47 protein-coding genes (2 of these 47 cut by a window edge) are annotated in these 57,671 nt (G+C 64.6%); 25 read left to right on the top strand and 22 right to left on the bottom strand.

Annotated features, from left to right (window positions below; all coding sequences use genetic code 11):
* On the top strand, positions 1–461 hold the 3' portion of the coding sequence (locus BLS75_RS01405) for an ABC transporter ATP-binding protein (protein ID WP_239690628.1). 358 nt of this gene lie to the left of the window's left edge; only the last 461 of its 819 coding nucleotides appear in the window; the start codon falls outside the window, past its left edge; the stop codon is at positions 459–461.
* Between the two features lie 3 nt (positions 462–464).
* Positions 465–1,679 carry an MFS transporter gene (locus tag BLS75_RS01400; protein WP_072450089.1) on the top strand — a complete coding sequence of 405 codons (1,215 nt, stop codon included), beginning with the start codon at positions 465–467 and terminating at the stop codon, positions 1,677–1,679.
* 188 nt (positions 1,680–1,867) lie between these two features.
* Here the strand turns inward: BLS75_RS01400 and BLS75_RS01395 are convergent, their stop codons facing one another.
* The 5 genes from BLS75_RS01395 to BLS75_RS01375 all read right to left on the bottom strand — a co-directional run bounded on the left by BLS75_RS01395 (position 1,868) and on the right by BLS75_RS01375 (position 7,829).
* The gene (locus tag BLS75_RS01395) at positions 1,868–3,046 is read right to left on the bottom strand and encodes a sugar transporter (protein WP_072450088.1); all 1,179 of its coding nucleotides are present in this window, start codon (positions 3,044–3,046) and stop codon (positions 1,868–1,870) included.
* Positions 3,047–3,178: 132 nt separating this feature from the next.
* Positions 3,179–3,778, bottom strand: a complete 600-nt coding sequence (locus BLS75_RS01390; protein ID WP_011061785.1) for a TetR/AcrR family transcriptional regulator — start codon at positions 3,776–3,778, stop codon at positions 3,179–3,181.
* Positions 3,779–3,922: 144 nt separating this feature from the next.
* Positions 3,923–4,810 carry an alpha/beta fold hydrolase gene (locus tag BLS75_RS01385; protein ID WP_072450087.1) on the bottom strand — a complete coding sequence of 296 codons (888 nt, stop codon included), beginning with the start codon at positions 4,808–4,810 and terminating at the stop codon, positions 3,923–3,925.
* 22 nt (positions 4,811–4,832) lie between these two features.
* Positions 4,833–5,888, bottom strand: coding sequence for a sugar phosphate isomerase/epimerase family protein (locus tag BLS75_RS01380; protein WP_015635973.1), 1,056 nt, complete (start codon positions 5,886–5,888; stop codon positions 4,833–4,835).
* Positions 5,889–6,089: 201 nt separating this feature from the next.
* Positions 6,090–7,829, bottom strand: coding sequence for an amidohydrolase (locus BLS75_RS01375; RefSeq protein WP_072450086.1), 1,740 nt, complete (start codon positions 7,827–7,829; stop codon positions 6,090–6,092).
* 106 nt (positions 7,830–7,935) lie between these two features.
* Here BLS75_RS01375 and BLS75_RS01370 point away from each other — a divergent pair, with 106 nt between their 5' ends.
* The 4 genes from BLS75_RS01370 (at position 7,936) to BLS75_RS01355 (ending at position 11,866) form a co-directional block, all read left to right on the top strand.
* Positions 7,936–8,850, top strand: coding sequence for a LysR family transcriptional regulator (locus BLS75_RS01370; protein ID WP_019094508.1), 915 nt, complete (start codon positions 7,936–7,938; stop codon positions 8,848–8,850).
* Positions 8,851–9,204: 354 nt separating this feature from the next.
* Positions 9,205–10,188, top strand: a complete 984-nt coding sequence (locus BLS75_RS01365) for a DUF1852 domain-containing protein (protein WP_072450085.1) — start codon at positions 9,205–9,207, stop codon at positions 10,186–10,188.
* Positions 10,189–10,215: 27 nt separating this feature from the next.
* Positions 10,216–11,250 carry a methionine synthase gene (locus tag BLS75_RS01360; RefSeq protein ID WP_176876674.1) on the top strand — a complete coding sequence of 345 codons (1,035 nt, stop codon included), beginning with the start codon at positions 10,216–10,218 and terminating at the stop codon, positions 11,248–11,250.
* Between the two features lie 106 nt (positions 11,251–11,356).
* Positions 11,357–11,866 (top strand): flavin reductase family protein, encoded by a 510-nt coding sequence (locus BLS75_RS01355; protein WP_011061792.1) that lies wholly within the window; start codon positions 11,357–11,359, stop codon positions 11,864–11,866.
* An 87-nt stretch (positions 11,867–11,953) separates the two neighbouring features.
* Here the strand turns inward: BLS75_RS01355 and BLS75_RS01350 are convergent, their stop codons facing one another.
* Entirely contained in the window at positions 11,954–12,424 is a 471-nt protein-coding gene (locus BLS75_RS01350; RefSeq protein ID WP_011061793.1) for an Lrp/AsnC family transcriptional regulator, read from the bottom strand.
* A gap of 124 nt (positions 12,425–12,548) precedes the next feature.
* Between BLS75_RS01350 and BLS75_RS01345 the strand changes: the two genes are divergently transcribed.
* The 7 genes from BLS75_RS01345 to BLS75_RS01315 all read left to right on the top strand — a co-directional run bounded on the left by BLS75_RS01345 (position 12,549) and on the right by BLS75_RS01315 (position 21,825).
* Positions 12,549–13,802 (top strand): methionine gamma-lyase, encoded by a 1,254-nt coding sequence (locus BLS75_RS01345; protein WP_011061794.1) that lies wholly within the window; start codon positions 12,549–12,551, stop codon positions 13,800–13,802.
* Positions 13,803–13,923: 121 nt separating this feature from the next.
* Complete coding sequence (locus BLS75_RS01340) at positions 13,924–15,057, top strand: branched-chain amino acid ABC transporter substrate-binding protein (protein WP_011061795.1); 1,134 nt, start codon at positions 13,924–13,926, stop codon at positions 15,055–15,057.
* A gap of 724 nt (positions 15,058–15,781) precedes the next feature.
* Positions 15,782–16,327: a phage tail protein gene (locus BLS75_RS01335; RefSeq protein WP_072450083.1), complete on the top strand. Its 546-nt coding sequence runs from the start codon at positions 15,782–15,784 to the stop codon at positions 16,325–16,327.
* Positions 16,328–16,344: 17 nt separating this feature from the next.
* Positions 16,345–16,920: a phage tail protein gene (locus BLS75_RS01330; protein ID WP_011061797.1), complete on the top strand. Its 576-nt coding sequence runs from the start codon at positions 16,345–16,347 to the stop codon at positions 16,918–16,920.
* A gap of 28 nt (positions 16,921–16,948) precedes the next feature.
* Positions 16,949–17,506: a phage tail protein gene (locus BLS75_RS01325; RefSeq protein ID WP_053152323.1), complete on the top strand. Its 558-nt coding sequence runs from the start codon at positions 16,949–16,951 to the stop codon at positions 17,504–17,506.
* Complete coding sequence (locus tag BLS75_RS01320; protein ID WP_072450082.1) at positions 17,503–18,048, top strand: GNAT family N-acetyltransferase; 546 nt, start codon at positions 17,503–17,505, stop codon at positions 18,046–18,048. The genes BLS75_RS01325 and BLS75_RS01320 overlap by 4 nt, the downstream gene beginning before the upstream one ends.
* Positions 18,049–18,174: 126 nt before the next feature.
* Positions 18,175–21,825 carry an autotransporter domain-containing protein gene (locus BLS75_RS01315; protein WP_072450081.1) on the top strand — a complete coding sequence of 1,217 codons (3,651 nt, stop codon included), beginning with the start codon at positions 18,175–18,177 and terminating at the stop codon, positions 21,823–21,825.
* A 139-nt stretch (positions 21,826–21,964) separates the two neighbouring features.
* On the opposite strand, the gene BLS75_RS01310 is transcribed toward BLS75_RS01315, so the two are convergent.
* From BLS75_RS01310 to BLS75_RS01275, 8 genes are all read right to left on the bottom strand, one after another.
* The gene (locus tag BLS75_RS01310; protein WP_072450080.1) at positions 21,965–23,377 is read right to left on the bottom strand and encodes an aspartate aminotransferase family protein; all 1,413 of its coding nucleotides are present in this window, start codon (positions 23,375–23,377) and stop codon (positions 21,965–21,967) included.
* Between the two features lie 2 nt (positions 23,378–23,379).
* Positions 23,380–24,828 carry an APC family permease gene (locus BLS75_RS01305; protein WP_072450079.1) on the bottom strand — a complete coding sequence of 483 codons (1,449 nt, stop codon included), beginning with the start codon at positions 24,826–24,828 and terminating at the stop codon, positions 23,380–23,382.
* A 93-nt stretch (positions 24,829–24,921) separates the two neighbouring features.
* Positions 24,922–26,412: an aldehyde dehydrogenase gene (locus BLS75_RS01300; RefSeq protein ID WP_072450078.1), complete on the bottom strand. Its 1,491-nt coding sequence runs from the start codon at positions 26,410–26,412 to the stop codon at positions 24,922–24,924.
* Between the two features lie 230 nt (positions 26,413–26,642).
* Entirely contained in the window at positions 26,643–27,806 is a 1,164-nt protein-coding gene (gene argE / locus BLS75_RS01295; RefSeq protein ID WP_011061804.1) for an acetylornithine deacetylase, read from the bottom strand.
* Positions 27,799–28,476 (bottom strand): DUF1028 domain-containing protein, encoded by a 678-nt coding sequence (locus tag BLS75_RS01290; protein ID WP_072450077.1) that lies wholly within the window; start codon positions 28,474–28,476, stop codon positions 27,799–27,801. The genes argE and BLS75_RS01290 overlap by 8 nt, the downstream gene beginning before the upstream one ends.
* A gap of 70 nt (positions 28,477–28,546) precedes the next feature.
* On the bottom strand, positions 28,547–28,957 hold the full coding sequence (locus BLS75_RS01285) for a RidA family protein (RefSeq protein WP_011061806.1): 411 nt from the start codon (positions 28,955–28,957) through the stop codon (positions 28,547–28,549).
* Positions 28,957–30,273: a flavin-containing monooxygenase gene (locus tag BLS75_RS01280; protein ID WP_072450076.1), complete on the bottom strand. Its 1,317-nt coding sequence runs from the start codon at positions 30,271–30,273 to the stop codon at positions 28,957–28,959. Before BLS75_RS01280 ends, BLS75_RS01285 begins: the two co-directional genes overlap by 1 nt.
* A gap of 238 nt (positions 30,274–30,511) precedes the next feature.
* On the bottom strand, positions 30,512–32,407 hold the full coding sequence (locus BLS75_RS01275) for an acyl-CoA synthetase (RefSeq protein WP_072450075.1): 1,896 nt from the start codon (positions 32,405–32,407) through the stop codon (positions 30,512–30,514).
* A gap of 103 nt (positions 32,408–32,510) precedes the next feature.
* Here BLS75_RS01275 and BLS75_RS01270 point away from each other — a divergent pair, with 103 nt between their 5' ends.
* The gene (locus BLS75_RS01270) at positions 32,511–33,530 is read left to right on the top strand and encodes an AraC family transcriptional regulator (protein ID WP_072450074.1); all 1,020 of its coding nucleotides are present in this window, start codon (positions 32,511–32,513) and stop codon (positions 33,528–33,530) included.
* 177 nt (positions 33,531–33,707) lie between these two features.
* On the opposite strand, the gene BLS75_RS01265 is transcribed toward BLS75_RS01270, so the two are convergent.
* Complete coding sequence (locus tag BLS75_RS01265; protein ID WP_019094857.1) at positions 33,708–34,664, bottom strand: LysR family transcriptional regulator; 957 nt, start codon at positions 34,662–34,664, stop codon at positions 33,708–33,710.
* 126 nt (positions 34,665–34,790) lie between these two features.
* Between BLS75_RS01265 and BLS75_RS01260 the strand changes: the two genes are divergently transcribed.
* The 5 genes from BLS75_RS01260 to BLS75_RS01240 all read left to right on the top strand — a co-directional run bounded on the left by BLS75_RS01260 (position 34,791) and on the right by BLS75_RS01240 (position 42,104).
* Entirely contained in the window at positions 34,791–36,542 is a 1,752-nt protein-coding gene (locus tag BLS75_RS01260) for a DUF1302 domain-containing protein (RefSeq protein ID WP_072450073.1), read from the top strand.
* A gap of 34 nt (positions 36,543–36,576) precedes the next feature.
* On the top strand, positions 36,577–37,938 hold the full coding sequence (locus BLS75_RS01255) for a DUF1329 domain-containing protein (protein WP_072450072.1): 1,362 nt from the start codon (positions 36,577–36,579) through the stop codon (positions 37,936–37,938).
* Between the two features lie 110 nt (positions 37,939–38,048).
* Positions 38,049–39,353: an MFS transporter gene (locus BLS75_RS01250; protein WP_026022872.1), complete on the top strand. Its 1,305-nt coding sequence runs from the start codon at positions 38,049–38,051 to the stop codon at positions 39,351–39,353.
* Positions 39,354–39,403: 50 nt separating this feature from the next.
* Positions 39,404–40,576: an amidohydrolase gene (locus tag BLS75_RS01245; RefSeq protein ID WP_072450070.1), complete on the top strand. Its 1,173-nt coding sequence runs from the start codon at positions 39,404–39,406 to the stop codon at positions 40,574–40,576.
* An 88-nt stretch (positions 40,577–40,664) separates the two neighbouring features.
* On the top strand, positions 40,665–42,104 hold the full coding sequence (locus BLS75_RS01240; RefSeq protein WP_072450069.1) for an amidase: 1,440 nt from the start codon (positions 40,665–40,667) through the stop codon (positions 42,102–42,104).
* A gap of 29 nt (positions 42,105–42,133) precedes the next feature.
* On the opposite strand, the gene BLS75_RS01235 is transcribed toward BLS75_RS01240, so the two are convergent.
* A complete protein-coding gene (locus BLS75_RS01235; protein ID WP_072450068.1) occupies positions 42,134–44,062 on the bottom strand; it encodes a hybrid sensor histidine kinase/response regulator in 1,929 nt (642 codons plus the stop codon).
* Between the two features lie 242 nt (positions 44,063–44,304).
* Between BLS75_RS01235 and nspC the strand changes: the two genes are divergently transcribed.
* The 3 genes from nspC (at position 44,305) to BLS75_RS01220 (ending at position 48,617) form a co-directional block, all read left to right on the top strand.
* Complete coding sequence (gene nspC / locus BLS75_RS01230; protein WP_072450067.1) at positions 44,305–45,402, top strand: carboxynorspermidine decarboxylase; 1,098 nt, start codon at positions 44,305–44,307, stop codon at positions 45,400–45,402.
* 30 nt (positions 45,403–45,432) lie between these two features.
* Entirely contained in the window at positions 45,433–46,677 is a 1,245-nt protein-coding gene (locus tag BLS75_RS01225; protein ID WP_011061818.1) for a saccharopine dehydrogenase family protein, read from the top strand.
* Between the two features lie 200 nt (positions 46,678–46,877).
* Positions 46,878–48,617 carry a dipeptidase gene (locus BLS75_RS01220; protein ID WP_072450066.1) on the top strand — a complete coding sequence of 580 codons (1,740 nt, stop codon included), beginning with the start codon at positions 46,878–46,880 and terminating at the stop codon, positions 48,615–48,617.
* A 55-nt stretch (positions 48,618–48,672) separates the two neighbouring features.
* Here the strand turns inward: BLS75_RS01220 and BLS75_RS01215 are convergent, their stop codons facing one another.
* The 6 genes from BLS75_RS01215 to BLS75_RS01190 are packed head-to-tail and all read right to left on the bottom strand — an operon-like array spanning position 48,673 to position 54,256.
* Complete coding sequence (locus BLS75_RS01215; protein WP_072450065.1) at positions 48,673–49,638, bottom strand: fatty acid desaturase family protein; 966 nt, start codon at positions 49,636–49,638, stop codon at positions 48,673–48,675.
* Entirely contained in the window at positions 49,625–50,248 is a 624-nt protein-coding gene (locus BLS75_RS01210; protein ID WP_053152341.1) for a phosphatase PAP2 family protein, read from the bottom strand. Before BLS75_RS01210 ends, BLS75_RS01215 begins: the two co-directional genes overlap by 14 nt.
* A 51-nt stretch (positions 50,249–50,299) precedes the next feature.
* Positions 50,300–51,391, bottom strand: coding sequence for a glycosyltransferase family protein (locus BLS75_RS01205; protein ID WP_072450064.1), 1,092 nt, complete (start codon positions 51,389–51,391; stop codon positions 50,300–50,302).
* Positions 51,388–52,122, bottom strand: coding sequence for a diiron oxygenase (locus BLS75_RS01200; protein WP_053159182.1), 735 nt, complete (start codon positions 52,120–52,122; stop codon positions 51,388–51,390). Before BLS75_RS01200 ends, BLS75_RS01205 begins: the two co-directional genes overlap by 4 nt.
* Positions 52,119–53,141 (bottom strand): hypothetical protein, encoded by a 1,023-nt coding sequence (locus BLS75_RS01195; protein WP_072450063.1) that lies wholly within the window; start codon positions 53,139–53,141, stop codon positions 52,119–52,121. Before BLS75_RS01195 ends, BLS75_RS01200 begins: the two co-directional genes overlap by 4 nt.
* Before the next feature lie 53 nt (positions 53,142–53,194).
* On the bottom strand, positions 53,195–54,256 hold the full coding sequence (locus tag BLS75_RS01190; protein ID WP_072450060.1) for a glycosyltransferase family 2 protein: 1,062 nt from the start codon (positions 54,254–54,256) through the stop codon (positions 53,195–53,197).
* A gap of 490 nt (positions 54,257–54,746) precedes the next feature.
* Between BLS75_RS01190 and BLS75_RS01185 the strand changes: the two genes are divergently transcribed.
* From BLS75_RS01185 to BLS75_RS01175, 3 genes are all read left to right on the top strand, one after another.
* Complete coding sequence (locus BLS75_RS01185; protein ID WP_072450058.1) at positions 54,747–56,732, top strand: type VI secretion system Vgr family protein; 1,986 nt, start codon at positions 54,747–54,749, stop codon at positions 56,730–56,732.
* 26 nt (positions 56,733–56,758) lie between these two features.
* Complete coding sequence (locus BLS75_RS01180; RefSeq protein ID WP_072450056.1) at positions 56,759–57,208, top strand: DcrB-related protein; 450 nt, start codon at positions 56,759–56,761, stop codon at positions 57,206–57,208.
* 262 nt (positions 57,209–57,470) lie between these two features.
* Positions 57,471–57,671 carry the 5' portion of an RHS repeat-associated core domain-containing protein gene (locus tag BLS75_RS01175; RefSeq protein WP_072450055.1) on the top strand. 3,741 nt of this gene lie beyond the right edge of the window, so only the first 201 of its 3,942 coding nucleotides appear in the window; it begins with the start codon at positions 57,471–57,473; the stop codon falls past the right edge of the window.

Below are 57,671 nucleotides of genomic sequence, written 5' to 3'. Positions count from 1 at the left end.
GCGCGGCGGTGTTGCACGGGGTCGAACAAGTGCTGCAGGACCTGGACCTCACCGCCCTGGCCGACCGCCCGATCGACGCCCTCTCCGGTGGCCAGCGCCAACTGGTGGGCCTGGCCCAGGCCCTGGTGCGCCAGCCCCGGGTGCTGCTGCTGGACGAACCCACCAGCGCCCTGGACCTGTACCACCAGTGCCAGGTAGTGGAAGCCATCACCCGGGCCACCCGCGAGCGCCAGTTGATCACCCTGGTGGTGGTCCACGACATCAACCTGGCCCTGGGTTTCAGCCAGCAGGTGGTGGTGCTGCACCATGGCCGCCTGGCCGCCGCCGGGCCGGCCCTGGAGGTGATCAACCCACAACTGCTGCGCGACGTCTACGGCGTCGACGCCAGCCTGGAACAGGTACGCGGTCGACCACTGGTGATGGTCGACGGCCGCCTGCCCTCTCACTCAGCCCTGGGATAAACCATGACCCACGCTCAACAGCTGCCCCTCGACACCCTGGACACGCCCCAGGCCGCCCCGGCCTTCGACCTGCGCCCGCTGCTGGTGGCCAACCTGGCCTGCACCATGGCGATGATGGCGTTCGTTTCGCTGATCGGCCCCATTGCGCGGATTCTCGGCCTGGCCACCTGGCAGGCGGGGATGGCGGTGACCGTCTCCGGGGTGATCTGGATGCTCCTGGCCCGCCCCTGGGGCCGGGCCAGCGATCGCCTCGGTCGGCGGCGCATCCTGCTGCTGGGCACCGGCGGCTTCACCCTGGCCTTTCTCGCCCTCAGCCTGTTTATCGACGTGGCGCTGCACGCCCTGCCTTCGGCGCTGCTGGCGTTTGCCGGGTTGCTGCTGGGCCGCGGCCTGATCGGGGTGTTCTATGCGGCAATCCCGGTGGGCGGCTATGCGCTGATCGCCGACAACATCGAGCCCGAGCATCGCGCCCGGGCCATGGCGTCCCTGGGGGCGGCCAACGCCTGCGGGCTGGTCCTGGGGCCGGCGCTTGCCGCATTGCTGGCGCGCCACAGCCTGAGCCTGCCGTTCTATGCGCTGGCGGTGCTGCCGCTGCTGGGCTTCGCCTTCCTCAAGGCACGGCTGCCGCGCCAGGAACTGCACCTCAAGCAGCCGCCCAAGCCGGTGAGCCTGGGCGACCCGCGCCTGCGCCGGCCGCTGGTGGTGGCGTTCGTCTCGATGCTGTGCGTGGCCATGGCGCAGATCACCGTGGGCTTCTTCGCCCTCGACCGCCTGGGCATGAGCCCGGCCGATGCGGCGCAGACCGCCGGCATTTCCCTGACCCTGGTGGGGGTGGCGCTGATCGCCTCGCAACTGGTGGTGCGCAAACTGGAATGGCCGCCGCTGCGGATGATCCGCATCGGCGCCCTGGTGGCGGCGCTGGGCTTTGTCACCAGCATTCTCGCGGCCCACGCCTGGGTGCTGTGGCTGGGGTTCTTTGTTTCGGCCGCCGGCATGGGCTGGATCTTCCCCTCCTTCGCCGCCCTGGCCAGCAACTCGGTGGACGCCGCCGAACAAGGCGCCACGGCCGGCTCCATCGGCGCGGCCCAGGGCCTGGGGGTAGTGGTCGGGCCCCTGGCCGGGACCCTGATCTACGGGCTGGAGCCACGCCTGCCCTACCTGCTGGCGGCGCTGCTGCTCGTACTGGTCGCCTGCTGGCCCGTAGCCCGACTCCGGTAACCTTCGGGCGAACGACGCGCATTATCGAAACCCTGCGGCCCTGTAGCCGCTGCCGAGCCTGCGGCGAGGCTGCGAAAAGGTCCGCAGGACCTTGCTCGGCGGTCTCCAACCGGGCACGCAGCGGCCTTGAGAGCGCCGCGCCCCTGCGACGGAGTGCCGCCCAGACCGTTCGCAGCCTGCGGCAGCGGCTACACGCTGGTGCGGCTCATGCGGCCCAGGGCCAGGCTGTACAACAGCAAGGCCAGGGTCGCCAGGGCGCCACCCGCCAGGCCGACATAGGCAAAGCCCAGCTGCCCGCCGACCCAACTGCCCAGCAGCGCACCGCCGCCAATGCCGATGTTGTAGATGCCGGAGAACATCGCCATGGCCACGTCGGTGGCGTCCGGCGCCAGCACCAGTACCTTGGATTGCAGGGCCAGGCCGAAGCCCATGATCGCCATGCCCCAGAACACACTCAGGGCCACCAGCGACCAGACGTGGCCATTGAGCGGCAACAGCAGGCTCAGGCACAGCGCCAGCAGCGCCACCGCGGTCAGTAGAAACCCCTGGGGGCTGTGGCGGTGCAGCCAGCTGAACAGCAGCGAGCCGATGATCCCGGCGCCGCCGAACACCAGCAGGACCAGGGTCACCACCTCGCCCCCCAGGCCCGCCGCCACCTTGATGAAGGGCTCGATGTAGCTGTAGGCGGTGAACTGCGCCGTCACCACCAGGGCGGTAAGCACATAGATCGCCACCAGCGCCGGGCGCTTGAACAGCAGCGGCAGGCTGCGCAGGGAACCGGAGTTCTGGCTCGGCAGCAGCGGCAAGGTGCGGATCAGCCACAGCACCAGCAGGCCGGCCATGGCCGCGATCACGCTGAACGTGGTGCGCCAGCCCAGGGCCTCGCCCAGCAAGCGGCCCAGGGGAATGCCCAGGACCATGGCCAGTGAGGTGCCGGTGGCCAGCAGCCCGAGGGCCTGCACCTGCTTGCCCGGCGGCGCCAGGCGCACCGCCAGGGACGCGGTGATGGACCAGAACAGTGCATGGGCCAGGGCCACGCCGATGCGGCTGAGCATCAGCAGGCCGAAGTTGCTGGCCAGGCTGGAGAACACATGGCTGACGATAAACAGCCCGAACAGCACCGTGAGCAGCCTGCGCCGTTCGATGTTGCGGGTCAGCAGCATCACCGGCAGCGAGGTCAGGGACACGATCCAGGCGTAGATGGTGAGCATCAGACCGACCCGCTCGGTGGGCAGGTCGAAGCTGGCGCCAATGGCGCTGAGCAGGCCCACCGGCACGAACTCGGTGGTGTTGAAGACAAAGGCCGCCAACGCCAGCGCGATGACCGGCTGCCAGTTGCCTTGGGGTGTCGCCGCGGAATCACTCATGGGGGGGCGTCATACTCTTTCGATGATGGGACGGGTCCGGGACCCGCTGAAAAAATGCACAACCCGGGCCAGCATCGCTGCTCCCGGATTGCGGGCAAAGGCTCCCAGGCGGAGCCAGGGTGCAGCGCCGCTTCAATTCCCTTGGGCGGTTCGCGCAAAGACCTGCATAGCCAGCGCCACGCCCTGCAGCAGGCGCGCCGCACTGACGCCGTCGCGGGCTTGCACCGACAGCCCGTGGAGCACCGTAGAGTAATAATCGCCCAGGGAAGTTGCATCGCTGTGGCCGGGCAATTCACCCGCCTGCTGCGCGGCTTCCAGGCGCTGGATAATGCTTGCGGTACGCGCCCGGCGATGTTCGGCCAGCCATTCGCGCACGCTGTCGTTGTCGCTTGAGCAGTTCACCGCCGAGGCCACCACCATGCAGCCACGGGGGCCGTCGGCCCGGGTGTAGAGTGCCACCGCTTCTTGCAGCATGCGCTCGATGGCGACGTAGGCGCAGGGCTCTTGCAGGGCCAGGTCGGCGAAACCGCCTTCCTGGCTTTCGTACAGCTCGATGGCCTCGCGAAACAACGCCTCCTTGGAGCCGAAGGCGGCATAGATGCGCGCCGAGGCGATGCCCAGGGCCGCCACCAGGTCGGCCATGGAGGTGGTTTCGAAACCACGGCGCCAGAACAGTTCGAGCGCCTGGCGCAGTGCCTGGTGACGGTCGAATTCGCGGGGTCTTCCAGCCATGGGGGTCGGGTATCTCGTCGGGACAGGGAAGGCGTTCGGTTGAGCCCGAACAGCCGGTTGGCGCAGGGCGCCGGGACGAAATGATATTAGATTTGCGCCGGCCGCGGCCAATTTCCGTGGCCGCGGCCTTGCCTGCGCCCTGCCTCAGTCACGGCCCTCCTGCAGAAACGGCAGCAGCAGCGCGAGAAATTCCTCCGGTGCCTCTTCCATGATGAAGTGCCCGCAGTCCTCGACAATGGCCCCGCGCAGGTCATTGGCATGGCCCTGCAGGGTCAGCAGAGGTGCATCGTTGGTGGCGTGCTCGGCACCAATGGCCAGCACCGGCATGGTCAGCGGCTGCTGCGCGCGCAGCTGATTCTGGCGCACCGTCTCGGGGATCGCCCGGTAATAGGCGAAGCCTGCGCGCAACCCGCCCGGGGCAGCGTAGGCCTCGATGTAGACTTCGGCGGCCACCGCCTCGCGGCGATGGGACCAGTGGTCGAAGATGTAATTCAGGTAGGCCCGCTCGCGCCCGGCGATCAAGGCTTCCGGCAAATCCCGCAGCTGGTTGAACATGAAGTGCCAGAGAAAGATGTTCTGCTCCGGCGCGACGAAAATCGATGGTGCATCCGCCAGCCCGGGGATCACCGCCTCGGTCAGCGCCAGGCGCTCCACCGCCTGCGGATGGTCGCTGGCCAAGGCGTAGGCGATCCACATGCCGACGTCGTGGCCGACCACGCTGTAGCGCTCGAAACCCAACTGCCCCATCACCTGGTGCAGCACCCCGGCCACATGGCCGGTGTCGTAGCCGTGCTCAGGACGGTCGGACTGGCCGCTGCCCGGCGGGTCCACGGCAATGGCCTGGAAGCCTTGGGCAGCCAGGGCCTGGATCACCTGACGCCAGGCGTACCAGGTCTGCGGCCAGCCGGGAATCAGCAGCACCGGCCGGCCCGTGCCGGCGATGACACAGTGGATGCGCTGGCCATCGACGCGCACGTAACGGTGAACCAGGTCGAGGCTGTCGGCCTGGAGGTTGTCAGTCAAAGCATTCATGGTGTGTTCTCGATGAAGGGTTTCAGGCAATGCCGAGCATGGCGTTGATCTGTTGGCGGTCGATCTGCGCGCCGGCGAAGTCGTCGAAGATGCGCTGGGTGACCTGGATCATGTGCCGGTTGATGAACTCGACACCTTCCCGGGCGCCATCCTCCTGATCCTTGAGGCAGCACTCCCACTCCAGGGTCGCCCAGCCCGGGTAGTCGTATTGCGCCAGCTTGGAAAAGATCCCCTTGAAGTCCACCTGGCCATCGCCCAGGGAACGGAAGCGCCCGGCGCGCTCGACCCAGGCGCTGTAGCCGCCGTAGATGCCCTGGCGGCCGCTGGGATTGAACTCGGCATCCTTGACGTGAAACATGCGGATGCGCTCGTGGTAGATGTCCAGGTAACTCAGGTAGTCCAGCTGTTGCAGCACGAAGTGGCTGGGGTCGAAGAGAATGTTGCAACGCGGGTGATGGTCCACCAATTCATAGAAGCGTTCGAAGCTGGTGCCGTCGTGCAGGTCCTCGCTGGGGTGGATCTCGTAGCACAGGTTGACCCCCTGCTCGTCGCAGGCATCGAGGATCGGCCGCCAGCGCCGCGCCAACTCGTCGAACGCCGTCTCGATCAGGCCCTCGGGGCGCTGGGGAAAGGGAAACAGATAAGGCCAGGCCAGGGACCCGGAAAAGGTCCCCAGCTCACTCAGCCCCAGGCGTCGCGAAGCCTTGGCCGCCAGCTTCATCTGCTCCATGGCCCAGGCCGTTCTGGCTTGCGGATTGCCCCGCAGCGCTGGCGGGGCGAAGTTGTCGCACATCGCATCGTAGGCCGGGTGCACCGCCACCAGTTGGCCGAAGATATGGCTGGTCAGCTCGCTGATCTGCAGGCCCTTCTGCGCCAGCTGGCCCTTGAGTTCATCGCAGTAGTCCTGGCTCTCGGCCGCCGTGGCGACGTCGAACAACCGCGCATCCCAGGCAGGGATCTGCAGCGCCTTGAAACCCAGGTCGGCGGCCCATTGGGCAATCGCCGGCAAATTGTGGAACGGCGCCGTCTCGGCGCTGAATTGCGCCAGATGCAGGCTGGGACCCTTGAGGGTTTTCATCGAACTGCTCCCTATTCTTTGTCAGTCGACAAAGAATAGGGATACGCTCTTGCCGCGTCAATCATCGCCGTACAGAAAAGTGTTTGGCCGTGAGGCCGATCGCCCGTAGGCGCTGGCTTGCCAGCGAAGGCGTCGCAGTGGTCGACAAGGCAAAAAAAGCCCGCGATGAAGATCGCGGGCCCGGCCGGCATCCAGGCAGCATCACGGCCGGCTATACACCTCACGCCCGGCAAAGTAGGTCTTGAGCACCTGGGTTTGCGCCAGTTGCTCCTGGGGCACCTGGAACACATCGCGGTCAAGAACGATCAGGTCGGCCTGCTTGCCCGGGGCCAGGCTGCCGATCTGCTGCTCCAGGCCAATGGCCCGCGCGGCGTTGTGGGTGTAGGCGTAGAACATGGTTTCCCGGTCGATGCCTTCGTCCTTGTTCAACACGCCCTTGGGCCCCTTGCGGTTGATGGCCTGGGCGATGGCCTTCCAGGGTTCCGGGGTGCTTACCGGCCAGTCGCTGGCCCCGGCGATGGTGGCGCCGTTCTTCAGCAGCGAGCGGGCCGGGTACATGAACTGGAACTGCATGGCGCTGATGTAGGGCTGGAGCAAATCGATGCTCAGCTCATCGGCGGCGGCCCAGTACAGCTGCATGGAGGCGATCACGTCCAGTGGCTTGAAGCGGGCGAACTCCTTGGGGTTGACCATCTGCAAGTGGGTGATGGAGTGCACCACCCCACTCTGGCGATCACGCCGCGCCTGCTCGATGCCGTTGAGGGATTCGCGCACCGCGCGGTCGCCAATGGCATGCACATGCACCAGCCAGCCACGGGCATCGGCGGCGCTGACCAGCTCGCCGAAATGCGCCGGGTCGATCAGCAGTTCGCCGTCCTTCTTCGAGTTCTTGTAGGGGGTCAGCAGGGAAGCGGTCTGCGCCGGAAACTCGGCGACACCGTCGGCGAAGATCTTGATCCCCGGCAGGCTCAGGTTCGGCACCCCGAGGAACTGCTGGCGCACCTGCTCCAGCACCTCCAGGTCCGCCGGGCGGCTCTTGGGATTGGCCACCATCAGGGCCGCGACCCGCAGGGTCAGCTCGCCCTTCTGCGCCAGCGCCTTGTACACCGGCAGCACACCGACGGTCTGGGCCGTGGGATGCATGGCGAACAGCGCGTCGCCCGGGGTGGCGTTGGCCGCCGGGTCCATCAGCGCGGTGATGCCCAGGCTCAGGTTGAGGTCGCGGGCGGCGCGCCCGGCGTCGAGCAACTGCTCGAAGCTCGGCGGCGGCAGTTGCGAGGTCAGGGCCGAGAGCCCGGCATCGGCGACAAAACCGTTGGGGCTGCTGTCCGGGTGATGGCCGATGGTGGCCTGGGCCTCGCCCTGCAGCGCCTTGACCCGCGCGGCGTCTATGCCGCCGCGCTTGAGCATGGCGCGGTTGGCCCAGCCGGTGTGGTAGTCCCAGCCAACGAACAGAATCGGTACATCGGCCCATTCGCCCTGGTTGAAGCGCTGTTCCAGGGCGTCCACCTGGCTCCAGTAGGTCGAGGGAAAACCGCTGACGCTGAGGATCTCGCCATGCCGCGCCTTGCCGTCATCGCGCCAGCCGCGCAGGCGCTGTTCCAGCTCGTCCAGGGGCAGTTGCTGGGTTTCCAGGTCGGCGGCCTTGAGCTTCAGGCCCCCGAAGATGGCATGACTGTGGCTGTCGATGAACCCCGGCATCAGCACCTTGCCCTGCAGGTCGATGACCTGGGTGCCTGGGGCCTTCAGCGCCAGCACCTGGACATCGCTGCCGACCATGACGATACGCCCCTGCTCCACCGCCACCGCCTGTTGCAGGGGCTGGCCCTGCTCGGCGGTGAACACCTTGGCGTTGTGCAGCACCAGGTCCACCGCGGCCTGGCTGTGCAGCGAGACCAGGGCCAGGGCCGAGGCCAGCGTGATATTCAGCGTCTTTTTCATTGTTGTTCGCACCCTTGGCTCAGAATGCGCCAGAGACTAGCCAAGTCACCGGTGCTTAAGAATACTGCTTCGCGCAACCCATCCTTTCCAAAGAGGCAAGACTGCAATGGACCAGCTGGGCGCCATCACCATGTTCGTGACCACGGTCGATCAGGGCAGCTTCACCCGCGCCGCCGCGTGCCTGGGCAAGACCACCTCGGCCCTGACCAAGGCAGTGAGCCACCTGGAGAGCCAGCTCGGCACCCGCTTGCTGGAGCGCTCCACACGCCGGATCGCCCTCACCGAGGCCGGGCATATCTACCTGGCCAGCGCCCGGCAGGTATTGCGCCAACTGCAACAGGCCGGGGAAGACATCGAGCGCCTGCAGCAGGAAATGTGCGGCACCCTGCGCCTGGTGGCGCCGCCCTCCTTCGCCCCGGCCTTTCTCAATGGCGCCTGCTACGGCTTTCTTGAGCAGTACCCGCAGATGCGCCTGGACGTGGAGCTCACCGACGAATTCGTCGACCTGCAAAGTGGCGGCTATGACCTGGCCGTGCGCGACGGGCCGGTGGAGCTGCCGGACCTGATCGCCCGCCCGCTGACGGCCAACCGCATCCTGCTCTGCGCCAGCCCGCGCTATCTGCAGCGCCAGCCCTTGCCGGTGACCCCGGCGCATTTTGCCGAGCATGACTGGCTGATCTTCCGTCACCCGGCACTGAACCCGCATTTCTGGCGCTTCACCTTGAATGGCGAGCAGCAGCGTGTGCCCCAGCCGGTGCCGCGGCTGGCCAGTGACAATTACGATTTCCTGTTCGGTGCCCTACTGGCCGGGCTGGGCCTGCAACTGTGCCCGCAGTGGAGCGCCGCGCCCTACCTGCGTCGCGGCGAGCTGGTGCAACTGCTGCCCGAGGCGCAGCTGGACCCGGAGCAGTTCGGCCCGAGGATCCATGTGATCTACCCCGCCCACCGGCGCCAGACCCGCAAGCACCAGGCCTTCATCCAATGCCTGAACCGCTACCTGGACGAGCAGCAATTGCATTGATGGGCCAGCTCCCGGCCCATCTGGCACTGGCAGCCCTGTCGAGTGCTGCCGCAGCCACCACGGGTCGGATTGCGCCAGAGCCCAGGCATACACATCAACCAGTGGTTTGGCCGGGCAATGAATACTGGGGCAAATAGGCTTTTGCGATTGAGTGACTATCACATCATGAATGTGACTAAAGACCTGGTGAAATCAATTCATTAGTACTCAATTAATAGCTCGACATAAGATGCGCCTCAATAATAGACAACATAAAGACTACCGAGAAAAAGTAGCCAGGAACAAAACTGGAAAGCACTGAAAGCCAACAAACAAGTTCAGGACTTATCTCGGAAATCAGGATGCCAGATCACAATGAACAACGATTTCACATTCACCATCAAGAGCATTTGCTTCGACGAAGATTATCACCCGTCCGAGAATACGCGCATCACCACCAACTTTGCCAACCTGGCCAGGGGCAAGAGTCGCCAAGAAAACTTGCGCAATACCTTGAGGATGATTGACAACCGCTTCAATGCCTTGGCGCATTGGGACAACCCCAAGGGCGATCGTTATACAGTCGAGCTTGAAATCATCTCCGTGGAGATGGACATCGACACTCAAAGCAGTGGCCATGCCATCCCTCTGATTGAAATATTGAAAACCAATATTTTCGATCGAAAGACCAACGAACGCTTTGAGGGCGTTGTAGGAAACAACTTTTCCTCTTACGTACGGGACTACGACTTCAGCGTGCTATTGCCGGAGCACAACAGGGAGCGACCAAAGTTCAGCATTCCGGAAAACTTCGGAGAGCTGCATGGAAAGCTATTCAAGCATTTCATCAACTCCAGCACTTACAAGGAAAACTTCAACAAGCCACCGGTGATCTGCCTGAGCGTTTCGAGCAGCAAGACCTACCATCGGACTGAAAACCAGCACCCTGTACTGGGCATTGAATACCAGCAGGACGAATATTCTCTAACAGATGAATACTTCAACAAGATGGGGTTGAAAGTTCGCTACTTCATGCCGTCCAACAGCGTTGCGCCTTTGGCTTTCTACTTTGCCGGCGATTTGCTCAGTGATTACACCAACCTGGAACTGATCAGCACCATCAGCACGATGGACACCTTCCAGAAGATTTACCGGCCAGAGATCTACAATGCCAACTCTGCAGCAGGCAAATCCTATCAACCGAGCCTGAAGCACCAGGACTATTCATTGACTCGAATTGTCTATGACCGAGAAGAACGTAGCCGCCTGGCGATTGAGCAAGGGCAGTTTGTCGAGAACAACTTCATCAAGCCATACCAGAACATTCTTGAGCAGTGGTCCGCCAATTACGCTCTTTGACTCATCAAAAATACAAGGTCACCCATGATGAAAAAGTTGTTACCCACTTCAACTGCCGGCAGCTTGCCTAAACCTTCCTGGCTTGCACAGCCTGAAACGCTCTGGTCGCCCTGGAAGTTGCAAGAGGAAGAACTGGTTGAAGGCAAGCAGGACGCCTTGCGCTTGTCACTGCAAGAACAACAGCAAGCAGGCATTGATATCGTCAGTGATGGCGAGCAGACACGTCAGCACTTTGTCACGACGTTCATCGAACACCTCAGCGGCGTTGATTTTGCAAAACGTGAAACCGTCAGGATTCGTGATCGCTATGATGCGAGCGTCCCCACGGTGGTGGGGGCTGTCAGTCGCCAGAAGCCGGTTTTCGTGGAAGATGCCAGGTTTCTGCGCCAGCAGACCGAGCAACCCATAAAGTGGGCGCTGCCAGGCCCGATGACGATGATCGACACGCTTTATGACAGCCATTACAAAAGCCGCGAAAAACTGGCCTGGGAATTCGCCAAGATCCTCAACCAGGAAGCCAGGGAGCTGGAGGCGGCCGGCGTGGATATCATCCAGTTTGATGAGCCCGCCTTTAACGTCTTCTTCGATGAAGTGAATGACTGGGGTGTGGCCACCCTGGAAAGAGCCATTGAAGGTCTTAAATGCGAAACGGCGGTGCACATTTGCTATGGCTATGGCATCAAGGCCAATACGGACTGGAAAAAGACCCTGGGCTCAGAGTGGCGGCAATATGAAGAGGCGTTCCCCAAGCTGCAGAAATCCAGTATCGATATAGTCTCGCTGGAATGTCACAACTCTCATGTCCCAATGGATCTCATTGAACTCATCAGAGGCAAGAAGGTGATGGTCGGGGCCATTGATGTGGCCTCCAACACCATTGAAACACCCGAGGAAGTGGCCGACACCCTGCGCAAGGCATTGCAGTTCGTGGATGCCGACAAGCTCTATCCCTGCACCAACTGTGGCATGGCGCCCTTATCCCGTGGCGTGGCAAGGGGCAAGCTGAAGGCTTTGAGTGCCGGCGCAGAAATCATCCGAAGAGAACTCTCGAACCTGAGCTGAGCTAAAGCCGCAAGTGGTGTGCCAGGGGGGTGAAGCGGTGGATTGAAAAGCCGCCGCTTCACCCCTCTGCGCGCTGTCGGACAGTACCCAATATTCAGGACCCGCCATGTCACTTCCCAGTACGGCTATCGAGCCAATGCGCTTTCGCGAAGCGCTCGGGCACTACGCATCCGGCATCACGGTGATTACCTCACAGGTTGATGGCGAGCCGCTCGGCTTTACGTGCCAGTCGTTCTATAGCGTGTCGATGAGCCCGCCGCTGGTGTCATTCAGCGTCATGTCCAGCTCGGCCAGCTACCCCAAAATTCGTCAGGCGGGCCGCTTCATGGTCAATATCCTCTCAGGCGAGCAGGTCAGGATTTCCAACCAGTTCGCAAGCAAAGGCACGGACAAGTGGCAGGGAGTTCAATGGCAGGAGTCGCCGCTGGGCAACCCGATCATTGCCGGCAGCCTGCACTGGCTCGATTGTGAAATTCACGCCGAACACGTCGCAGGTGACCACCTGATCGTGATAGGTGAAGTCAAGGCGCTGAACCTGCAGCAAGCGGCTGCTGCGCAGCCATTGCTGTATTTCAAAGGACAGTATTGCAACCTCGCGGCCCCGGGCGCGGTGTGAACCCTGGCCGGCGCTCCTTCGCTTTGGGCCTGTTTCAGACAGCAAGGTTGCTTGTGAATCGCAAGGACGCTGGCGCCCCACCTGCGCTCACTCTTGTACCGGAATCTGCCGCAACGGCTTGACCGACTTGAAGGAAAAACTCGAATAGATCTCCTTCACCGCCGGCAGGGTCTGCAACACTTCACGGGCGAATTCGCCGAAGGATTCCAAGTCCTTGGCCAGCACTTCGAGGAGAAAGTCGTAGCGCCCGGAGACGTTGTGGCAGGCGATGATTTCCGGGATCTCCAGCAGCCGTTGTTCGAAGGCCCGGGCGGTGTCCTGGGAGTGGGATTCCATCATCACGCTGACAAAGGCGGTGACCCCATAGCCCAGCGCCTTGGGCGAGAGGATCGCCTGGTAACCGGTAATCACCCCGCTCTCTTCGAGAATCTTCACCCGGCGCCAGCACGGCGACGTGGTCAAGGCGACGCTGTCCGCCAGCTCGGCATTGGTCAGCCGGGCGTTGTCTTGCAGGGCGATCAGCAGGGCTTTGTCGATACGGTCCAGATCGAGGGGCATGTCTTACCTTTTTATCTTATTTTTATGGTTATTTATTCCAATTATTCGGTTCTAAAGGGCCGATATTGGAAATTATTGCGCCGGATTTGAGCATAGCATTAGAGCAAATCCGGGAGCGTTCACCATGAACAATAAAAACAGTGACCTTGGTTTTTCCACCCGTGCCATCCATCACGGCTACAACCCCCAGGAGCATCAGGGCGCGCTGATCCCGCCGATCTACCTGACTTCCACCTTCACCTTCGCCACCGCCGAATACGGCGCCGGCTGTTTTGCCGGTGAAGAACCCGGCTACTTCTATACCCGCATCGGCAACCCGACCCTGGCGTTGCTGGAAGCGCGCATGGCCGCCCTGGAAAACGGCGAAGCGGCCGTGGCGTTCGGCTCCGGCATGGGGGCGATTGCCGCGACCTTGTGGACCCTGCTGCGCCCGGGCGACGAGGTCATCGTCGGCCAGACTTTGTACGGCTGCACCTTTGCCCTGCTGCACCACGGCCTTGGCGAATTCGGCGTCAAGGTACGCCATGTCGACCTGACCGACCTGGGCGAGCTGCGGGCGGCCATCGGCCCGGCCACGCGGATGATCTATTTCGAAACCCCGGCCAACCCCAACATGCAACTGGTGGACATCGCCGCCGTGGCCCAGGTGGCCCGCCAGCATCCCGGCCTGCTCGTGGCGGTGGACAACACCTACTGCACACCTTACCTGCAGCGCCCGCTGGAACTGGGCGCCGACCTGGTGCTGCACTCGGCCACCAAGTACCTCAGCGGCCATGGCGACATCACCGCCGGCATCGTGGTCACCGGCCAGGCCCTGGCCGAACGCATCCGCCTGCAGGGCCTGAAGGACCTGACCGGCGCGGTGCTCTCGCCCCAGGACGCTTTTCTCCTGATGCGCGGCCTCAAGACCCTGGCCCTGCGCATGGATCGCCATTGCGCCAACGCCCAGGCCGTCGCCCAGTTCCTCCAGGACCACCCCGCCGTGGCCTGGGTCGCCTACCCGGGGCTGGCATCCTTTGCCCAACACGCCCTGGCCGCAAGACAGATGAAGCTGCCCGGCGGCATGATCGCCTTCGAACTCAAGGGCGGGCTGGCCAGCGGGCGACGCTTCATGAACGCCCTGGGGCTGTTCAGCCGCGCGGTCAGCCTGGGGGATGCCGAATCCCTGGCCCAGCACCCGGCGAGCATGACCCATTCCACCTACACCCAGGAGGAACGGGCCGAACACGGCATCGCCGAGGGCCTGGTACGGCTGTCGGTGGGGCTGGAAGACATCGCCGACCTGCTGGCCGACATCGCCCAGGCCCTGGACGCCAGCGCCGAACCCGCGCGCCCCACCCTGGAGGCCGTGAGCCGGATCGGCAAGGCCCTGCCTTGAGCAGGATCAGCACATCTGGCGGCAAAGCCGACTACAACACCCTGCCGGCGCCCGGGCGCCGGCAGTCCAGGCAACACCCGCAACACCCTTAGAACCGTAACCCACAGGAGTGGAACAACCCATGAGTCGTATCAATAACAAAGCCACCCAACTGCTCAGCGCCATGATCCTTGCCGGCCTGGCCTGCCATTCCATGGCAGCCGACAGCATCCGGATCGGCATCGCCGGGGCCAAGACCGGCCCGGTGGCGCAATACGGTGACATGCAGTTCAGCGGCGCGCGCATGGCCATCGAGCAGATCAACGCCAAGGGTGGCGTCGACGGCAAGCAACTGGTGGCCGTGGAATACGACGATGCCTGCGACCCCAAGCAAGCGGTCGCCGTGGCCAACAAGGTGGTCAACGACGGCGTCAAGTTCGTGGTCGGACACCTGTGCTCCAGCTCCACCCAACCCGCGTCGGACATCTACGAAGACGAAGGCATCGTGATGATCACCCCGGCCGCCACCAGCCCCGAGCTGACCGCCCGTGGCTACAAGATGGTGTTCCGCACCATCGGCCTGGACAACGCCCAGGGCCCGGCGGCGGCACGCTACATCGCCCAGCTCAAGCCGACCAATGTGGCGGTGCTGCACGACAAGCAACAGTACGGCGAAGGCATTGCCAGCTCGGTCAAGGACATCCTCGGCAAGGAAGGCATCAAGGTGGCGATGTTCGAAGGCATCAACGTCGGCGAACGCGACTACTCCTCGATCCTGGCCAAGCTCAAGCAGGCCAATGTGGATTTCGTCTACTTCGGCGGCTACCACCCGGAAATGGGCCTGCTGTTGCGCCAGGCCAAGGAAAAGGGCCTGACCGCACGCTTCATGGGGCCTGAAGGCGTGGGCAACGACTCGATCTCGCAGATCGCCAAGGACGCTTCCGAAGGCATGCTGGTGACCCTGCCCAAGTCCTTCGACCAGGACCCGGCCAACAAGGCCCTGGTGGAGGCCTTCGAAGCCAAGAAGGAAAACCCCAGCGGCCCGTTCGTCCTGCCGTCCTACTCGGCCGTGGAAGTGATTGCCGGAGGCATCGCCGCAGCCAAGAGCGAAGACCCGGAAAAAGTCGCCGAGGCGATCCACAAGGGCACCTTCAAGACCCCCACCGGCGACCTGAGCTTCGACGAGAAAGGCGACCTCAAGGACTTCAAGTTCGTGGTCTATGAATGGCACTACGGCAAGCCGAAAAGCGTAGCGGCGGAAAACGCCGGGCTCTAAGCCGGGCACCGGGTGCCGCCTGCCAGGGCAGCGGCGCCCTACCCGTTTCAGGTGCAAGGCCTGAAAGAAGCTCTGCACACCGCTTGAACAACGCCCTTCAAGCCAGACTTAAAGCACTAATTCCCGAGTATTCTAGTTGGGAACAACTTAAAGAACGGGTAACAACAAGGACCGCTTCGGGTAACACTTTCCAAAGCCTCTACTTATACTCCAGAGCCCTCGCCTTGGAAGCGGCCCATGCTTCCCGCCCAGGAAGATCGTTAGCCTGCTTTGTTTTCTTCTGAACTTCTCACTGCCGTCTCCCGCTCAACTAGAGCTCGTGATGAAAGGGCCTGAAAAGCCCGAACCAGAGGACTTTCGCGAGCAGCGCAATAACCCCCGCCCACCCGCTGCAAGCCAGCATTCGATATGCCTCAAGGCCTGTATCTTTAGTGCCAAGCCGCTAGGCATGAGGCTTGCCGCGCTGCGCTTATGCAGCAACTAAAACGTTAAAGCACAAGGCTGTGACGCGCTTCGAATGTTACCGATAAAGATGAACTTAATGTTACCGACCAAGTAAAAAAAGATAAGCCGTAAACCCACTAACACCGGGAAGTAGTTCCTCTTTTTTCATGGATAGAAATACTGTTTGCTAACTAAATTCGATTTTGTATATCGTGCGCAACATCAAATTGCCAGCTGCGGAAAGTACTTCTGCCAGGCCTTTTTTCAAGGAGCGAAGAACATGGAACCCTTTCTCGGCGAGATTCGTCTGTTCCCCTGGTCCTGGGCCCCACAAGGCTGGCTTTTGTGCCAGGGGCAGATCCTCGACGTCGTGAACTATACGGCGCTGGCCAGCCTGCTCGGCGATCGCTACGGCGGCGACGGTAAAACCACCTTCGGCCTGCCAGACCTTCGAGGCCGGGCAGCCCTGGGGGAAAACCCTGTCGCGTCGACCAGCCCTGTGCTGGGGGTACATGAACTGGGCAGCATGGACGGCGCCGAGTGGGTCGCACTGACCCTCAACAACCTGCCCGCCCACAACCATGTCGCCAATGTCGCGGTCACCGCCGGCACCGGCGGGCCGGCGGGAAATATTCCCGCCATCAGTTCGACGTCCAAAGGCGCCGTATCCAAACCCACCTATGTCGCTTATGCCGACAAAGATCGCGTGACGATCAACCCGACCACAGTGGTGACCACCCTCGGCTATCCACTGCCAAACATGCAGCCATCGATCGTCGGCAACTTCTGCATTGCCGTCACCGGCACCTACCCACCCCGGGCCTAACGACTAAGGATAGTGATATGTCTGATGCATACCTCGGAGAAATCCGCATGTTTGCCGGCAACTTTGCCCCCAGGGGCTGGGCCCTGTGTAACGGTGCGCAACTGTTGATCCGGAACTTTGAAGCCCTTTACACCCTGATCGGCACGACCTACGGCGGTGATGGCAGCAACACCTTCTGCCTGCCTGACTACCGCGGCCGTACCCCCATCGGCCAGGGCAATGGGCCCGGCTTCACGCCCCGGGCCCTGGGCCAGGCCGTAGGGACCGAGCAAGTCACCATGAGTGCGCTCAATACCCCACCGCACATCCATGGCTTCCAGGTCAGCTCCAGCGAGGTCACATCCGCCAACCCGCTCCCCGCCAACCAACCGGCCAATAGCTACACCTTTGGCAAGTTCAAGCTTGAAGGCAGCTTTACCGGCCTTTACAGCAAGGGCGACAGCACATCGGCGGTGGTCAGCATGAGCCCCAACTTTCTTAGCCCGGCTCTGGGTATCCCCAATAAAGCAGTCGAGCCACACAGCAACATGATGGGGTCCCTGGCGATCACCTACATCATCTGCCTGAACGGCTACTACCCACAAAAGCCCTAGTTTCTCTTAACTTCAGGAATGCTCGACCATGGACGCTTTTACTGGTGAAATCAGGCTCTTTCCCTTCAACTTCGCTCCCGATAACTGGGCCGTCTGCGACGGCAGCCCGTTGCTCGTGCAGAATTACCCCGCACTGTACTCAGTGATCGGCCTCACTTATGGCGGTACTGCCGGGACCAGTTTCAATCTGCCCAACCTCAAAAGTCGCGTCACCATCGGCACCGGCCAGGGCGCCAACCTGACCAATCGATCCCTGGGCCAGGCCGTGGGCGGCGATACAACGACCTTGTTGCCAGCACACTTTGCACCCCATACCCATCACGTACTGGCCAAGGACGGCACCGACACCACTGGCGCCCTGGACCTGGCCAATGGCACTGCCTACCTGGCACAACCACGGGGTGTGCGCTTGTACAACGGCACAGTGCCGCCCACCGCTGCTCCGGGACCAAGCCTGCATCCAAGTACGGTGACCACGAACGGTACGGAGGCGGCGAAGACAGGTTCGACGCGCGATGTGATGCAGCCTTTCCTGACCCTGCGCTATTGCATCTGCCTGAACGGCGAGTACCCACAGCAATCGTGACCAGAGCATGCCTTGACTCTCTCCTGCAGGTCACGCTGCCGGCCGGCGCCAGGCTGCGTCCGCAGAGCGCTGATGACCTGGCCTTCCTGCGGGAGCTGTTCGTGTCCCGCCGCTGGGACGAGGTCAGTGCCGTTCCTGGCTGGAGCGACGCCCAACGACGGGCGTTCCTGCACAACCAGGCCGAGTTGCAACGCCAGCACTATGAGCGGCACTACCCCGAGGCGCAGTGGCTGATTGTCGAGCAGGCCGGCCAGCCCATCGGCCGCCTGTGCCTGCATCGGCACGCCACTGAGCAGCGCATCGTCGATATCGCCCTGCTGCCCGCCTGGCATGGCCAAGGCCTGGGTACCCGACTGTTGCGGGCGATCCTGGCGCAGGCCGACGCCCAGGGGCACAACAGCAGCCTGAGCGTCGAAACCGCCAGCCGGGCCCGGCGCCTGTATCAGCGGCTGGGCTTTGAGCCCATTGAAGAGAATGGCCTGTACCTGCAAATGCAGCGGCCGGCACAACGACCGGTCCGTGAGGATCTGGACAACCCCTGAAGCCTGAATGCGTATTACTGCCAGGACGCCCGAAACAGGCAGCCTGCGTATTTTCCACCTTCGTCCTTGACTCCCTTACACGCTGGATGCGACCCAACCAAGCGGGTCGCATGGCAGGAAGCCTTTATGAAAACATCACGCAGTTGTTTCCACGCTTGGCTGGCACGTCCGCTGGCCTTTCTCCTCCTGCTGTTGAACCTGGCCCTGGCTGCCCAGGCCCAGGCCGCAGCGCCAGTGATCACCAGCCCGGTATCGGGCACTACCCTGCCGTCAGTTGCGGTGGGCCAGTCGATGAGCATCCCGATCCTTTCCGTGGGCGGCGCAACACCCCTGGATCAATGGTTCCAGTGCGACATCGACGATCCGGACTACGATGGCATTACCCCCTGCCTGCCGCCGGGGTTGATCCTCGACTCCTCGCCCCACAGTTCAGCCACCACCCTGCACGGCACACCGACCACCGCCGGCAACTATACCTTCAGCATTTCCCTGAATGACGGCGTTGGCCAGGCCGGAGTCGCCACCTACAACCTGGTGGTCACCAGTTCTGCGGTCCCAACCCTGACGTCGGTCAGCCCAAACAGCGGCAGCATCGCAGGCGCCACCGCCGTCACCCTCACCGGCAGCAATTTTACCGGCGCCACCTCGGTCAGCTTCGGCGGCACGGCGGCCCCCAGTTACACCGTCAACAACGCCACGACCATCACGGCCACCACACCGGCTCATGCCGCGGGCGCAGTGAACGTAACGATCATCACCCCTGGCGGCAGCGCGACCCTGACCAATGGCTATACCTACGCCGTGCCCGCCCCCACAGTCGGCCCGGTCAGCGCCACGGTGGCCGCCAACAGCAGCGCCAACTCGATCACTCTGAGCCTCAGTGGCGGCGCCGCCACCAGCGTCGCCGTGGCCAGCGCCGCCAGCCATGGGACTGCCACCGCCAGCGGCACCAGCATCAGCTACACCCCCACCGCCGGTTTCTCCGGCACCGACAGCTTCACCTATACCGCCACCAACGCCAGCGGCACTTCCAGCCCGGCTACGGTGACCATCACCGTCACCCCGCCCACCCTGGCGATAACACCGACGACTCTGCCCAACGGCACTCAAAGCGCGGCCTACAGCCAGACCCTGAGCACCTCCGCGGGCACCGCCCCCTACAGCTACGCGATCACTGCCGGCAGCCTGCCGGCCGGCATGAGCCTGAACACCGGCACCGGTACACTCAGCGGCACCCCCACTGCCGGTGGTGCCTTCAACCTGACCATCACCGCCACCGACGCCTACAGCGCCACCGGCTCTCGCGCCTACACCTTGTTGATCAACGGCCTGCCACCAGTTGCCAACGCACTGAGCGCCACGGTCGCGGCCAACAGCAGCGCCAACCCGATCCCGCTGAGCCTCAGTGGCGGCGCCGCCACCAGCGTCGCCGTGGCCAGCGCCGCCAGCCACGGGACTGCCACGGCCAGCGGCACCAGCATCAGCTACACGCCTGCCGCCGGCTTCTCCGGCGCCGACAGTTTCACCTACACCGCCACCAACGCCAGCGGCACTTCCAGCCCGGCCACGGTGAGCATCACCGTCGGTGCCCCGAGCATCACCCTGAGCCCCGGCTCCCTGAGCAACGGCAACGCCGGCACGCCCTATAGCGCAACCCTCAGCGCCACCGGCGGCACTGTGCCCTACAGCTACAGCATCACATCCGGCAGCCTGCCGACCGGCCTCAGCCTGAACACCGGCACCGGTGCGATCAGCGGCATACCAAGCGCCGCTGGCACCTTCAACCTGACCATCACCGCCACCGATACCAACGACGCCACCGGGTCCCAGGCCTACTCGATCACCATCAATATTCAGGCACCGGTTGCCAGCGCCGTCAGCGCCACGGTCGCGGCCAACAGCAGCGCCAACCCGATCCCTCTGAGCCTCAGTGGCGGCGCCGCCACCAGCGTCGCCGTGGCCAGCGCCGCCAGCCACGGGACTGCCACGGCCAGCGGCACCAGCATCAGCTACACGCCTGCCGCAGGCTTCTCCGGCGCCGACAGTTTCACCTACACCGCCACCAACGCCAGCGGCACTTCCAGCCCGGCCACGGTGAGCATCACCGTCAGCGCGCCCAGCCTGGTACTGACCCCGGCGTCCCTGGGAGCGGGCACGGCGGGCAGCCCCTACGGCGCAACCCTCAGCGCCACCGGCGGCACCGTTCCCTACAGCTACAGCATCACCAGCGGTAGCCTGCCGACGGGCCTGAGCCTGAACACCGCCAGCGGCCTGATCAGCGGTACGCCGACTACCAGCGGCAGCAGCAACCTGGTCATCACCGCCACCGATGCCAACGGAGCCACGGGCTCACAGGCCTATTCGATCACCATCGCTGCCGTGGCGATCACCGTGCCCGCCTCCAGCCAGATCCTCGCAGCGGGCCAGTCGGCCACCGTCGACCTGACCCAGGGCGCCACCGGCGGCCCGTTCACCCACGCCACCCTGGGCACGGTGACCCCGGCCTCGGCCGGCCGGGCGATGATGATGGGCCCCTTCTCGATGCGCTTCGTGCCATCGGCGGCCTTCGCCGGTACGGCGGTCGTCAGCTTCGGCCTGCACAATCTCAGCGGTTCCAGCGCCTCCAGCACCATGAGCTTCATCATCCAGACCCGTGCGGACCCGACCAGGGACGCCGAGGTCATCGGCCTGCTCAACGCCCAGAGCCGCGCCGCGGAACGCTTTGCCAGCACCCAGATGGACAACTTCAACCAGCGAATGGAGCAGCTGCACCAGATGCGCTGCGACCGCAATTCGTTCAACGCCAGCTTGCGCAAGGACGGCAGCAACGTACCGCTGGGCGAGGTCGCCAAGGTGATCAAGGAGCAACTGGGAGATTCGGCCAACCAGACCGAGCAGGAAAAACGCGAGGCCGCCGCTGCCGCACAGGACAACTGCAAGCAGGATGCCCTGGCGTTCTGGAGCGACGGTTTCGTCAACACCGGCTCGACCCACGCCCGTGGCGCCCAGGGCAACAGTTTCACCACCCTGGGCCTGAGCGCCGGCGTCGACTATCGGCTGTCGCCCACGCTGATCGCCGGGGTCGGGATCGGCTACGGCAACGACCGCAGCGAGATCGGCAGCAACAAGACCCGCAGCGATGCAGACGCCATCGGCATCGCCACCTACCTGAGCCTGAACCTGGCGCCCCAGGTGTTTGTCGACGGCCTGCTGGGCTACAACCGCATCAGCTTCGACTCGCGTCGCTACATCACGGGCAGCAACGACGACTATGCCCGAGGCTCGCGCGATGCCGACCAGTTGTTCGCCTCGCTGACCGCCAGCTACGAGTACCGCCAGGGGCCACTGTCGCTGACCCCCTACAGCCGCTTGAACGCCAGCGTCACACGCCTGGACGCCTTCAGTGAAAAGGGCGCAGGCATCTACGGGCTGTCCTATGACGAACAAAACCAGCAGAACTTCACCTCCTACCTGGGCCTGCGCACCGGCTACGACCTGATGACCCGGGTCGGCGTGCTCACCCCCAAGGTCGGCCTGGCCTGGGGTCACAACTTCAGTAACAGCAGCGACTACAAGATGCGCTACACCGACCAGGGCGATGAAGGCCTTCTCTACCGGCTCAAGCCCGACGCCCTGGACCGCGACTTCGCCAGCCTGGACATGGGTGTTGACTTCAACCTCGGGCGTGCCTGGCAAATGGGCTTCTCCTATAAGACCGCGCTGGGTTCGGATGAACGCAACGACAGCCTGCGCATCGGTTTGAACGGGAAGTTCTAGAGGCTGACCACAGGCTAACGCCCCGTCACCGGGGGATGCAGAAGGAAATGCTTCCCCTGCCGAGTGACAGGCAAAAAAAACCGCCGCAGCCAGGCTGCGGCGGGTGATGCCACTCAAGGGGGGCGGGTCTGTGTCGCGCTTAGCTGCTCGGCAGGGTACCGGCCTCGATTTCCTCGGCGGTGCGTCCCACTGCGCGGCGGGTCTTGTCCACCAGCTCGTCAATGTCGCCACGGCTGGCCACCAGGGCCGGGGCCATGATCATCCGCCCGAAGGTCGAGCGAATGATCACCCCCTCTTCGAAGCCCAGGGTGCGGCAGCGCCAGGCGATGTCGTTCTCGTTGGCGAAACGCTTGCGGCTGGCCTTGTCCTCGGCGAACTGCAACGCCGCCACCAGCCCGGTGCCCTGGATCTCGCCGATCAGCGGGTGGTTGCCGAACACTTCCCGCAGGCACTGCTGCAGGTAGGGGCCGGTATCGTTCTTGACCTGGCTCACTACCCCTTCATCGCGCAGGGCCTTGAGGTTGGCGATGGCCACGGCCGCTGCCACCGGGTGCCCGGAATAGGTCAGGCCGTGGGCGAACACCCCGCCCTGCTCCACCAGTACCTGGGCAATGCGCTTGCTCAGCACCAGCCCGCCCATGGGGATGTAGCCGGAGGTCAGGCCCTTGGCGATGGACAGGGTGTCGGGCTCGAAACCGAAATGCTGGTGGGCGAACCATTCGCCGGTGCGACCGAAACCACCGATCACTTCGTCGGCGCACAGCAGCACGTCGTACTGGCGGCAGATGCGCTGGATTTGTGGCCAGTAGCTTTCCGGCGGGAAGATCATGCCGCCCGCGCCCTGGAACGGCTCGGCGATGAAGCCGGCGACGTTCTCGGCCCCCAGTTCGAGGATCTTCTCCTCCAGCTGGCGGGCGCAACGCAAGCCGAACTCGGCGGGTGTCAGGTTGCCTTCGTGGGCGAACCAGTAAGGCTCGTCGATATGCGCCACGTCCGGGATCAACCCGCCCATGTCATGCATGAACTTCATTCCGCCCAGGGCCGTGGCTGCCAGGGTCGAGCCGTGGTAGCCATTCCAGCGGCCGATCATCACCTTCTTCTGCGGCTGGCCGAGGATCTGCCAGTAGCGGCGCACGCTGCGGATCAGCACCTCGTTGGCCTCGGAACCGGAGTTGGTGTAGATGGCGTGGCTGTAGTGCCCGGGCAGCAGGCTGAACAGCAACTCGGACAGCTCCACCACCGCCGGGTGGGTGGTGTGGAAGAACATGTTGTAGTACGGCAATTGCTCCAGCTGGGCGCTGGCGGCAGCGGCCAGGTCCTTGCGGCCATAGCCCAGGTTGGTGCACCACAGGCCGGACATGCCGTCCAGGTAGCGCTTGCCGTCGTTGTCCCACAGGTGCAGGCCCTCACCGCGGACTATCACCCGTGGGCCCTCGGCGTTCAGCGCCTTCTGGTCGAGGAAGGCATGGATATGGTGCGCGGCGTCCAGGGCCTGGTAATCCTGGGTGCTGCGGGGCGCGGCCGGCTGCGGCTGTTGGTTGGAGGTGCTCATGGTCATTCTCCTGCACGGTAGGCGGGTTCAAGGGAAGGTTGGGTTGCCAGGGTCGGTTCGCCGGGCAGCAGCGGTTCGGGAACGAACAGCGGCTTGCGCATCACCAGCTTGATCCAGACCACGGCGATCAGCGAAATCACCCCCAGCACCACGCCGGCACTGCCGAAGATCCGCGCGGTCATCTCGGGGGATGGGGAAACGTGGTAGATCGCAAACAGCATGCCGACGATACCCAGCACCTGGGGCCAGGGGTAGAACGGCGAGCGGAACGGCCGTGGCGCATCGGGGTAGCGGCGGCGCAGGGCGATCACGTCGATGTGCACGACGATATAGGCCAGCAGCCACGCCAGGGCGGCGGCCAACAGCAGCAGGCTGATGGAATCCGGGTCCTGGCCCAGCAGCAGGATCGGCAGCCCGGTCAGCGCCGCCACGAACAGCACCGCCACCCAGGGCGTACGGCCACGGGGGCTCAAGCGCTTGAACTGGGGAAAGGCCTGGCCGTTCTGGGCCATGCCGTAGAGCATCCGCGGCAGCGCCGCCAGGGACGAGTTGACCGTGCTGCAGGTGGCAGTGATCACCGCCCCCACCAGGAACAGCTTGCCGGCCTCGCCGAACACCGTGGTGGCGAACAGGAAATGCGGCAGCGGATCGCTGGCCAGTTGCGCCCGCGGCACACAGAGCAAGGCACCCAGGCAATAGAGGGTAATCACCAGGAAGATCACGCTCAGGCCGATGATCATCGAACGCGGGATATTGCGCTCCGGGTTGCGGGTTTCCTCCACCAGCGGGCAGACGAACTCGGCACCGACAAAGCCCCAGATGGCCATGGCCGCCAGCGCCAGGGCGCCGACTTGCAGGGGGTTCCAGCCCTGGTCCAGGGGCAGTTGCAGGTCGGCCTGGGCACTGCTCACGGCGCCCAGGCCCAGGGTCAGCAGGATCACCACCATCACCACCGCCAGCACCGTCTGCAGCTTGGCGAAGACGTCGATGCCCAACAGGTTGAGCAAGGTGAACACCCCGAGCACCCCATAGGCCACCAGCATCGGCGGCAACGCGCCGGGGTAGACCTTGCCGATGATCAGGTCCAGAAGCAGCAGCTCGGCGGACAGGGCGAACATCGCCACCACCATGTAGCCGGAGAAGGTCGCGAGGATCGCCGGGAAATGCCCGATGGCCACCTCGGTGTAGCTGCTCAGGCTGCCGGCCCGGGGCACCATCAGCGCCAGTTCGGAAAACGACAGGGCATAGGTCAGGGCCAGCAGGTAGGCCAGCAGCAGCGGGATGAAGAAGCCCAGCCCGGCCATCCCCGCCCCTTGCAGCATCAGCACCATCACCCCCTGGGACACCACCAGGCCGACAGCCACCGAGACCAGTGAACCCAGGCCCAGGACCCGGCGCAGGCCGCCCTTGTTGGTGGGGCTCAAGGCCCCCGTGGAGAGATTTGCAGTCATGGCACGCACTCCGTTCTTATTGTTGTTGTGGGCCTGCCGCCGGGGCGGCAGGTGCAGCGGCGCCAGCCCGGCGCCGCAGAGGGTTCACAGCGCTCAGCGCAGCTGGAACCAGGTGGTTTTCAGTTGGGTGTACTTGTCGAAGGCATGCAGCGACAGGTCGCGACCGAACCCCGACTGCCGGCCACCGCCAAACGGCACGGTGACGTCCAGGGCATCCACGGTATTGACCGACACCGTGCCGGCCCGCAAGCGCCCGGCGACCCGGTGGGCGCGGTTGAGGTCGTCGCTCCACAGCGAGGCGGCCAGGCCGTAGACGCTGTCATTGGCCAGCGCAATGGCCTGTTCCTCGTCGTCGAACGGCGTCACCGCCAGCACCGGGCCGAACACTTCTTCCCGGGCGATGGCCATCGCCGGGCCCACGCCGGTGAGGATGGTCGGCTCGATGTAGTTGTCGCTGCCATCGATGCTCAGTTGCCGGCCGCCACAGGCCAGCTGCGCGCCCTGCTCCAGGGCCACCGCGATATGCCCCACGACGCTGGCGGTCTGGCGCGCGTCGACCATGGCCCCGGCACGGCTGGCCGGGTCCAGCGGGTTGCCCGGCCGCCAGTCCCGGGCCTTGGCCTTGAGGCGTTCCACGAACTGTTCATGGATGCTGCGCTGCACCAGCAGCCGCGAGTTGGCGGAACACACCTCGCCCTGGTTGAAGAAGATGCCGAAGGCGGCCTTCTCTGCGGCCAGGTCCAGGTCCTGGCAGTCGTCGAACACCAGGTTCGGGCTCTTGCCCCCGCATTCGAGCCAGACCTGCTTGAGGTTGGACTGCGCCGAATACTGCATGAAGCACTTGCCCACCTCGGTGGAGCCGGTGAACACCAGGCAATCCACGTCCGGGTGCAGGCCCAGGGCCCGTCCGGCTTCGCTGCCCAGGCCCGGCACCACGTTGAGCACGCCTTCCGGCAAACCGGCCTCCAGGGCCAGTTCGGCCAGGCGCAGCGCCGAGAACGGCGACTGCTCGGCGGGCTTGAGCACCACCGAGTTGCCCACCGCCAGGGCCGGCGCCAGCTTCCAGGCGGCCATGTCTAGGGGAAAGTTCCAGGGCACCACCGCGCCGATCACCCCCAGGGGCACGCGGCTGATGCTGGCGTGGCTGTTGCGGGCGCCGGGGGCCACCTGATCGTAGAGCTTGTCGATGCTTTCGGCGTACCAGGCGAAGACATTGGCCGCGCCGGGCACGTCGATGTTCCAGGCATCCATCACCGGCTTGCCCATGTTCAGGCTGTCCAGCAGGGCCAGTTCCTCGCGGTGGGCCAGCATCAGTTCGGCCAGGCGCAGCAGGACCTTCTTGCGCTCCACCGGGGCCATGCGCGCCCAGGGCCCGTGCTCGAAGGCCCGGCGCGCGGCGGCCACCGCCAGGTCCACCTCGGCTGCGCCACAGGCGCTGACCCGGGCCAGCACCTGGCGGGTGGCCGGGTTGATGGCATCGAAGGTAGCGCCGGATTCGGCGGACAACCGCTGGCCGCCGATCAGCGCCTGGTCAATGAATGTTTGTCGGGCAGCCCGCTGCTGCCAGTAACCGAGATCGAACACGCTGCATTCCCTCGTCGGCCGTTGCGACGGCCTGCTGGTTATTGGGTCCAGAGCGATGGTGCGTCACAGCGGGCCGGAGGAAAAATACTAAAAATATGTTCGAGTCCCATGAAAAAGCTCTGCAACCAGACGGCCTGGCGCCCCACGCAAAACGCCGCCATCCGGAGGTCCGGATGGCGGCGAATGGGCACTGCCCCACGGCGAGGGAGCCTGGGTGGAGCGCATCCGGTTCAGGCCGGGTGTTCCAGCCAGTCGCCCAGGCGCAACAACAGGGCGTCGCAGGCGTGCAGTTGCTCAAGGCTGATGAACTCGTCGGGCTTGTGGCCCTGGTCCATGCTGCCCGGGCCGCAGACCACCGTGGGAATCCCGGCCTGGTGGAACAGCCCGCCCTCAGTGCCGAAAGCCACGGTGCCGAACTCCCGCGAGCCGCTGAGCAGCGCCAGCAGTTCGGCGGCCTCGCTGTCGGCAGCGGTGGCCAGCCCCGGGTAAGCACTCAGAGGTTGCAGGGCGATCCCGGTGTCGGCCTGCACCGCCTGCATCTGCGGCAGCAGCTGGTCCCGGGCATAGCCTTGCAACTGGTCCACCACCGCCTGGGCGTCATAGCCCGGCAGGGTGCGCACCTCGAAATCGAACTGGCACTCGGCCGGCACAATGTTCAGGGCCCGGCCGCCCTGGATGGTGCCGGTCTGCACCGTGGAGAACGGCGGATCGAAACGTGGGTCGTGGTGCTCGGGTTGCGCCAAGCGGCTGCCGATCTCCCCCAGCTTGCCGATCAGCCGCGCCGCGTACTCGATGGCATTGACCCCATAGGGCGCATAGGCGGAATGGCAGGCCGCGCCGCGCACCTGGCAACGCATGGCCAGCTTGCCCTTGTGGCCGAGCACCGGGCGCAGCTCGGTGGGCTCGCCGATCAGGCACAGCAGCGGTTTGTGCGGCCGCTGCTGCATTCGTTCAAGCATCGGCCGCACCCCCAGGCACCCCACTTCCTCGTCATAGGAAAAGGCCAGGTGCACCGGCAGCCGCAAGCGGCGCCGGGTCAGGCCCGGCACCGCAGCCAGTACCGAGGCGATGAAACCTTTCATGTCGGCGGTACCGCGGCCGTACAGGCGCCCTTCGCGCTCGCTGAGGACAAAGGGCTCGACGCTCCAGGCCTGGCCGTCCACCGGCACCACGTCGGTGTGGCCGGACAGCACCACACCGCCACGATCCTCGGGGCCGATGCTGGCAAACAGGTTGGCCTTGGTCCGCTCCGGGTTGTAGATCAGCTCGCTGTGCACGCCATGGCTGGCCAGGTAATCGCGGATGAAGCCGATCAGCTCCAGGTTGGAGTCGCGGCTGACCGTGGCAAAGCCCACCAGCCGCGCCAACAACTCGCGGCTCGATTGTTCACTCATTGCCCGGCACTCCGTAGCTGGGCGCCGCCGTCGGGTCCAGGGCGCGGGTCAGGTAGTCCTGCATCTGCGGTCGGTAGGCCTGCCACAGGCCGGCGAGCTGGCCGATGGGGTCGGCGTCGGCCCAGTCCACCCGCAAGTCGACGATGGGCCAGGTCAGGTCGTCCACCACGCTCAGCGCCGCCGAATGCACCGGCCCAGCCTCGCCCCCCGCCGCCATCGCTGCCTGCATCGCCGCCAGCAGGCGCTCCACCAGCATGCCTGGGGTGTTTTCAAAGGCCTGGACCATGGCCTCGATCACCTGCGGGCCTGCCAGCAGGTTGCCGGCAGCCACGCACTGCTCCCCCGCCACAGCGTTGTGCTGGCCCAGGGCTTCCTGGCCGCTGAACAACGCGGTGCGGCCCTGGCTGTCGATCACCGTGACCTGGCGATACTGGCTCCAGCCGTTGCTGCCCAGGGCCCGGTCCAGGGCGCTGGCCGGGTCGAGCTTCTGGCCCTCCAGCAGGTCGAGGACCTGCGGGCCCAGGGCCGGCAAGGTGACGTTCTGGGTCGCCACCGCGCCCACTCCGGCCCGCACCCAGGGGCAGCGCGCGCCCACGGCGATGCTGGAAGAACTGATGGCGATGCCCAGCTGGCCGGTTTCGGCGCAGCGTCCAACGATGGAAAAAGTCATGCAAACTCCCTGGCCCACAGGGCCTTGTGGCAAGCGCGGCACAAGGCCGCCGGAACCTTCGGCAACCCCCTCACTCGGGGATCACCGCGATCACGTCGATCTCCATCAGCCACTGTGGCTGGCCGAGAGCCGAGACCACCAGCCCGGTGGAGATCGGGAACACTCCCTTGAGCCACTTGCCCACCTCCTGGTACACCGGCTCGCGGTAGCGCGGGTCGGTGAGGTAGGTGGTGGTCTTGACGATGTGGCTCAGATCGCTGCCGGCCTCTTCCAGCAGTTGCTTGACGTTTTTCATCGCCTGCTCGGCCTGGGCCCGCGGGTCGCCGAGGCCGACCAGCCGGCCGTCGAAGTCGGTGCCGACCTGGCCGCGCACATACACCGTGTTGCCGGCGCGCACGGCCTGGCACAGGTCGTTGTCCAGGGACTGGTTGGGGTAGGTGTCCTTGGTGTTGAACATGCGGATGCGAGTATGAGTAGGCATCAGTGGGCTCCCACGGGGCTGAGGTTGAGGGCCGGTGCTTCGGCGGTAGCCGCCGGCGGCCGGGCATCGCTGTAGGCCTGGTACTTGCGCTGGGTGGCGATGTGGTCGGCGACATGCTTGGCGTCGTGCCACACCCCCCAGATAAACGACGAGCCACGGCGCGACAGCCAGGGCAGGCCGAGGAAGTAGATCCCCGGCTCGCGGGACACGCCGCGCTGGTGCAGGGGCTTGCCCTGTTCGCTGAAGGTGTCGACCTGCAGCCAGGAAAAGTCCACGGCGTAGCCGGTGGCCCAGATGATCGAGGTGATGCCGGCCTGTTGCAGGTCGAGTTCGAGGATCGGCTGCTTGACGCAGTCCGGGTCCGGCAGGCGCCGGCGGGCTTCGGGCTCCAGGGGCAGGTCGAGGCCGTTGCGGGCAATGTAGGCATCCGCCGCGTCCAGCAATGCCAGGTAGTTCTCGTCGCCCCGGGCCAGGTTGTCCAGCAGGTCGGCCTGGAAGGTCACGTGCTCGCCGGCAAAGGCCTTGGTCAGCCCCACCAGGGTGATGCCCTGGTGCGCCAGGGCGCGGAAGTCGATGGTCTGGCCGCCGCGGGCGCCGCTGACGGCAATGGTCACGTGCTCGCGCCCCGGCTTGGCGATCTCGGCGTCCCACTCTCCCAGCACCCCGAGCCACCAGCAGAAATCCCGGTTGCGATAGGAGCGCGGTGGCCGGTCGTGAGCCCCCACCGACAGGTAGACCCGGCGCCCCGCACGCTGCAGCTCATCGGCGATCTGCACCCCGGACGACCCCGCGCCCACCACCAGCACCGCGCCCTCGGGCAGTTGCTGCGGGTTGCGGTACTCGGCGGAGTGGATCTGCGTCAGCCGGTCATTGGCCGGGGCAATCGGCGGGATCACCGGACGCTGGAACGGCCCGGTGGCGGCCACCACCCGTTGGGCCTGGATCAGCCCTTCGGAGGTTTCCACGGTGAAGCCCGGGCGGCCGACATTGCGCAGTACCTTGCGCACTTCCACGCCGGTGCGGATCGGCGCATTGAACTTGCGCGCATAGGCTTCGAAATAGTCCGCCACCTGGTCCTTGGCCGGGAAGGCATCGGCGGCGACATCGAATTCCATCCCGGGAAAGCGGTCGTGCCAGGCCGGCCCGTTGGCCACCAGGGAATCCCAGCGCCCGGTGCGCCAGGCCTCGGCCACTCGGCTGCGCTCCAGCACCAGGTGCGGCACCCCGAGCTTGCTCAGGTGCTCGCTCATGGCCACGCCGGCCTGGCCTGCGCCCACCACCAGGGTGTCCACTTGTATGGGTTGTTCTACGGTCATGTCTGTGTCCTTCTGCGAGACGAATGGCGCCGGCCGGAAGGCTGGGCGCACGCTGTTCAGAACCCGGGGGTAAGTCGGATGCCACAGATGGTGCGACAGACGCCTGCGAAGGAAAAATATTAAAAATGTGCTCGCTGGATAAGAAAAAGCGAGGCAGCGCGCGAGCATGCGAAGCGTGCAACTTCACAACACCGGCGCTGCATCGCAAGCACTCGGGCCCGCGGCCTGGAGCCCAGGCTCAGCTTCGCTCACTGACAAAGGTGTAGCGGCTCAGAGCCTCGGCCAGTCGCGAGGTTTCATCTGCGCAGCGATAGCTCGCCACCAGGCCTTGCCTGGCGCTCTGCACCACCCTCACCTCTTGCAGCTCGATGGCCAGCAAGGCGGCTTCCTGGCGTATGACTGTCTCGATTTCAGCCATGACCAGCGCGGGCTTGAAAATCTTGCCCACTCCGGTGACGGGTAGCGCGTCGGCCAGGATGATCGCCTTGGGCACCGCTGCGCGCTCGCTGATATGCCGCGTCGCGTAGTCCAGCAACTGGGCGCTGCTGATGGCACTCCCGGCGCGCACCTGCACATAGGCCACCGGTACTTCCCCGGCGTGCGCGTCGGGCCGGCCCACCGCTGCACACAACGCCACATCGGGGTGCGTGGCCAGCACCTCCTCGATGTATTTGGGCTCAATGTTGTGCCCCCCGCGGATGATCAGTTCCTTCTTGCGCCCGGTGAGCCAGAAGTAACCTTCGGCATCGCAGCGCCCAAGGTCCCCGGTGTTGAACCCGCGCTGTTCGGACACACCGTCGAGGGCGACAGTATCGAACCACGCCCCCTGATCATGGGCGCTGTCCAGATAGCCGATGAAGACATTGGGACCGCTGATGCAGATCGCCCCCACCTCATCGACTTGCGCATCACGCAACCAGGCACCTCGCTCATCGAGGATCATCACCCGCATGTCCTGCCAGGGTAGGCGCAGGCCGACCGAGCCAATGCGCGACTCACCACGCGCCGGATTGACCGACGACGCGCAAGTGCCCTCGGTCAAGCCATAGCCTTCGAGAATGCGCTGGCCTGTCTGTTGCTCGAACTTGCGCAGCAAGTCCCTGGGCATCGGCGCCGCGCCGCAGATCGCCACCGTCAGCGAGCTTGTGTCATGCCCCGCGCAGGGCACCTGCAACAGGCCGGCGTAGACCGTGGGCACAGCTGAATAGCTGCTGACCTGATGGGTTTCGACTATCTCCCAGAACCGCGGCATGAATCCCGGCGTGCGAAACCCCGCCGGTGGTGCCAGCAGCACATGACCGCCCTGGGCAAATACCGCCAGGCCACAACCGATCAGCGCATTGACGTGAAACAGCGGTAACGCGGTCAGCACGGTGCGTCCTGGCCGCAGGACCGGCGCGCCGATCACCGTATCCAGTTGCCCGCAGAAGATCACTTCATTGCGCTGGCTGTGACGGGCAATTTTCGGCAAGCCGGTGGTGCCGCCAGTGCAATAGTAGGCCGCCACGTCGTTCAGGCCCGGCGGGGCAAACCGCAGGCGCTCGCCTGGCTCGAGGGCCAGTTCGGCGAAGAAATCCAGGACCGGCACCCCGGCCACTTCAGCGGGCAGTGGCGCGCTCTGCCCATGGCCCGGCAGGTGCCGCATCGGGTCGACAGCCAATACGCCTTGCAGGCCGGGCAAGCGGGCAATCGCGCCCTCGACCCGCTGCCAGATCTGCGCATCCGGCTCGGGGCCTACCGTGACTATCCAGCGGACCTTGGCCGTCGCCAGCAGCTCGGCCATCTGCGTACCGTCCAGCAAGACGTTGACCGCAAAGGCGATACCCGCGGTCTGCGCACCCCACATGGCGATATGGGTTTGCGGCAAGTTCGGCAGGATCAGCGCAACCACGTCGCCCCGCCGTACCCCCAAGCGCTCGAACAGGTTGGCTGCGCGAGTGATGTCCGCCAGCAGTTGGGCGTATGTCCAGCGCACCGGCCGCGCATGATCCTCGACCCGCAGAAAGAAGCTCAGTGCCGGGGCCTGTGGCCATTGGCTCGCGCTGCGTTCGATCAACGCATAGGTGTTGTTGATATCGGCAAAGGGCTGAGGACCTGCCTCGATCTGCAGAACGTCCTGATAGTCGCAAAGCATTTCCAAGACCTCCAATCATGAATTTTCTTGACTTGAGATGCTGGCATGAGGCGAATTAGGTTACTTGGCATTTGATAACAAGAATTTGGCATTCGGGAACAAAATGAACCGTCCCCCCTTGTTTGTCAGGGCCCCTGCCCTGACCGGCTTCACCCGACTGGTCAGCGAGCATGGCGGTGACGCCCAGGCCCTGCTGGCCCGTGTCGGGATGACCCAGGCCCAGCTCGACGACGCCCATTTCAGCCTGCCCCTGGAGAAGGTCGCGCAGTTGCTGGAGATCACCTCGCAGACCTTGTCGCTGGCGGATTTCGGCGCTCGCCTGGCGAACCTGCAGGACGTCTCCATCCTCGGGCCGCTGGCCCTCATCGTGCTCCACGCCAGCCACCTGGCCGATGCCCTGGAACGGGTCGCTCGCTACATGCCCTACCACTCCCCCGGGCTGAACCTGCGCCTGAGCGTCGAGGGCCAATATGCCGCCTGGCACCTGCAGCATGACCTGAGTGTAAGCAGGCTGGGCGACCGGCAATTGAGCGAGCTGGTCCATGGCATTGCCCTGGCTTTCCTGCGCCGGGTTACCCACCACACCGGCAAGCAATGGCAAATCAATTTCAGGCATGACAGCCCCCTCGACGCCAAGGCCTATCGCGCCCTGTATGGCTGCCGGGTACGCATCAACCAGGCTGAAAACGCCCTGCTCTTTCCCGCCAGCTTGCTCAGTACCCCGCTGGCCAGCGCCAGCCCGGCAATGCTTGAGACCACCGAGCGCATTGTCCGCCGCCTGATCCAGAGCCACCCCCTGGACCTGGGGCGCCAGGTGGAAATACTGGTGGAACGCCTGCTGGTGACGGGCAACTGCACGCTGCCGGTCCTGGCCGGACAACTGGGCATGCCCCGGCATATGCTCCAGCGCCGCCTGCTAGCCCAAGGCTTGCGCGTGGAGGAAATCATCGATGACTTGCGCCGCAAGCGCCTTGAATCGCTGCTGCCCCACCCGCAGATCGCCCTGACCGAAGTGGCGTTCCTGTTGGGCTACGGCGACCCCAGCTCGCTGACCCGCGCCTGCTATCGCTGGTTCGGCCAGAGCCCCAGTGCATGTCGCCAAAGGCACCTGGCGCAACCTTAGGCTCTGTACGAAAACTACCTGTGCTTCGATCAGACTGCGTTGAAGACAGGCTCGGCATGCTCATTCAGGCCGCTGGACTCGGCTTCCTCGCCTGCTTTTGCCTTGCCTGATCTTTGCTCGGCGAGTTTTCGTACAGACCTTCGGGGCGGCCGGTTGAGCCCCCCCGGCACCCGCGGTTCAAGCACCCGGGAATGTCGACAGCCCGGCACTCCCCGGGGCTTCTCTGACGATCATGTCCACGGCTTGCTGGGCAATCGGTGAAAGCGTGCGCCCGGCATGGGTCACCACGGCGTAGCGGATGGTCAGCACATCCGCCGGCCAGGGCGGCTGTATGAAAGGTGCCAGGTCCACCAGCAACCCGTTGTGCAGGTCCTGGTCGAGCCACGAGCGCCAGGTCAGGAGCAACGAGTCGCTGCTCAGGGTGGTTTCGCGCAACAGGTTCAGATCGTTGGAGCTCAGGGTCCAGGGCAGCAAGGTGCCCGGCGCCAGATCGAACAGGGCATACAGCGAAGCTTCGTTGGACGGCGACACGCCACTCCACTGGTAGTCGAGGATCTGGGCACGGGCAATCGGGCCTGCCTGGCGGGCCAGCGGGTGATCGCGGCGACAGAACACCGAGGCCGGCTGAGGCGGCAGATGGGTCACGGAAAAGCGCGGGTCGATTTCCTCGCCCGACTTGAGGCTGGCGACCACGAAATCCAGTTGCTCGGTTTCCAGCAGGTGGCACAACTGATTCCAGTACCCGACCTGGACATTGAGCACCAGCCTGGGGACCTGTTTGCGCAACCTGATGAGAATATCGACGGTGTTGAGCGTGGCCGCCATCGGGTTGATGCCCAGGCGCAGTTCCCCACCTTCGGCGCCGGCAATATCGATGGCTTGCGCCACCAGCTTCCTGGCGCAACCGAGCAGCTCATGAGCACGCCCGATCAACTGCTGCCCGGCAGCGGTGAGCATCACCGTGCGCGTATCACGATCGAAGAGCCGAACGCCCAGGTCCGCTTCCAGCGACTGGATGCTGCGGCTGAACGCCGTCTGCGACAGGTTGGCCCGAGCCGCAGCGCGGGAAAAATGCAGTTCCTCGCTCAGATAGACCAGATGGCGCACACGTTTCAGATCGATTAAGTCGTTCACTGCATTAATCCAGCCCTATCTTTGCATTGGACACTCTTAACACGCTCCCAGAAGATTCTCCACCACCAGCATCGCCCGGCAGACAACACGTACTGCCTCCAATAAAAAAAACGATGGGGAAGTTCTGTGGCGCACCAATTCCAGCTTGATCCATTCCGCTTACTGGGCCTGCCAACGCTGCTTGCACTGAGCATCAGCGCACCTGGCCAGGCCGCTACCTTCGACATCGGCGAGATCCAGGGGCAATTCGATTCTTCGTTGTCCATTGGCGCCAGCTGGGCACTGCGCAACCCGGACCGGGCCTTCATCGGCACGTGGAACGCAGGGCACGCTTCAAGCCAATCCTCCGACGACGGCCGGCTGAACTTTCGCAAGGGCGAAACCTTCTCGAAGATCTTCAAGGGCGTGCACGACCTGCAGCTCAGCTACGGCGACAGCGGGCTGTTCCTGCGGGGCAAGTACTGGTACGACTTCGAGCTCAAGGACGAGAGCCGGCGCTATGTGCAGATCAGCGATGAGCATCGCAAGGAGGCCGCCAAGTCCTCGGGCGCGCAGCTGCTGGACGCCTTTGTCTATCACAACTATTTCATCGCCGATCAGCCCGGCAATGCGCGCCTGGGCAAACAGGTGGTCAGTTGGGGGGAAAGCACCTTCATCGGCAATGGCATCAACGTGATCAACCCGACGGATGTCGCAGCCTTCCGGCGCCCGGGAGCCGAAATCAAGGAAGGCCTGATTCCGGTCAACATGCTGTTTTTGTCCCAGGGACTGAGCGAAAACCTCTCTGCCGAATTTTTCTATCAACTGGAATGGGACCAGACCGTCGTCGACAATTGCGGGACCTTTTTCGGCTCCGACGTGATGGCCGATGGATGCAACACCCGCATGGGTTTCTCGCCCCCCTGGGACCCCAATGGCCAGTATCACTTCACCCGGGGTGGCGACCGCGACGCGCGCAACAGTGGCCAGTTCGGGATGGCCCTGCGCTGGCAGGTCGAGGCGCTGAACAACACCGAGTTCGGCCTGTATGCCCTGAACTACCACAGCCGCGCGCCTTTCCTCGGTGGCACGGTCGGCACGGCCCCCTTCGCGGTAAAGCCAGGGACCAGGGCATCGAGCGCCGAGTACTTCATCGAGTACCCGGAAGACATCCGCCTCTATGGCCTGAGCTTTGCCACCACCCTGGGCACCACTGCGGTTTCCGGCGAACTGAGCTACCGGCCGAACATGCCGCTGTCACTCAACGGCAGCGACGTGACCATTGCCGCGCTCGCCGGCCCGATGGCGGCCGATCTCGGTGCGCCGATCTTCACCAGCGGCTTTGCGCAGCCAGTGCCAGGCGAGAGCTTCCACGGTTATGTGCGAAAGCCGGTGACCCAGGCGCAAATCACCCTCACCCATTTCATCGACCAGGTCTTGGCCGCCGAGCGCCTGAGCCTGATTACCGAGATCGGCTACAACCACCTGGGGGATATCAACAGCAACGCCTTGCGCTTCGGCCGGGACAGTATCTTCGGCAACGGCGAACTGCCCGACAACCGCAATTGCACGCTGATGGCCAACCCGGTCAACCCGCAGAACTGCAACAACAAGGGCTTCTACACCGCCAATTCCTGGGGTTATCGCGGCCGCGCCATCCTCGACTATCAGAACGTGATCGCCGGGGTGAACCTCAAGCCCAGCCTGTCCTGGTCCCATGACGTGGAAGGCTACGGCCCCAACTTCAACCAAGGCAGCAAGGCCATCAGCCTCGCCCTGGATGCCGACCTTCGCAATACCTACTCGGCGAGTCTTTCCTACACCGATTTCTTCGGTGGCGCCTACAACACTTCGACTGATCGCGACTTCGTCGCCCTCAGCTTCGGCGTGAGCTTTTGAATCCGCAATCAGCAATCGAACAGGACAGGGTGCGATGAACATTTCGAAGTCGGTTTTTCACGGCAGTGCGTTGTCGCTGCTGCTTTGTACGTCGGCCATGGCCGCAGTGTCGCCCGAAGAGGCGGCCAAGCTCGAGACCACGCTGACCCCGGTGGGTGCCGAGCGCGCCGGCAATGCCGACGGCACCATTCCGGCCTGGACCGGCGGCCTGGCGAAGAATGCCGGGGCGGTCGACAGCGCCGGTTTTCTCGCCGACCCCTATGGCAGCGAACATGCGTTGTTCAGCATTACCGCGCAGAACGTCGAGCAGTACAAAAGCCGCCTGTCCCCGGGCCAGGTCGCGATGTTCAAGCGCTACCCCGATTACCGGATGAACGTCTACCCCACTCACCGCAGCGCCAACGTACCGCCGAGCATCGTCGAGGCGGCCCGCAAGAACGCCCTGAACACCACCCTGGTTGCCGGCGGTAACGGCCTGGAGCACTTCACCAAGGCCTATCCGTTTCCGATTCCCGGGAATGGGCTGGAGGTGATCTGGAACCACATCACCCGTTATCGCGGTGACAGCGTGAAGCGTCAGATGGTGCAGATCGTGCCGGATGTCCAGGGCAACGGCACACCCGTGACCTTTGCCCACCAGTATGTGTTGCGCGAGAGCCTCGCCGACTACGATCCGGCCAAGCCGAGCAACGTGCTGTTCTACAACAAGCAGACCGTGGTCGCGCCCGCGCGCCTGGCCGGCAACGTGGAACTGGTTCACGAGACCCTCGATCAGGTCAAGGAACCGCGCCAGGCCTGGATCTACAACGCCGGCCAGCGCCGTGTGCGGCGGGCCCCGCAGGTGGCCTACGACGGGCCGGCCGCCAGTACCGACGGCCAGCGCGTGGTGGACAACTACGACATGTTCAACGGCGCGCCGGATCGCTATGACTGGCAACTGGTGGGCAAGCAGGAACTGTACATCCCCTACAACAGTTACAAGCTCGATTCGCCCACGCTCAAGTACGCCGAGATCACCAAGGCCGGGCACATCAACCAGGACCTGGCGCGCTATGAACTGCACCGTGTGTGGCACGTGGTCGCGACCTTGAAACCCGGCCAGCGCCATGTGTATGCCAAGCGCGATTTCTACATCGACGAGGACTCCTGGCAGGCCGCGGTCATCGATCACTACGACGGGCGCAATACCCTGTGGCGGGTTGCCGAAGCCCACCAGCTTTCCTACTACAACAGCCAGGTGCCCTGGTACACCGCCGAGACCCTGAATGACATGGTCAGCGGCCGTTACCTGGTGCTGGGCCTGAAGAACGAAGAGAAGAGCAACTATCAGTTCGGCGTCAAGGCACTGGAGGCCGAGTTCACGCCCAACGCCTTGCGCCAGAGTGGGGTGCGCTGAACTCGGGTCACGACGGCTCGAACAACAGCGCCTTCGCCGAGGTGGCGCCAGGACCTCGTACTGGCGGTGGGCACAGCCTCTGTGCCAACCGCCACTCTTTGGAAAATGCCATGAAAAGCACCCCCGCTCCTTCGCTACCGCTTCAATACGCGCCGAGCACAGCACCGGCAATGCCCCGCGGCAACATGCGCCGGGTGGTCGTCGCCTCCTCCCTGGGCAATGCGCTGGAGATGTACGACTTCACCGTCTACAGCTTTTTCGCGGTGATCATCGGCCAGCTGTTCTTCCCCTCCGACTCCCCCCTGGCGTCGCTGATGATGTCGCTGGTGACCTTCGCCCTGGGGTTTGTCGTCCGCCCGCTAGGGGCGGTACTGATTGGCCGGGTGGCCGACCGTTACGGCCGCAAGCAGGCGCTGTCGCTGACCATTGCCTTGATGACCATCGGCACGGGCATCATTGCCTTTACCCCCACCTATTCGAGCATCGGGATCTTCGCCACCATCATGCTGGTGCTGGGGCGGATGCTGCAGGGCTTTTCCGCAGGCGGTGAGGTTGGCGCCGCGTCGGCCTTCCTGATGGAGTCCGGGCGCACCGACAACCGCTGCTTCATGGTCTGCTGGCAAGGCGCGAGCCAGGGCGCTGCCGCCCTGCTCGGGGCGCTTTCCGGGCTGGCGCTGACCAGTGTTCTGTCGGAGCAGGCGCTGCACAGCTGGGGCTGGCGCGTTCCGTTCATCATCGGCCTGCTGATAGGCCCGGTGGGCTGGTACATCCGCAAGCACCTGGATGAAACCCACCAGAACCCGGAGAACCCGACGCCGTTTCGCGACCTGTTGCGCAAGCACGCGCGCACCCTGGGGCTGGGCATATTGCTCATGGCCAGTTCGACGGTCACCTCCTACATGGTGGTGTTCTACATGCCGACCTACCTCACCCGGACCTTGCACTACTCCAGCAGCTTCGCCTTTTCGCTGGTGGCCTTCGCTTGCGTCCTGTTGACGGTCGTTCCCCCGCTGGCCTCGCGATGGGCTGACCGCATGCCACGGCGCAAGCCCTTGCTGTACTGGCTGTGCGGGCTGCAGATCATCCTGACCTACCCGGCCTTCATGCTGCTGGGCCTGCAAAGCACCCTGCTCTGCCTGGTGGCGGTGTCGATGCTGATCCTGCCGATGGCCATCAGCGGCGGTGCCGGCCTGGCGCTGCTGATGGAAGCCTTCGCCCGGGACGAGCGAGTCACCGGGCTGTCGATCGTCTACAGCTTCGGGGTCACCCTGTTCGGGGGGTTCTCGCCGCTGATCGTGACCTGGCTGATCGCCGTGACCGCAAGCCCGCTGGTACCTGCCTGGTATCTGTGCAGCGCCATCGTGCTCAGTGGCGTAGCCCTGCGTTTCTACCCGGAATACCCGGGCCGTCCCTGAATCCGACCTGCAATTGCCCCTCTACCTGGAACAAGGAATCCGTTGTGAACATGACCTCCCTGCAAGACCGACTGCAAGCCAGCACCGAGCGCTTCCTGAAGATCAGGCGCAACATCCACGCCCATCCGGAGCTGGGTGAAGACACCCTGGACACCGCAGCCCTGGTCACCGGCCTGCTCGAAGGCTGGGGTTATGAAGTCCACACCGGGGTGGGCGGCCATGGCGTGGTCGGCGTCCTGCGTCGCGGCTCGGGCTCCAGGACCCTGGGCCTGCGGGCGGACATGGATGCCCTGCCGATCATCGAGCGCAACGGCTTGCCCTGGGCCAGCCAACGCGCCGGGGTGATGCACGCCTGTGGTCATGACGGCCACACCGCCACCCTGCTGGCGGCGGCCGAACAACTGGCCCTGCACGGCGAGTTCGACGGCACGCTGAACCTGATCTTCCAACCGGATGAAGAAGGCCTGACCGGCGCCAGGAGCATGATGGCCGACGGGCTGTTCCGGCGCTTCCCCTGCGATGCGGTGTACGCCTTCCACAACATGCCGGGGTTTCCCGTGGGCTACGCGATCATCAAGAGCGGCGGGGTCATGGCCTCGTCCGAGCGGGTCGGCATTACCCTGACCGGCAAAGGCGGACACGGCGCCGTGCCGGAGCGCGCCGTCGATCCGATCCCGGCCCTGGCCAGCATCATCAGTGCCCTGCAAACCGTGGTCTCGCGCAACATCAGCGCCAACGATGCGGTGGTGATCAGCATCGGCAAGGTACAGGCCGGAACCGCCACCAACATCATTCCCGAATCGGCCATGCTGGAGCTCAGCGTGCGCACGGTTGACCCGGCGATCCGCCAACAGGTCGAGCAGCGGATCCGCACCATCGTCGAGGGCCAGGCCGCAGCATTCGGGGTCACCGCCGAGATCGACTATCAGTTGCTGGCCCCGGTCCTGGTGAACACCGTCGCCGAGACGCAACGGATGCTCGACGCCGCGCGCAAGGCCCTGGGCAACGAGAACGTGGTGGAGCAAGTGTCATTCAGGGCCATGGGCAGCGAGGATTTTGCCTGGATGCTGGACGAAGTGCCCGGCTGCTATTTCGGCCTGGGCAACGGCACCGGGGAGTTCAACGGCTGCTCGGTGCACAACGATCACTACGACTTCAACGATCAATTGATTCCCCTGGGCGCAGCGTGCTGGGTGGAACTGGTCGAAGGCTACTTGCGCTGAGGCGCTTGGTTCTCGGGGTGCCCCGAGCTGGGTGCCCACACACTGTCTTGTGCAGGCCAGCCCTGCACCCGCCTATCAGGACACTGCCATGCCAAACGCTACCGCCATCGCCCACATGAGCGCCATCGAGCTGCTCGGTCATTACCGTGACAAGCAGCTGTCTCCCGTGGAGGTCACCCAGGACGCACTGGCCCGTATCGAGCGCTTCAACCCGCGGGTCAATGCCTTTTGCTACACCGATCCCGAAGGCGCGCTGAACACCGCACGCGAAGCTGAAAAGCGCTGGATGAAGGGCCAGCCCTGCGGCGCCCTCGACGGCTTGCCCACATCGATCAAGGAGCTGACCCCGACCCGGGGCATGCCGTCGCGCAAGGCATCACTGACGATTGGCGCGCAAGGCCCCTGGGACGTCGACGCGCCCGTCACCACTTTCATGCGGGAGGCCGGCGCCGTGGTGCTGGGCAAGACCACCAGCCCGGAGTTCGGCTGGAAAGGCGTGACCGACAGCCCCCTCTACGGCATCACCCGCAACCCCTGGGACACCCGCATGACCTGCGGCGGTTCCTCCGGCGGCGCAGCGGTGGCCGCGGCGCTCAATCTGGGCGTGCTGCATCAGGGCAGCGATGCCGGAGGCTCGATCCGCATCCCCGCCAGCTTTACCGGCACTTTCGGCTTCAAGCCCACCTTTGGCTACATCCCCCAGTACCCGGCCAGCGCGACGACCCTGGTATCTCACCTGGGCCCCATGACCCGTACCGTGGAGGATGCCGTACTGCTCCTGCAGGCCATCGCCCGGCCCGACCCGCGGGACGCGCTGATGGGAGCCCCGCGACACACCCCGTGGCTGTCCGACAGCACCCACCTCAACGGCCTGCGCATCGCCTACAGCGCAGACTTCGGCTATGTGCAGGTTGATCCGCAGGTCGCTCGCCAGGTGGCGCAGGCCGTGGCGCGGCTGGAACAACTGGGGGCGATCGTCGAAGCGGTCGACCCGGGATTCGACGACCCCCTGCAACTGTTCAAGAGCGTGATCTACGCCGGCGCACAGACGCTGGCCCGGCAACTGAGCACGGCCCAGAAAGCCATGCTCGATCCGGGCCTGTTGCGCTTTACCGAAGAATGCCGCCACACCACCCTCGCCGACTTCACCGCGGCCCAGGAAGCCCGGGCGGCCTTGATGGCCCACATGAACATGTTTCACAGCCGCTACGACCTGCTGGTCTGCCCGATGCTGCCGATCACCGCGTTCGAGGCCGGCCACGACACCCCGCCCGGCAGCGCTATCGATGACTGGATGAAGTGGTCGCCTTTCAGCTACCCCTTCAACCTGACCCAGCAACCTGCTGCCTCATTGCCCTGCGGGTTCTCGGAGGCGGGATTGCCCATCGGCCTGCAGGTGGTTGGCGCGCGATTTGCCGACGATCAGGTGCTGCGAGTATGCCGGGCTTACGAGCGTGCATTTCCCACGCCCTTTCCACAGGCCCCCATGACCGGCGCGGCCATGGCCCCGCAGGTGTCGCCGGTGTAGGGTTTGCACCCTCTTGCCGTGCGCCGCAGTCAGCCCGCCGCAGACTGCGCCAGGACCTGGGCCAGGGCGTCCCTCAACTGCGCCTGGCTGAAGGGCTTGAAGATCCGTGGCAGCTCCGGCACCGGGCCGTCCTGGCGCTGGGCATAACCGCTGGCCAGGATGATCGGCAACTGCGGGTGCAGGCGCCGCACCGCTTCGGCCAACTGGCGGCCATCCATGTGTGGCATGGCCATGTCGCTGATCATCAGCTGGATGTCCGGGTGCTGCTCAAGACACTGCAGCGCCTGGGCTCCGCTGGCGGCGCGGATGACTCGATGGCCCAGGTCCTCCAGCAGCAGCGTGGTGCTGTCCAGGACCAGGCTGTCGTCATCCACCAGCAGCACGCACAGTGGCGGGTGGTCCGGGCCCGGGGCCGGCATGGCCTCACTGCCCGGCGAACCCTTGGCCGCGCTCGCCAGGGGCAGCCACAGCTCGGCGCGGGTGCCCTGGCCCAGGCGGCTCTGGAGCACCAGGCGCCCGCCCAGTTGCTCGGCCAGGCCGTGGACCATCGACAGGCCCAGGCCGGTGCCCTTGCCCAGGCCCTTGGTGGTGAAGAACGGATCGGCGGCGCAGGCCAGGGTCTGTTCGTCCATGCCCTGGCCATCGTCGACCACCGCCAGGCAGACGTACTGCCCCCGGGCCAGGTTGCCCGTGGCCCCGCGCAATTGCGCCTCGATCAGGATCGAACCGCCCTCGGGCATGGCATCCCGGGCATTGCTCACCAGGTTCAGCAGCGCCAGTTCCAGCTGGTTGAGATCAGCCTGCACCGCTGGCAGGTCCGGCGCCATCTCCACCCGCAGGGCAATCCTGGGCCCCACCGAACTGCACAACAGGCCGCTGAGGCTGGCCACCAGTTGGCCCAGGTCCAGGGCCTGGGATTTCAACTCCTGGCGCCGGGCGAAGGCCAGCATGCGCTGGGTCAGGGTCACGCCGCGCTCGGTGCCCTGCAGCGCGTTGTCCAGCAGGCGCCGCAGCCTGGGGTCATCGCCGACCCGTTTGTGCAGCAGCTCCAGGTTGCCGCGGATCACCGTCAGCAGGTTGTTGAAGTCATGGGCGATGCCGCCGCTGAGCTGGCCGATGGCCTGGAGCTTCTGCGACTGGAACAGCGCTTCGCGGGCGACTTCCAGTTCCTTCTGCGCCTGGACCACCTCGGTGATGTCGCGGGTGATCTTGGCGAAACCGATGATGGCCCCGGAGTCGGCGCGGATCGGGTCGACAATCACATGGGCCAGGAACCGCGTACCGTCCTTGCGCAGGCGCCAGCCCTGCTTCTCGAAACGGCCTTCGCGGGCGGCGGCTTCCAGGGCCTTGCGCGGCTCGTCGCTGGCCCGGTCCTCGGCGGTATAGAACAGTGAAAAGTGCTGGCCGATGACTTCCTCTGGGGCATAGCCCTTGATCCGTTGCGCCCCCAGGTTCCAGCTGCTGACCCGGCCCTGGGCATCGAGCATGTAGATCGCGTAGTCGGTCACGCTCTGCACCAGCAGGCGGAACTGCTGTTCGCTCTGTTTCAGGGTCTGCTCGGCGGCCCGCTGCTCGGTCATGTCCCGGGTGACCTTGGCAAAGCCGATCAGCCCGCCGGCGCTGTCGCGGATCGGGTCGATCACCACATGGCACCAGAACCGCGTGCCATCCTTGCGCAGGCGCCAGCCCTCGCCTTCGAAACGCCCGCACTGCGCGGCACTGTCCAGCGCCCTCTGGGGCAAACCGGCCTGGCGATCCTCGGGGGTATAGAAGCAGGAAAAGTGCCGGCCCAGCACTTCCTCCTCCCGGTAGCCCTTGAAGCGCCGGGCACCGCTGTTCCAACTGGCGACCCGGCCCTGGGCGTCGAGCATGTAGATCGCGTAGTCCACCACCGCATCGACCAGCAGGCGGAAGCGATCGTCAGTAAGAGGGTGGTACGGCTCGGGCAGATCAGGCATGGCAGTTTCCGTCGGGTATTTTTTTCATCGAATCGGCGAAACGTTGCAGCGCCGCAGCATTCATCGGCCGGGGCTCGGGCCAGTGTGCACCGCCTGCAGCTGTCTGTGTGGAATCGCATGCCTGGCTCGACAACGCAAGGGACAGACGGTTGACCGTGGAAAATATATTTCCGAGCTTTCGATCTAGTGGCACTGCGGGCACAATGCGTACCTTTTTGGCTGGCCCTGCCGGAGACCCTGAAATGATCAAGACGCCGTACTACCTCATCGACAAGCAGAAGCTTTTGAGCAACATGCAGAAGATCGCCTACGTGCGCGAGCAGTCCGGCGCCAAGGCCCTGCTGGCCCTCAAGTGCTTCGCCACCTGGTCGGTGTTCGACCTGATGCAGCAGTACATGGACGGCACCACCTCCTCGTCGCTCTACGAGCTCAAGCTCGGCCGGCAGAAGTTCGAAGGCGAGACCCACGCCTACAGCGTGGCCTGGGCCGACGACGAGATCGAGGAGATGCTCGCCAACTGCGACAAGATCATCTTCAACTCCATCAGCCAGCTGCAGCGCTTTGCCGACGCCAGCGCGGGCAAGGTGCGCGGCCTGCGGGTCAACCCCCAGGTCAGCAGCTCGGACTACCTGCTGGCCGACCCGGCGCGCCCGTTCAGCCGCCTGGGCGAGTGGGACCCGGCCAAGATCGAGCAGGTCATCGAGCAGATCTCCGGCTTCATGTTCCACAACAACTGCGAGAACGGCGACTTCGGCCTGTTCGACCAAATGCTGACCACCATCGAGGAGCGCTTCGGCCACCTGCTGCACAAGGTCGAGTGGGTCAGCCTCGGCGGCGGCATCCACTTCACCGGCGAGGACTACGCCCTAGACGCCTTCTGCGCGCGCCTCAAGGCCTTCTCCGAGAAGTACGGCGTGCAGGTCTACCTGGAGCCGGGCGAAGCGGCGATCACCCAGAGCGCCTCCCTGGAAGTGACCGTGCTCGACACCCTGTACAACGGCAAGCACCTGGCCGTGGTGGACAGCTCCATCGAAGCCCACATGCTCGACCTGCTGATCTATCGCCTGAACGCCAAGCTGTCACCAAGCGCGGGCGAACATACCTACATGGTGTGCGGCAAGTCCTGCCTGGCCGGGGATATCTTCGGCGAATACCAATTTGATCGTCCGCTGGCCATCGGCGATCGACTGTCGTTCATTGATGCGGCGGGTTACACCATGGTCAAGAAAAACTGGTTCAACGGTCTGAAAATGCCGTCCATTGTCGTGAAACAACTCGATGGCAGCATCGAGGTGGTACGCGAGTTTGGTTTCGAAGACTACCTGTCCAGCCTTTCCTGAGCGGACAGGTCACGAGGAGAAGTAAATAAATTGAAGAAGAATGTTCTTATCATTGGTGCAGGAGGTGTCGCCAAGGTGGTGGCCCACAAGTGCGCGCAGCACAACGACGAACTCGGTCGTATTGCTATCGCGTCGCGCAACATCTCCAAATGCCAGGCCATCATCGACAGCGTCAAGGCCAAGGGCAGCCTCAAACAGCCCGCTGAAATAAAAGCCTATGCGCTCAACGCGCTGGACATCGAGGCAACCAAGGCGCTGATCCGCGAGACCGAGTCGCAGATCGTCATCAACGTCGGTTCCGCCTTCCTCAACATGTCGGTGCTGCGTGCCTGCATCGATACCGGTGTGGCCTACCTGGACACCGCGATCCACGAAGAACCGGGCAAGATCTGCGAGACCCCGCCCTGGTACGGCAACTACGAGTGGAAGCATCTCGAAGAGTGCCAGCAGAAGAACATCACCGCGATCCTCGGCGTCGGCTTCGACCCGGGCGTGGTCAACGCCTATGCGGCCCTGGCCCAGCAGGAACATTTCGACCGCATCGACTCGATCGACATTCTCGACGTCAATGCCGGTTCCCACGGCAAATATTTCGCCACCAATTTCGACCCGGAAATCAACTTCCGCGAATTCACCGGGCAGGTGTGGAGCTGGCAGGACAGCCAGTGGACCAGCAACACCATGTTCGAAGTCAAGCGTACCGACGACCTGCCTGTGGTCGGCTCGCAAAACCTGTACCTGACCGGCCACGATGAAGTGCACTCGCTGTCGAAGAACCTCGATGTGCCCAACGTGCGCTTCTGGATGAGCTTCGGCGAGCACTACATCAATGTGTTCACCGTGCTGCGCAACCTGGGCCTGCTCTCCGAGCAACCGGTGAAGACCGCCGAAGGCCTGGAAGTGGTGCCGCTCAAAGTGGTCAAGGCCGTGCTGCCTGACCCGGCCTCCCTGGCCCCGGGCTACACCGGCAAGACCTGCATCGGTGACCTGGTCAAGGGCAGCAAGAATGGCCAGCCGCGCGAAGTCTTCATCTACAACGTGGCCGACCACGAAGAAGCCTACGCCGAGACCGACAGCCAGGGCATTTCCTACACCGCCGGCGTACCGCCCGTGGCCGCCGCCCTGCTGGTGGCCCGTGGCGAGTGGGACGTGCAGCGCATGGCCAACGTCGAGGAACTGCCGGCCAAGCCGTTCCTCAAGGCGCTGGACCTGATGGGCCTGCCGACCCGCATCAAGGACGAACAGGGCGACCGCCCATGGGACGCCAAGGCTTGATGCACTAGCCACGACAGGAGGCGCCGATGCAGGCGCCTCCTGCCTGGATGAATGTTTCGTTTGTGCGTCGCTTTTGCGTTTCTGTGCGACAGATCCCACTTCAGGGGCTCCCGCCCTGCTCCTTCGCAGTGTTAGCTTGGCAAGGTTTCTGACTAACAGCTCAGATAATCCTTACCCCCTGCAAAGGAATGCCCTCCGCAATGGATTTTTCTCTCAAGCACCTGGCTGCGGCCACCCTGATGCTCGCCAGCCTGTCGTCCTACACCTCGATCGCCCAGGCCAACATTACCCCGCAACAAAGCGCGGCCATCCTCAAGACCTTCAATGACGCCACGGTCACGGATTTCCGCCAGTTCCTCGGCACCCTGGCCAAGAGCCCGCTGGCCAAGAGCGACCAGCTCGCCCCGACCATCGAGACCTTCCTGGCCAACAAGCCCCTGAACGCCGAACAGCAGAACGAGATCCACCGCCTGCTGGGCCTCTACGCCCGGATCAAGTACGGCAAGGCCGCCACCGAAACCCTGCGCGAGCTGGTGGCCATCCCCACCTTCAACATCGACGGCGTGCCGCAATACAAGAACCCCGAGTTCCTCAAGATCGCCGCCAAGATCCAGGACCTGGCCAAGGCCTTCAACCTGAACTTTCGCAACATCGACAACCGGGTCTACGAGATCTCCCTGGAAGGCAGCGGCGATGAAGTCGTCGGCATCCACGCCCACGCCGACGTGGTGCCGGTGACCCCGGAAAACTGGGTGCTCGAAGACGGCACCCGCCTCGACCCGTTCAAGGTCACCCTGATCGGCGACCGCATGTACGGCCGCGGCACCGAGGACGACAAGAACGGCATCGTGGTAGCGCTCTACGCGATGAAGATCATCAAGGAAGAGAAGCTGCCCCTGGCACGCAACTTCAAGCTGCTGGTGGACACCACCGAGGAAACCAGCGGCGACGCCATTCCCTACTACTTCGAACACAACCCGACGCCCAACTACAACCTGGCGCTGGACGGCGGCTACCCGGTGGTGATCGCCGAGAAAGGCTACGGCACGGTGATGGCCAGCTTCGCCCGGCGCGCCGCCGAGGGCAAAGGGGCGGAGATCACCCACCTCACCGGTGGCCTGGCCACCAACCAGATCCCCTCGACCTCGGTAGCCACCCTGGTCAGCGAGCAGCCCGCGGAACTGGCCGCCAGCCTGCAAAAGGCCGGCGCCGAATATGCCAAGCAGCACGGCGGCAACTTCCAGGTCGCGGCCAAGGTGGTGGGCAAGGATGTGCAACTGACGGTCACCGGCGTCTCGGCCCACTCCTCCGAGCCCGAGTCCGGGGTCAACCCGGTGGCGCGGATGCTGGACTTCATCAACAGCCAGGACGGCAAGATCGCCTTCAAGCACAACGCCTTCACCGATGGTGCCCGCTACGCCGCCGACAACTGGGGCCTGGACTACCTGGGCAACAAGCTGGGCATCGGCTTTTCCGACGACTTCATGGGGCCGCTGACCACCTCCCTGACCCAGGTCAGCGTGGATGCCAAGACCTTCAAGCTGGCGGTCAACCTGCGGGTGCCCAAGGGCAAGACCCCGCAAGTGCTGAAGGGCGAAATCACCGACAGGCTGGCGGCCTGGAGCAAGAAGACCCAGGTGGCGGTGAACATCGACACCAAGATCGCCGAACCTATGTACCGCAACCCCGAGGGTGAATGGGTCAAGGCGCTGCTGGCGGTGGCCAGCGAGAACCTGGGCATGGCGCACAAGTTCGGCACCTCCGCCGGCGCCACCTCGGTGCACGAGTTGCCCAACGGCGTGCAGTTCGGCCTGGCGCGGCCCGAGGTCAAGTACACCGGCCACACCGACAACGAGTTCAAGACCGTGGAGCAATTCCTCCTGGACCTGCAGATTGTCACCGAGATGGTCGGCCGCATCGGCCAGTTGCCCAAGCTCTGACCGCCCTCACGGGCCCGCCCCCCATGGCGGGCCCGTTCTCCCCTTCCTCCACGCCTCAGCGCGCCGATGACCTCCAGTCGGGGTCGCTGACATCTCGCAGTACCCCGCCATACCCCTGGTAGAGGTTGCCCTCGGGCAGCAACTGCGCTGTGGCCAGTTGCCGGTGCAGGCCGCCCAGGTGGTAGAACGGCACACGCACATAGAGGTGATGCTCGATGTGGTAGTGGATGGCGTGGGGGCCGAACAGGAAGGTCTGCACGCTGGGCCGTACGATGCTGCGGGCGTTGCGGCTCTGGTCGGCGGCAACCGGCAGGCCGGCATGCTCCATGATGGCTCGCACCCGGCCCAGCAAGGGCAGCAGGGTAATCGCCGGCAACAGCCACAACCCCAGGTACAGCCAGGGGTGGCCGCTCCAGGCCAGCAGGCCGAACAGCAGGCCGTTGCTGACCAGCATGGACAGCACTTGCGCCAGGGCCTGGCGCGGCGACTTGTCGACCCGGGGCATGATCGCGCGGTAGTCACCCCGGGCGAACCTCAAGGCACTGATGAAGTAGCCCGCCCCGCACAGGTCCGCCAGCAGGCGCAGGGCCAGCTTGCCCCGGGGCAAGGGGTAATCCCCCAGGCCGAAGACCGCCACCACCGGGTCGTCATGCTCCATCGGATGCAGGTGATGCTTGAGGTGGCCGGCGCGGTAGGTGCAGAGGGACAGGAACAGCGGGCCGGCGGCCAGCCACTGGCCCAGCCGATCATTGGCTTTCTGCCCGCGCAGCAGCAGGCCGTGGGCGCTCTCGTGCATCAGCACCGCCAGCGCCAACTGGCTGCGGGCGATCAGCAGCGCGGCCAGCAGGTAGATGACGGGGTGCGGCCAGAGCGCGGCGCAGGCGAATGCGGCGGCGATCAGCCCCCAGTCGGCCAGCAGCGCCAGGCCACCGATCCAGGGCTTGAGCAGGAACAGCCCGGCGTCGGGGGCAAAGGCACGCAGGGCCCGATTCTCTCCGGCACGGGGTTCAGGCTGGGACACGGGCAGGGTTTCCTTGTCGTTGGGTGGCCAGGGCACAGGCCAGGGCCAGGAACAGGCCGCCCGCCACATCGATCAGCGTGTGCTGCTTGAGGGTCAGGGTCGAGAGGCAGATCAGCAGGCCGATGACAGCGCTCAGCTCTTTGCAAGGGCGGCGCCAGAGCGCGCGACAGGCCAGGCAGGTCACTGCCACATGCAGGCTGGGAAAACCGTTGCAGGCCAGGTCCAGTTGCCACATCCGGCCCAGCCGCTGTTGCAGGAAGCCATTGTCGAGGGCGGCGATATCCGGCCTCGGCACATATTCGGGGAACAGCCAGAAGCACAGCAGCCCAACGGCGAAGGCCATGCCGGTGGCGTTGCGCAGGGCCCTGAAGCCCTCCTGGCTGGCATAGGCCGCCGCCAGCAGCACAAAGGGAAAGAACAGCACATAGACGAACCAGGACTGGGCGATAAAGGGGATCAGCTCATCCAATGGCGTGACCCAGTTGTAACGCGGCGTCACCAGGCGCTGCAGCCCCATGAACGCGCCCAGCCCCAACAGCAGGGCGAACACCGCAGCCAGGGCCTGCCGAAGGTTGGCGGCGGCTATCAGGCGCTGCAAGGTGCCGGTCATGGCTGCTGGCCTGGGGTGGGCATGGAGCGGTGAAGACTCAAGGCCGCGCCCTCACAAGCCGAGCAAGCGGCTGGCCCAGGCATCGATCCGTGCCTGGGCCCGCTGGTTGCCCGAGATCACGTCGGGCGCTGGCGCCGCCGCGCTCAATTGCCGCGCCGCCTCGGCCACCTGACGGCGGAAATCGGCAGGGTCGCCGCGCCAGGTCACCACCCGGTGCAGCAACTGCAGTTGCCGGGCCCGGGCGGCGTTGCTGGTCTGTTCCGGCTGGTCGCTCACCACCAGGATGATCGGCCGCTGGTAGACCCGGGCGATGGACAGCGCCGCCATGCCCGGTGCCGAGACCAGGAGTTGCGCCCGGGCAGCGCGGCTGGCCCAGAGCGGATCGACCTGCAGCCAGCCGCTGCGCCCGGCATAACCCTCGCCCACGCGGTGAGCGTCCAGGCCCGCATCCTCCAGGCCACGGCTCAAGGCATCGGCCAGGTCGGGCTCACGAAAATGCGGGTTGAGGTACACCGCGGCGCCTACGGCGGCCTGTTCCGGCAAGGCTTCGGCCAGGGCCACCGGGGTCGGCAGGCGATACAGTGCCGGGGCCTGGGTATCGTCGACTTCATAGGCGAAATCGTGCTCGATGCGCGCCCGCGCCGTATCGATCTGGCGCCCGACAATCCAGCCGAACAGGCGCCCGAACTGGCGCGGCCACATGCCGGCAAAATTGTTCAGCAGCGCCACCTTGAGGCTGGCCCCGTATACGTGCACCACCTGGCGCCGCCAACCCGGCAGCATGCCCATGTAGAGCAATGCCGGGTGGAAGGAATCGTTGATCACCAGGTCCACGCCGCGCAGCCGGCGCCGCAGTTGGAGGATGTCCCGCAGCATGCGCCCGGGGCGGAACAGGTAGTGGGCGACATTGCGGTTGGTGGCCTGGCGCAGCATGTTCTGCTGGCTGTCGAACTGCACCGCGTAATGCAGCGAGAGAATCTGCGCCGCAATGCCGAAGCGCTGCAGGAAGTCCTGCCCCTGCTGCGAGGTGGTCAGCACCTCGACCTCGGCCCCGGCCGCACGCAAGGCATGTACCAGCAGTTGGGCGCGCATCAGGTGCCCGCGGGCATCGGCGGTCGCCAGGTAAAGAATCCGTGCACTCATCGCCCCACTCGGCCCCGACCACCGAGCAGCCAGCCGGCACCATACATCGCCAGGGCACCGGTCACGCCAAAGCTCGCATCGACGCGGCGAATGTCCTTGAGCAGGCGCGCCAGATGGCCCGCCTCATGGGGCGCCACGATGCGCCGCAAGGTGTTCTCGCACAGGCGCACGTGGGCTTTCTCGTCGGCCAGCACCCGCGCCAGCAGCGGATACAAGCCATGCCCGGCATCCAGCACCGCACAATGGCGGGTCAATACCCGCTCGGCCATCTGCTCGGCACACAGCCCGGTGGCATAGGCCGGCACCAGCAGGCCCTGTTCGAAATGCCCCGCATAACGACGGGCCAGGCGCTGCCAGCGCTGGATCTTGCGCCGGCTCAGCCAGTCCGGCTCCAGGCGGGCTTGAGCGTCGTCGCCCCGCTCGCGCAGGGCCTCGGCAAACAGGGTCACGTGGCGCTGCTCATCGGCCAGGTGCTGTGCTACCTGCCGTTCGAGCCAGGGTGGCGACTGCGGCAACAGCTCATCGAGCAACGCACGCTCGGTGGCGTCTTCACCGGCCAGGTACATGCGCAACAGCAGGCGTTCGCCTCGCGGGCTGCGGTGCAGGCGCAACAAGGCGGCGCGCTTGATGCGGTCCACCAGCCGCGCCTGCAGCGCCCCCAGGCCCTGGGGCCGGGGCATGCTCAGGCAGTCGAAGTTGGCCTCGCCGGCAACCGCTTGCCCCGCATTCATTGCACGGGCTGCGCGGCGCTGGCGGTGGCCGTCCTGGCCCCGTGCGAATGGCGCTGCCAAGCCAGGATCAGGCCGATAAAGCTGTCACGCATGAAGGCCGTGCCGCTGGCCGCAGCGCCGGGAAAGCTCTCCTCCTGGCCGTTGTAGCGCAGGTAACCCTGGCCGTTGACCGCGCCCAGCTCCAGGCTGTCGCCCTTGTTCAAGCCCCGCTGACGCACCTCCCTGAGCAACGGGCTGTCCTCCAGCGCAAAGACAAACAGCTGGCGCTGTACCACCCACAGCGGGATCTGCCCGCTCAGGGCCTGCAGGTCGAGGTTCCAGGTGCCCTGCTGCAGCACCTGCTCCAGCGCCTCGCTGCCCGGCTGCCTGGCACTGAAGCTGGCACGCATCAGCGACTTCGAGACTCGGCCGACGCCCAGGCCGATGGTGATGTCGCCCGCTGTCGGGTGCTGCGCATCGCTGGGGCGCACCACCACGAAATAACTGGCCAGGCGCGCCGCGATCGACGGCTGGGCCAATACGTTGCGCGCCTGTTCGGGGCTGAACAGCACGCGCTCACGGGTGCCTTCACGGACGCTGATCTGATAGGGATCGAGACTGATGTCACGGAACTTGCCACGCACCGGTGCGTGCACATAGGTATCGGATTTCCACACCTTGCCCGAACGGCGCAGCAGCACCTGCAGGCTCAGGGGCACACGCTGGCCGTCGCTGGCGATGCCGCTGCCGTGCAGCAGAATGTCGCCGATCACGGTCTTGCTGTCGTGGTTGCTGTCGGCGTCGATGACGATGGCATGGGTTTGCCGGTCGACACTGGCCCGTGCATCACTCACGTCCAGGGCGATGCGGTTGCAGTCGAGGTTGCTGGAGGCGAACGTGGCGCAGCCACTGTCCGAAGCGAAGTGGTACACCCCGCGACCGGCGAACTCGCTGGGAGCGGCCTGGGCCTGGGCACCGAGTGCCAGCAAGGCCAGGCACGCCAGGGAACGGCCGAATGAGGCAAGAGAAGGGTTCTGCATGGGGACTTCCTCTGGGCACGCGAACGGCGTGCGACGATACGGCGCGACGCGGATCAATCCAGGTTGCGGTGGTACGACAACGCTTCACTGTGCCGGGCACTGGAGCGGCCGATGGACAGCCCGCAGCCACGCACCACGGCGCCGGCAGTGTCGAGCAACGAGATGGCAGTGACCATGGCCATGGCCCCCAGGCGCCGGGCTCCGTGCAGGGGCGGCAGGTCCTGGTGGTTGAGGGCCCGCAGGCTGTAGCCCAGGCGCCCGACCATCACGCACAAAGGCCCCAGCGGCCCACTGCGCCCGAGCCATTGCAGCCAGCCCGGCAGGTAGGCGCGCACCAGGTACGGGGTCAGGCCGACGCTGTCGCCGCCCCTGAGCCAGCGCAGCTTGAACACCTCGCCCTGGCTGTCGGGCAGCCGGTGCTCGGTGTGTGCCGCCGGCGCATAGGCCACCGCCACCCCCGCCGCTTGCAGGCGCAGGCCCATGACCTGGCAATGGGCACGATAGATGCCATCCAGTGGCTCGTAGCGATAGTGCTCGAAGGTGGCACAGCGAAAAGCCACGTTGTTGGCGTAGAAGTTACGCGTGGCGCCGTGGCGCAAGGGGCTGGGGAAATACATGAAGTCGATGGCGGTCAGCGCGCTGCCGGCGACGCTCGGCGCGTAGCTGGTGCGCCCGGCCACCGCCACGGGCGCCTCGGGTTGCACAAAGGGCAGCAGCAACTCTTCCAGCCAACGGGCATCGGGCAGGCAGTCGGCATCGGCGAATACCACGTACTGGCAACGCTCCTGGTCGACCGCATCGAAGCCGACATTCTTGGCGTCGTAATAGCCGGTGCTGGCGTCGATCTCGACAAAATCCACGGTGCGCCCAGCCAGCACGTACAACGCCTGGCGCGCCGCGAGGTCAAGCCCGTCATGGGTAATGACCCACTGGGCAAAAGACTGGGGTGACAAGCTCTGCCGGGCCAGCCGGGCAATCAGGCGCTCCAGGCTGTTCAGGGCTTCCTGTGCATCCTTGCCGCCGCGCAGGTTGTTGGTTTCCAACACCAGCGCGCTGCTGGCAGCAATGCCCTCCAGGCGCTCGCGCAATTGGCTACCGGGAGGCAACTGCGACATCCCGGTTGTCGTCTCTTGGCTATCCATTTCGCTGTGTCTCGAAAAAAAGCAGGGCCGCCCTGGGGCGTGACGGGCGCAATCACAGCATTATTCCGGGGATTATTCAAACGCCGGCTGCATTCGCTGTGATCGCTTGCGCAGTTGGCTCAGGCAGCACTTTGCCAGTGTTCCGCTCTTGCCAAACCAGGGCAAACAATGCTTTCGGCGCAGGACAACGGCCTGTCCCCAAGTACGTCATTCGGAGAGCGAACTTGTGTGCTGCGTGCTCACTAAGAGGGCAGCACTGTCACTGCGCGCATTATCACTTCATGTGGGCGAGGCGTACGACGCGCGTCCTCGGAAAGCCCCACACCAAGCTTCGAAAATTCTATTTATTTTCCGGATTTATCTCATATTTTTTCTTGCGCACCCTTTGCTAGTTTGAGCGCCACCTCCAGCCGGGGTCGAGCAAGACACGGGCCTGGCCTCTCTCACGCTTAAGGATGAGCCTATGTTCGCGCCGGCCGACACTGCGCATTTCGTGCTGTCCATTCCTGCCGTTCATCACGACTTCAAGGTGCTGGCCTTCCGGGGTCGCGAAGCCGTCAGCGAGCTGTATGCCATCCACATCGAGCTGGTTTCGGACAACCCCAACGTCGATCTGGAAAGCCTGCTCAACCAACCGGCGTTCTTGCAGTTCGGCCTCAAGGGTGAAGGCATCCATGGCCTGATCGACGACATTGAGGTCGGCGACAGCGGCAAGCGCATGACCCGCTATCACCTGATCCTGCGCCCTCACCTGTACCAGTTGCAGCACCGGCATAACCAACGGGTTTACCAGAACCTGACGGTGCCGCAGATCATTGCCAAGGTGTTCAAGGAACACGGCATCCTTGCCGACCAGTACCGTTTCAATATCGCCCCCAAGCCTTCGGTGCCGCGCGTGTATTGCGTGCAATACGGGGAGACGGATTTCCAGTTTCTGCAACGGCTGTGCTTTGAAGACGGCATTCATTGGCACCACGAACACAGCCTCGACCGGCACGTGCTGGTGTTTTCCGACAACCAGACCGACTACCCCATTCTCGCCCCCGCGCGCTATCAGCAAGGCAGCGGCCTGGCCGCCGAAGACCCGGTGGTCAGCCATTTCGCGGTGCGCTTCAGCACCCGCACCAGCCAGGTGGCCCGGCGCGACTACGACCTGAAAAAGCCCGACCCGCGCAGCACCTCCAGCGGCGCCAAGCTCGACCCAGTGCCCAGCACCTTGCATACCGGGGCACGCAGCAAGGCCACCCCGGTGCTGGAAGACTATCGCTACCCCGGCCGCTACAACACCGGCGCGGTGGGCAAACAGTTGAGCCAGATCGCCCTCGAAGGCCATCGCGCCGACTACCAGTTGGCCAAGGGACAAAGTGAACTGTCGAACTTGCGCTGCGGCCATCTGGTGACTCTCAGCGAGCACCCGCGCGGCGAATACAACCAGATGTGGCTGCTGATAAGCGTTGAACATGAGGGTCGCCAACCACAGGTGCTGGAAGAGTCGGTCACCAGCGACGAGCGCCACGGCGGCTTCAACCAGGGCTACCGCAACCGCTTCAGCGCCATTCCCAGCGAAACCTTCTTCCGGCCCCAAGAGCCGCCCCCCAAGCCGCGCCTGAGCAGCCAGACCGCGCTGGTGACCGGCCCTGCCGGTGAGGAAATCTGGTGTGACGATTTCTCGCGCATAAAGATTCAGTTTCATTGGGACCGCGAGGGCGAGCGTAACGAGTTCTCCAGCTGCTGGGTGCGCGTGGCCACCAGTTGGGCGGGTGAGGGGTTTGGTCACGTGACCATCCCGCGGATCGGCATGGAAGTGCTGGTCAGCTTTATCGGTGGCGACCCCGAGCAGCCGCTGGTCACCGGCTGCGTGCCGAACCAGCACACGCCCGTGCCTTATCCGTTGCCGGCGAACAAGACGCGCAGCGTGTTCAAGACCCGCAGCAGCCTGGGGGGCAATGGCACCAACGAATTGCGCATTGAGGACCGGGCCGGCCAGGAGCAAATCTACATCCATGCCCAGCGCGATCAGGACTGCACCGTCAGGAACAACGAAAGCCATTGGGTAGGCGTCAACCGTGTGCACTCGGTCGGCCAGGACGAAACCATCACCGTCGGCCAGAACAGCCTGAGAACGGTCAAGGTCGACGACACCCTGCAAGTCGGAGCCACCAAGAAGGACAGCATCGGCACCCAGTACCTGATCGAAGCCGGGGAAAAAATACGCCTGGTCTGTGGCCAGAGCGTGATCGAAATGCTGGCCACGGGGGAAATCAACCTCTACGGCAGCGCCTTCAACTTCTCGGTGACCGGCGATGCGCAGATCAATACCGGCGGCCAGCTCGACATCAACATGCCCGGCGGCGCCGCCGCCACAGCCCCCGAAACGGATGGCGACAAAGGCAGCATCGATGCCGAAGTCGAGGCTGCCTTCTCTCCCCCACCGGCACCTACCGCCTGACCTTCATTTCCCAAGAGCAAGCACCCATGGACTACCTGATCCAGGAAGGAAAACTCACGCTGCCCAGTGGCTTTCAAGATCGCAGCGTCAATATGTTCGTCCCGGGGGTAACCCTGCCAGCACCTTTCAGCCTGACCCTGTCCCGGGACATCACGCTGCCCGGGGAAAGCCTGGCGGAGTATGTCGAGCGCCAGGTCGGCCTGATTGCCGCCAAGTTGCGCAAATACAAACGTCAGGACCTGCAAGAGGTCTGGCTTTCGACGCAATCCCCGGTGCCGGGCCTGCAAGTCGACGCCCATTACCAGAGCGACGGGCGTCCGGTGTACCAGCGTCAGGCCGGCTTTATCGTCTCGCCCCAGCGCGTGCTGGTGTTTTCGGCCACCAGCCAGCAGCCCTTTGACGATCAACTGAATCAGCTGTGGACAGACGTCCTGGCGAGCTTTCAGCAGCACCCTCCTGTCGCTGGCCCCCCTTAAGGACACCTGACATAAAAGGTCGGCATGACACGGAGTGTTTTCGATGTTTGAGGCTGCACGTTTTGATGATGAGATCGCTCATAGCAATGCACTGCTGGGCTTTCTAGTAGGGGCCGCGCTGGGATTGGCACTGGTGGCAGCCGTCTCTATTTTCACCGTTGCTACCTGCGGAGCCGGGGCCGTGTTATTGCCGTTGCTTGTCGGGATGGTGGCCGGCTTTGCAGGTTCAGAGTTGATTAAGGCGGGTGAAAGCATAGGACGAATGACCAAGGCTCCCGCCGGAGGGATCACCAGTGGTTCCAGTAACGTGCGCATCAATGGCCTGAGTGCCGCACAGGTACAAGGCAGCCTAGGCATTTGCACTAAACACCCGGTTCCTCCAATGGTCGCGGAGGGCTCCGCCAAGGTCTTTATCAACGGCCTGCCCGCCGCCCGCAAGGGCGACAAACTGACCTGCGGCAGC

This window comes from Pseudomonas sp. NFPP12, assembly GCF_900103205.1.
GTDB lineage: Bacteria > Pseudomonadota > Gammaproteobacteria > Pseudomonadales > Pseudomonadaceae > Aquipseudomonas > Aquipseudomonas protegens.
Note: the sequence above shows the minus strand (reverse complement) of the source record. Positions and strands in the feature narration are given on the sequence as shown.

Coding starts and splice junctions, on each gene's coding strand:
- BLS75_RS01400 (WP_072450089.1), top strand. CDS start 465: ATGACCCACGCTCAACAGCTGCCCCTCGACACCCTGGACACGCCCCAG.
- BLS75_RS01345 (WP_011061794.1), top strand. CDS start 12,549: ATGAACAATAAAAACAGTGACCTTGGTTTTTCCACCCGTGCCATCCAT.
- nspC (WP_072450067.1), top strand. CDS start 44,305: ATGATCAAGACGCCGTACTACCTCATCGACAAGCAGAAGCTTTTGAGC.
- BLS75_RS01390 (WP_011061785.1), bottom strand. CDS start 3,778: ATGGCTGGAAGACCCCGCGAATTCGACCGTCACCAGGCACTGCGCCAG.
- BLS75_RS01210 (WP_053152341.1), bottom strand. CDS start 50,248: ATGACCGGCACCTTGCAGCGCCTGATAGCCGCCGCCAACCTTCGGCAG.
- BLS75_RS01275 (WP_072450075.1), bottom strand. CDS start 32,407: ATGCTTTGCGACTATCAGGACGTTCTGCAGATCGAGGCAGGTCCTCAG.
- BLS75_RS01365 (WP_072450085.1), top strand. CDS start 9,205: ATGAACAACGATTTCACATTCACCATCAAGAGCATTTGCTTCGACGAA.
- BLS75_RS01180 (WP_072450056.1), top strand. CDS start 56,759: ATGGACTACCTGATCCAGGAAGGAAAACTCACGCTGCCCAGTGGCTTT.
- BLS75_RS01330 (WP_011061797.1), top strand. CDS start 16,345: ATGTCTGATGCATACCTCGGAGAAATCCGCATGTTTGCCGGCAACTTT.
- BLS75_RS01270 (WP_072450074.1), top strand. CDS start 32,511: ATGAACCGTCCCCCCTTGTTTGTCAGGGCCCCTGCCCTGACCGGCTTC.
- BLS75_RS01195 (WP_072450063.1), bottom strand. CDS start 53,141: ATGCAGAACCCTTCTCTTGCCTCATTCGGCCGTTCCCTGGCGTGCCTG.
- BLS75_RS01395 (WP_072450088.1), bottom strand. CDS start 3,046: ATGAGTGATTCCGCGGCGACACCCCAAGGCAACTGGCAGCCGGTCATC.
- BLS75_RS01240 (WP_072450069.1), top strand. CDS start 40,665: ATGCCAAACGCTACCGCCATCGCCCACATGAGCGCCATCGAGCTGCTC.
- BLS75_RS01280 (WP_072450076.1), bottom strand. CDS start 30,273: ATGACCGTAGAACAACCCATACAAGTGGACACCCTGGTGGTGGGCGCA.
- BLS75_RS01185 (WP_072450058.1), top strand. CDS start 54,747: ATGTTCGCGCCGGCCGACACTGCGCATTTCGTGCTGTCCATTCCTGCC.
- BLS75_RS01235 (WP_072450068.1), bottom strand. CDS start 44,062: ATGCCTGATCTGCCCGAGCCGTACCACCCTCTTACTGACGATCGCTTC.
- BLS75_RS01340 (WP_011061795.1), top strand. CDS start 13,924: ATGAGTCGTATCAATAACAAAGCCACCCAACTGCTCAGCGCCATGATC.
- BLS75_RS01350 (WP_011061793.1), bottom strand. CDS start 12,424: ATGCCCCTCGATCTGGACCGTATCGACAAAGCCCTGCTGATCGCCCTG.
- BLS75_RS01360 (WP_176876674.1), top strand. CDS start 10,216: ATGAAAAAGTTGTTACCCACTTCAACTGCCGGCAGCTTGCCTAAACCT.
- BLS75_RS01205 (WP_072450064.1), bottom strand. CDS start 51,391: ATGAGTGCACGGATTCTTTACCTGGCGACCGCCGATGCCCGCGGGCAC.
- BLS75_RS01220 (WP_072450066.1), top strand. CDS start 46,878: ATGGATTTTTCTCTCAAGCACCTGGCTGCGGCCACCCTGATGCTCGCC.
- BLS75_RS01325 (WP_053152323.1), top strand. CDS start 16,949: ATGGACGCTTTTACTGGTGAAATCAGGCTCTTTCCCTTCAACTTCGCT.
- BLS75_RS01200 (WP_053159182.1), bottom strand. CDS start 52,122: ATGAATGCGGGGCAAGCGGTTGCCGGCGAGGCCAACTTCGACTGCCTG.
- BLS75_RS01315 (WP_072450081.1), top strand. CDS start 18,175: ATGAAAACATCACGCAGTTGTTTCCACGCTTGGCTGGCACGTCCGCTG.
- BLS75_RS01375 (WP_072450086.1), bottom strand. CDS start 7,829: ATGAAAAAGACGCTGAATATCACGCTGGCCTCGGCCCTGGCCCTGGTC.
- BLS75_RS01385 (WP_072450087.1), bottom strand. CDS start 4,810: ATGAATGCTTTGACTGACAACCTCCAGGCCGACAGCCTCGACCTGGTT.
- argE (WP_011061804.1), bottom strand. CDS start 27,806: ATGAGTGAACAATCGAGCCGCGAGTTGTTGGCGCGGCTGGTGGGCTTT.
- BLS75_RS01245 (WP_072450070.1), top strand. CDS start 39,404: ATGACCTCCCTGCAAGACCGACTGCAAGCCAGCACCGAGCGCTTCCTG.
- BLS75_RS01370 (WP_019094508.1), top strand. CDS start 7,936: ATGGACCAGCTGGGCGCCATCACCATGTTCGTGACCACGGTCGATCAG.
- BLS75_RS01255 (WP_072450072.1), top strand. CDS start 36,577: ATGAACATTTCGAAGTCGGTTTTTCACGGCAGTGCGTTGTCGCTGCTG.
- BLS75_RS01305 (WP_072450079.1), bottom strand. CDS start 24,828: ATGACTGCAAATCTCTCCACGGGGGCCTTGAGCCCCACCAACAAGGGC.
- BLS75_RS01335 (WP_072450083.1), top strand. CDS start 15,782: ATGGAACCCTTTCTCGGCGAGATTCGTCTGTTCCCCTGGTCCTGGGCC.
- BLS75_RS01310 (WP_072450080.1), bottom strand. CDS start 23,377: ATGAGCACCTCCAACCAACAGCCGCAGCCGGCCGCGCCCCGCAGCACC.
- BLS75_RS01285 (WP_011061806.1), bottom strand. CDS start 28,957: ATGCCTACTCATACTCGCATCCGCATGTTCAACACCAAGGACACCTAC.
- BLS75_RS01380 (WP_015635973.1), bottom strand. CDS start 5,888: ATGAAAACCCTCAAGGGTCCCAGCCTGCATCTGGCGCAATTCAGCGCC.
- BLS75_RS01190 (WP_072450060.1), bottom strand. CDS start 54,256: ATGTCGCAGTTGCCTCCCGGTAGCCAATTGCGCGAGCGCCTGGAGGGC.
- BLS75_RS01250 (WP_026022872.1), top strand. CDS start 38,049: ATGAAAAGCACCCCCGCTCCTTCGCTACCGCTTCAATACGCGCCGAGC.
- BLS75_RS01290 (WP_072450077.1), bottom strand. CDS start 28,476: ATGACTTTTTCCATCGTTGGACGCTGCGCCGAAACCGGCCAGCTGGGC.
- BLS75_RS01355 (WP_011061792.1), top strand. CDS start 11,357: ATGTCACTTCCCAGTACGGCTATCGAGCCAATGCGCTTTCGCGAAGCG.